Origin of the sequence: Pseudoalteromonas sp. MB47, from assembly GCF_011319765.1 — a bacterium.
GTDB classification, from domain to species: Bacteria; Pseudomonadota; Gammaproteobacteria; order Enterobacterales; family Alteromonadaceae; genus Pseudoalteromonas; species Pseudoalteromonas simplex.
This window is the reverse complement of the sequence record NZ_VFBD01000026.1, coordinates 115344-173014: the sequence shown is the minus strand read 5'-3', so window position 1 is coordinate 173014 and position 57671 is coordinate 115344. Positions and strand designations below refer to the sequence as shown.

Sequence of the window (57671 nt, the reverse complement as noted above, 5' to 3'; positions counted from 1 at the left end):
TCAAGCGCAGCGAGCTCTTTTTGACACACAGGACACATTTCAACATGAATAGCGACTGCAACACTCAAAGTTGCAGGTAGATTCCCTTCACTGAACTTGGCAAGTAATTCGTTGCTAGGATGGTGCTTAATCATGGTGATCTCCCATTTCATTGCGTAACTTCTGCAAGGCTAAGCGAAGACGAGATTTCACTGTGCCTACGGGAATATTTAAATGTTCAGCAAGCTGTTCTTGCGACATATCTTGGAAATATACACCGCGCACAACTTCACGTTGCGCAAGGGGTAACTTATCAAGGTATTGTTTGATCTGTTTATCTTCTAAATGGTCACTAAATTCATGCTGGCCTGGCTCGGCTTCATCAATCAATGGCCAGATATCTTCACTAATGCACTCTTCTTTAGTGCTCTTCATTTTTCTAAGCATATCGAAAGAAGCATTACGCATCACGGTATACACCCAAGTTGTCGCAGCACCTTTCTCTTTGTGGTAAAGATGCGCTTTGCGCCATACAGAGGTAAGGGTTTCTTGAACTAATTCCATCGCTTGCGCTTCAGAGCCAAATTGTTTGATTCCAAAACGTTTTATTTTTGGCGAAAAATATTGGAACAGCACAGCAAACGCACGCTTATCACGGTGCGTTGCTACAGCAAATAAGGCATCAGCAAGCTCTTTGCTTGGTGTATCTGGCATGGCAGAAAATTGACCTGTGTTAGGTTTACAACCGGTTTGAAGTTGTTGACTTACCATCTTTGTGTCATCCAATTATTGTCGTAAAAACTTATACGCCAAAAAGTTGATGTGAGATCACATTAATCAGTAAATTCGTTGTTAATTAGAGTATGGAGGAAACTTAGCAAGTTTTCAAAATTAGATTTAAAGGCAAGTTGTTGTTTTTTAACTAATGAAATAGGCAAAATTTCGAGCCAGCGGGCAACAACCCAAGCAAGGTTATCAAATTGTGGGGTTTTATAAAGACCAGCTAAATCAGGCTGATTTGCAAACACAGCACGAAGCGTGTCGCTCAATAGAGTGTTTTCGTCATTGATTGGTGTGTTTACATACCATGAAGGCGATGTAATTAGTTCGATGTCAGCATGGCGTAGTTGCTGCTTATCCTGATACGCGTTATGCATAGACACGGCATGTTCAGCATAAACATCAATTAGTAATTGGCCACTATCATCTTGATTGAAGTCGGTTATTTGCACTAAACAACCTATTTCGGGCAAGTTAAGATCTGTATCGTGTTGATAAGTGCACAGCACAAAACCTGTATTATCTTGTACCGCTTCTTTGACCATCGTTAAGTAACGCTGCTCAAAAATTCTTAGCTTGGTGAACCCTTCAGGTAAAATAAAAACCGGTAAAGGAAAAATCGCACGCTTCATAAAGTCTACTATTCTAAAACCACATGCCTTTAATTACGTGCGTTTTTAATCCGCCGATCAATATTTCATGAAATCTTAATATCTACTTTGTACTCTAGAAGTTGAACCATTGCGCAACGTTACGAAATAATTCGATTGATGCATACGCACTGAGTAAACTCAAAACCGGTGCAACCATAAGTAAAAATAAGCTGATTTCACTACTCATTGTCTTGTTTCCTTACTGCTTGTTTGTTGCTTTAGGAGCTTGAGCAATTTTTAACTCTTCTTCTTTCGAAGCAATTGCATCTTCACTCATGTAAGTATCTAGTAACTTTTGAGCATCAAACTCAATGCTGTTCATTACGCTTTCTTTCAATTCAATGCTTGCTTGTTGAACATAGCTTTTAACAGATTGTGTAATGGTGTTGCTGATATCTAATTCAAAGTCAGTAGCGCTTGCTTGAGTTGACCCTAATACAAGTAACGCAGCAGTAGTTAATTTAAGTGAGTTATTCATAGTGGTATTCCTTGTCTCTTTAAGTAATTAGTCGTAATTACTTAATCAAAGGTTGTGCCACACTGAAAATATTTTTTAATTAATTGATTTATAAGGATTTAAATATAATTTTATTTTTCAACCTCATTCAGGACTGGTTAATATAACCAACAAATTTAAATTTTTTGACCAACATTTAGTGAAAAAATAAGCATTGCCAACTTCAGCGCACACTTGTACACTGAAACTGTTTTATTCACTCATTTTTAGTAGATAGATATGACAGAACAACTCCCTTATTCACACCAAGAAGAACAACTTAATGTGCTTACTCACGGCATGGGAGTCCTGTTTTCGGTATATGTACTGTGGGACTTAATTTCACAATCTAAAGTTGTGTCAGCTACGGTAAGTGCCATCGTGTACGGCTCAAGCCTACTGGTATTATTTTTAGCCTCGACCTTATATCACGCCAGTACCAGAGAGCGTATACGAGCCATTTATAAAAAATGTGACCACTGTGCGATTTACTTGCTTATTGCCGGAACCTACACGCCTTATTTGGTTATTTCGTTATCTGGGGCTTGGGCAATTGCTGCTTTAGTGTTTATTTGGTCTTTAGCGCTTGGTGGTGTTGCATATAAATTACTGGTCAAAAACACGAATAAAAAAGTCTCTCTCGCTACCTATTTATTAATGGGCTGGTTTGCATTAGCACTTGTTTATCCACTTTATTTGAACCTTGATTTAAGCGCTTTATGGTGGTTGCTAGCTGGCGGGATTGCGTACAGTTTAGGCACAGTGTTTTACAGCGCTAAAGCCCGCCATTACAGCCATGCAATTTGGCACGTATTCGTGTTAGTTGGCTGTGTTTGTCATTACCTATCAATTAGCTTGTATGTTTATTAGTCCCACTGGTGCAGGCGCATATTAATTTTAGCCTTATTAAAGGTAACGCCTTCACTGAGTAGTTTTTGTCGTTGCTCAAGGTGTTTATTGCTGCCTTCTGGAAACGATATTTTACCCTGGCTATTAACTACCCGATGCCAAGGAATGTTTGAGCCTTCGGGCATTACTTTTAATAACCTGCCCACTAACCTTGAGTTATTAGGGTATCCTGCAAGCTTTGCTACTTGCCCATAACTGGCAACTTTTCCCTCAGGAATGGCACAAATAATGGTATAAATTAACTCTTCTTTAGTTGGCTGCTGCACGACTCGACTCCAAATAGTGTTTACTGACCTCGCTAAAATCTTGCCAAATGGCTCTTGCAACAGGCCCATGATGAACCGAATGCTGTCTAAAAACTCGAATTTCTGCGCCAAACTGGTGTTCACGATCGACAATTTTAATTTGCTGCAATAAACCAGCATCGATTTCTGCTTGGCAATGTTGCAAACTGATCATTGCCCAACCCGCACCAGAGAGTAAAAACGACTTAACACTGGTTATATCGTCAATTTTCATTAATGCAGAGCCTAAGGTATAAGAAAGCCTATCGCTATCAAAGCTCAAGTCGCTTTCAAACATGGCTAAACACGGGTAATTTTGAATTTCTGAAAAGGTGATTGAACTTGGCACCACATCAGGCGCGCTGACAATACCTATATCAAATTTACCAATTGGCAAACTTTCTAGATCCCCTGTTGCATGAAACAAATCAAACCAAGGGCCAATTCCTAAATCAGCCTCATGGCTATTAACTTGCTCAAGAGATACAAAACGTTTACCTGAAGAAATACTAAACTCTGTACTGGCAAAACGTTTAAATGTACGACTGATCACTTGGTTATAGCTGTTTTGATGACAAAGTTGCTCGTAGCATATTTTGTAATTGGCCTCATTACCTAATGCAAGCTCTTTAGCGAGTGAGCTTAACTCACTGTTTGCATTAAGCAATTGTCGGGCTTCTCGATAAAAAATTCGGCCTTTTTCAGTTAAGTGTAATCGATATTGACTACGGTCTAGCAGCTCAAAACCTAGCTCTGACTCCAGCTTCTTAATCGCTAGCGTGAGCGCAGGTTGAGTCTTATGCAATTTAAGTGCGGCTTGGCTCAAACTAGAGCTTTGCACAATAGCATCTAGAATGATTAATTGATTTAAATTCATTAATAGCAAACTATATAAATAAAACTTATGCTGTTTCTAAAATTTAATAATTTTTATTTTATATCTTTGCAGCGTATCCTGCAGCAAATTTATGCTTTCTTATCTATGGAGAAGACAATGAGATTGGCACCCGCCGTGTTAATGAGCAGTATGTTTCTGTTACTTGCGGCATGTTCAGAGCAAGCACAACAAGGTGAAGCAGAGCCGGTAGTTCGCCCTGTAAAACTGTTTAATATTGGTAATAATTCGGAGCAGAGCATTCGCAGCTTTCCTGCTGAAGTGGTTGCTAACCAAGGATCTTACCTTGCCTTTCGAGTAAATGGTGAGTTACTTGAGTTCCCTGCTCTTGCGGGCCAACACGTTGAGAAAGACCAGCTTTTAGCCAAACTGGATCCTGAAGATTTTCAACTGCAATATGATGAGCGCAAAGCACGTTATGAACTTGCAGCGTCTCAACTTGAGCGTGTGCAAAAGCTATTTAACCGCTCAATTGCCAGCCAATCTGAGTTAGACCAAGCCCTTGCTAATAAACAAGTTGCTGAGTCAGCGCTTAAAATTGCCAAAACCAACCTAGATAATAGCGAATTACGCGCGCCGTTCGCGGGTACTGTGGCAAAGGTATTTGTGAAAAACTTTGAAAACATTCAAGCAAAACAAAACATCCTACGCCTTGAAACCCGCGACCTAATGGATGTGGTTATTCAAGTGCCTGAAAAACTCATTGCACGCATCGATAAAGACGTTCACTATCAACCTGATGTTGTATTTGATGGTTATCCAAACAAGTCATATCAATTAACCATTAAAGAGTTTGATACCCAAGCCGACCCAATTACTTTAACGTATAAAGTTGTGTTTTCATTACCTGTGCCAGAAGATTTTAATCTACTTGCCGGTATGACTGGCCGCGTTGATATAGACTTAAGCAAAATCACCAGTTCACAATCACCTTATACATTACTGCCTGTTGAGGCGGTATTCTCAGAGCCTACCAAGTCTGAAAACGACAACAGCTTTGTGTGGATTTATGACGAAAACACCGGTTTAGTGCACAAGCAAGCTGTTGAAGTTGGCCAATTACACCGTGATGGCATTGAAGTACTATCAGGTATTAAAGAAGGCCAAATCGTTGTGGCTGCTGGTGTGCACTTTTTAGAAGAAGGCATGAAAGTGCGTCCATGGCAAAAAGAGCGAGGCTTATAATGAGCTTTGCTGCACTCGCTATTGAAAGAAAAGTCATTAGCTGGATGTTCGCGCTGTTTCTACTTATTGGTGGAACCGTCGCTTACTTTGGCTTAGGACAACTTGAAGACCCTGAATTCACCCTAAAAAAAGCCATGGTGATAACCCTTTATCCGGGCGCGTCACCGCAGCAGGTTGAAGAAGAAGTCACCTTCCCTATTGAAAATGCAATTCAGCAGCTACCGTATGTTGATTACGTAACCAGTATTTCATCACCGGGTAAATCGCAAATTACCGTCGAGATGAAAAGCAATTATCGTAAACAAGACTTACGCCAAATATGGGACGAACTGCGTCGTAAAATCAATGATCAGGCATCGTCGATGCCCTCAGGTGTTTATCCAAGCAAGATTATGGATGACTTTGGTGATGTATACGGGGTGATGTATGCAGTCACTGGTGATGGTTATTCTTACGATGAGCTAAAAGATTACGTTGATTATTTAAAACGTGAGCTTGTTTTGGTTGATGGCGTTAGTAAAGTAACAGTGGGTGGTGAGCAACAAGCACAAGTTATGGTTGAGATTTCAACCCGTAAACTTGCCCAGTTAGGTATTTCGCCTAATCGTATTTATCAACTTTTACAAACTCAAAATAGCGTGTCGAACGCTGGTAAAGTGCGTGTTGGCGATGAATCAATTCGCTTACACCCAACCGGTGAATTTAAAGACGTAAAAGAGCTCGAAAACCTACTGATTTCTAAGCCTGGTGAAAATGAGCTTATTTACTTAGGTGACGTTGCCACCGTTTTTCGTGAGTACGCAGAAGTCCCTAACAATATTATTCGCTATAACCAGCAGCAAGCACTACTGGTAGGTGTGTCGTTTAGCACTGGCGTTAACGTTGTTGATGTAGGTGCAAATATTGATGCCCATTTAGCGTCACTAGAGTATCAACGACCACATGGTATGGAAATTAACAGCGTTTATAACCAACCAGAAGAGGTTGAGAAGTCAGTTAGTGGCTTTATTATCAGCCTACTTGAAGCTGTTGCCATCGTTATTATTGTACTTTTAATATTTATGGGCTTTAAAAGTGGCGTACTGATTGGTGTAATACTGCTACTGACCGTATTAGGTACCTTCATTTTCATGAAGTTGTTTGCCATTGATTTACAGCGGATTTCGCTTGGCGCCTTGATTATAGCTTTAGGGATGCTGGTAGATAATGCCATTGTAGTAACCGAAGGCATATTAATAAACCTCAAACGCGGTCAAACAAAACTGCAAGCGGCGACTAACATCGTTAATCAAACCAAGTGGCCATTACTGGGGGCTACGGTTATTGCAATTACTGCCTTTGCGCCGATTGGCTTGAGTTCAGATGCCAGTGGTGAGTTTGCTGGCAGCTTGTTCTGGGTGTTGTTTATTTCCTTGTTACTAAGCTGGATCACAGCTATTACCTTAACGCCTTTTTTCGCTGATTTAATGTTTAAACAAGCCACTGAAAAACAGCCGCATCACGATGAAGACCCTTATCAAGGTGTTATTTTTAATGTTTATAAAGGCGTGTTGCATACAGCAATGCGGTACCGTAAAACCACGCTACTGCTGATGGTGATCCTGCTTGTTAGCTCAGTTTATGGCTTTAAATTTATCAAGCAGTCGTTCTTCCCAGCATCGAATACTCCTATGTTCTATGTCGATTATTGGCATACGCAAGGCGCTGATATTCATACCACTATGGATGGTGTTGCAAAGCTCGAAAAATTCTTACAAGACGACCCACTGGTTGAAGAAATTACCACAACAGTTGGACAAGGTGCACCGCGTTTCATGCTGACTTACGCACCTGAAAAATCATACCCAGCTTATGGGCAATTGATTATTCGAGTAAAAGACCGCGAAGCTGTTACAACCATGATCAAAAAAGTACGCGATTACCAACACGAGCATGTACTTGATGCTCAGCTCAAAGTAAAACGTATGGAAATTGGCCCATCAACAGATGCAAAAATTGAAGCGCGTTTTTCTGGTGCTGATCCTGTGGTACTTCGCCAATTAGCAAAAGAGGCGAAAGACATTCTGCATCAAGATGCGGGGGCATTTAATATTCGTGACGATTGGCGTGCTCGCTCGAAGTTAATTCGTCCACAATTTAACGAGCAAAAAGCCCGTCGTTTAGGGATTGCTAAATCAGACCTTGATCAGCTGCTGTTAACTAGCTTATCGGGTAAACAAGTGGGCGTATATAAAGACGGCACGCAAATGCTGCCTATTATTGCTCGCTCACCTGCTGAAGAGCGCTTAAACGTTGAAAGCTTGCGCGACTTACAAATTTACAGCCCAGTGTTAGGAGTGTTTGTTCCGGTGACACAAGTGGTTGATGATTTTGTTGTTGAGTGGGAAGACAGCTTGATCATGCGACGTGACCGTAAGCGTACCATCACTGTAATGGCTGACCACGATGTTATTGGCGATGAGACTCCAGCGAAGCTCTTTGCACGTGTTCGTAAAGACATTGAAGCTATTGAACTACCTCGTGGCTATGAATTGCAATGGGGCGGCGAATATGAGTCATCAACAGATGCGCAAAAAGCTATTTTCGGCTCATTACCTCTTGGTTACTTAGCTATGTTCGCTATAACTGTATTACTATTCAATTCAGTTAAAAAGCCTTTAGTGATTTGGGCAACAGTGCCACTAGCCATTGTGGGTGTATCAGCTGGTTTATTACTAATGAATGCAGCATTTAGCTTTATGGCCCTACTTGGCTTACTAAGCTTAAGCGGTATGCTCATTAAAAACGGCATTGTATTAGTTGATCAAATTAATCTTGAACTCGATAGTGGCAAAGACCCTTACAAAGCAGTATTCGACTCTGGTGTAAGCCGTGTTCGCCCTGTAGCGATGGCAGCAATTACCACCATTTTAGGCATGATCCCACTGCTATTTGACGTGTTCTTCCAGTCAATGGCGGTAACCATTATGTTTGGTCTTGGTTTTGCGACAGTGCTGACACTAATTGTTGTGCCTGTGCTTTATACCATGCTGTTTAAGATCAAAGTACCTAAACAGCGTCACGCTAATTAATACAGATTGACTCTCAACCAAAAGCCCTACCAGCAAACTGTTAGGGCTTTTTCTTTATTACCTATTATTTTAAAAGGTAATAAAATCCGCCACAGCCAGCAAATAAAAATAAGCAACACCAAAAATAAAAGCGCACTGGTTCTTGGTGCTTATGGGTGGTGCTAATGCTCCCTGTATAGCTTCGGCTACCTATACGAATGTTATTCGTAAGTAACCCCAACACCCCATATCCAACAAACAATAGAGATGTAATAAAGATAAATACATTCTGAAAGCTAGCCATTGATAACCCAGTTTATTAGTCGTGAAACATTGGTCAGCTATCAATCATTAACTTATTTATTATTCTCGGTAAAGTCGGGTGCCGAGAGCTCGCCAGTGTCTAGTATAAATTTTTGTTATTTAAGGTGGGTTAAGGTGGGTGTCTAGTTAACGTTATTTAAGATGGGTGTCTAGTTACTTTTAAAGTGGATTTCCATTTAAAGTGGGTGTCCATTTTTGGGGAAGCGCACTAGCTTTCGTGAAATTTATTTAACGTGGCTGTCCATTTTGATGATCTGGTTATGGCTCTAAATAAAGTGGGTGTCTATTTAATGATTTTTTGATGATCTTGTTATGGTTATTAATAAAGTGGGTGTCTATTTAATGCTTAACCTATCAGCTTGTGTGCTAACCTATTTCTGCTGATTTAGTACTTGAAGAATTAAGATGTTTAGAAGTGGTTTTTACTTATTGATTGCAATACTCAGTGGTACTTTAAGTGCCAATGAAAAAGCATACTATCTGCATGAGTCTAATGTGGCTTTTCACGTTGCCGTTGAAAGTTTATCCGATGCTGTTTTAGCAATTGAAGGGCAAAATGGATTGATATTTAACTCAAGATGGATTTTTGGGGAAATAGGCACGCCAATCGCAGATATTTGTGAAGGGCAACAATCAGCCGATTTTGAACTTGGGTGTGATTCTGTTTCAAGCCGCGCTGTTGAATCTCATTACGGCTTTCCACAATACAGTCAGATTGCTCTGTATTTTAGACCTAACTTGATTGTGAATGGACTCAAATTGATTGAAGCAAGTGTCAAAAACAATGAAATAGCGCTATTAGTATTTGAAGATGACAATACAAAAGAGCTATTCTTTGTAAGAAAACATCAACTTATCGATATTATCTCGAAAAAACTCACTAAAAAAGAATTTAAACAGAAAAGAGACCGTCTTGAAGATGATGCTATTTACCCTAATAAAGGCTAAGGTTGAAATCAGTATCATTTAGAACCCTGAGGGAACCAGTAAAGACTAGTCAGGGCTCTAATGCGCTGAAGCTTACTTTTTCAGGCTTAATGTACCTGTACGTTTAGTACTGCTACGCTTCGTTTGATTTGGTTTTGATGAGTGTGGATTGCCAGCTTTTGATCTTGATTGACCTTGCTTGGCATCATTGCGTGCTTTTTTCACGTATTTAGAAAAGTCGCGCTTTTTTTCTTCTTCATTGCGTGGCTTTTGCTTCGCACGAGCTTGCGTTGGCTGTTTGTTTTCATCAATTGAACGCTCTTCCGTTTTACCTGAGTCGGCAATTGAGTTATTGATCTCAGCCATTTCTTGTTCGGTTAAGTGACGCCACTGCCCTACTTTTAAACCCTTTAGGGTCACGTTCATAATTCGTGTGCGCTTTAAAGTCACCACTTCATAGCCTAAATATTCACACATACGGCGTATTTGGCGGTTTAAGCCTTGTGTTAGCACAATGGTAAATTGCTGCGGGCCGGTTTGTTTAACCTTACACTTTTTAGTAACGGTATCGAGGATAGGAATACCATTTGCCATCTTATTAACGAACTGGCGATTAAGTGGTTTATCAACCGTTACTACGTATTCTTTTTCATGATTATTACCAGCGCGAAGAATTTTATTAACGATGTCGCCTTCGTTAGTTAAGAAAATTAAGCCTTCTGAAGGTCTATCTAAGCGTCCAATTGGGAAAATACGTTCTGGGTAATTAACTGCTTTAACAATATTGCTTTGGATTTTTCTCTCAGTCGTACAAGTAATACCAACAGGTTTGTTATAGGCAATATAAACCAGCTTAGGCTTTGCTTTTAAAGGCTTGCCATCAATGAGTACATCATCGGCGTCACTGACTTTTACGCCCATTTCAGGCAAGTTGCCGTTAACAGTAACACGACCTTCTTCAATATATTTATCTGCCTCACGGCGTGAACAAAAACCTGTTTCACTGATAAATTTATTTAATCGCTTTAACTCTGTCATGGCACACTTCTGTCTGGATTTTAAAGCCGCTAGTTTATACCAGAAGCCTTTACCAAGCTAGGTAGAATCTAGGCTCTTTGACTACACTTTTAGTGTTGCGCTGCGTTTTTGGGCTTTTCGCTCAATAAACTATGTAGCGTATCAAAATCGAAGGCGTACTCAGTGCTTTTACTGTTTTGCAGGAAGAAGGCTTCAAAAGGGATAACCGACCAATCTTTGATGTTTCTTAGCCAGCGGTAACTTTGAATATTGTGCTTTGTGATCACACCAAGCTTAAACTTAATCGCATCGTGATTCTGCCAATAAGGGTTGCCATTATGATGATCGACCACGCTAATTAGTGCCCACGCTCCCATCATAAAATGCCCGCCAACACTGGCAGTGAGTTTTTGTTGTTCAATTAAGTCTAAATTATCATCAAGCCAGTCTATGCCACCTATGAAATAGGCTTTATCTGTTTTACCTTTCACAGCTTCTAGGGCGCCTTGCGCCATTAAATCAGACGCACACCAAATCACATTGCTATCAGGGTGTCGTTGCAATAATCGGCTTACTTTATTCGCAGCCTCCTGCTTACTCCAATTTGCATAGACAACTTGCTCAAGCTCAACATCTTGTTTACGTAAATAATGAACGAGGCCATCACTGCGGGTGTCAGATTCAGTACCATAATGGCCATTAATAGCAACAAAATGAGGCGTTTGCTTTGTATTTATTGCCTCATCAAGTAAGGCTTTGCCAAGTTGCTCACCGACTTTGAAGTTATCGTGAAATACTTCACCTAACCAATACTTAAAGCGCTGACGGGGTTTACCGACTTCGTCTCGCTCTACGCCAACAATCGTTTCTTCAAGAGTGATAAATTTAATTTTGTGCTGCTCAAGCAAGGTCATTGACTGCTCTGCACCACCTGGGTAATTAATTAAAATTGCGTAGTCGGGTTTAGCGTTATATTGAAGGTATTGTTTCAGCTCAGCTAATTGAATGTGGCGATTTCCACCGCCATAAATTGTGGTAAGAGCGACATTATTTTGCTTGGCAGCAACCTGCATCACATTAGTCACTCTTTGCCAAAATAAATCACTTTTAACTGAGGGGTTAACTAACAGCACAGAGAATTGCTCGCCAGCATATAGCGGTGAATAGCTAAGCAAGGTTAGAACAAACAAGCAAATCCGCATTACCGCCTCACTCTATTATAATTATTGTATACGAGGAATTAATTAGATAATTTTCGCCAAATTAACTCGCACGGACCTTGTTTAAAATACATACTATACACTTTACAAAAAAACAATTGAAAAACAAGCATAACAGCAATAACTAACCAGTAATCTATTCTATCAAAGCTAAGCGCAGCAGTAGGAAATACAACTTTAAAAAACAATATAAATATGACTGTTTGCATCAAATATAACGTCAATGACATACGCCCAGCTTGCTGTAGCAGCAACCAGTTATTAGGGATATTCTTAACTACTTTCACAATAATGTGGCAATAAAAAATAGCCATGGATAAAGCAGCCAACCAATTAATTGGTTCTACAATCGCGTACATAAAGACACTCTGGTTTGGATCGATTATTAATCTCAGGGCCGTTAAACTTATCGCAGCTGGAACAATCAACTTGAACTGGGAGTTTGTTAAACCATGAATGAATACGCCTTTCTTATATAAATAGACACCCATCAGCATTAACCCTGCGGCCATCCACACAGTGATAAGGGGTACAGCAATAAGCATTATGATAAATACCAAAAAGTTACTGACGAATCCTGCGAAGTAAGAAGAATACGCTGCATCATACGCCATTAAAAAGCTCTCAGAGCTTCTCGTTACAGGGTTAAAATCTGGCTCTACAAAGGTAAGTAAGAATGAAATAAAGGCGCCGAGAAGTAAAAACAACATACCCATACGCAAGTTTTTTTCTTCATCTTGCTGACTAAATTTAAGCGTTAACCAGCCTGCACAAGCATAAATAAACAAAATATCACCAGCCCATAATAAAAAACCATGGGCAAGGCCTATAAATGCCAAAACTTTTAGCCGTTTATGTTGTTTTTCAACATTTTGCCAAAGCTGCCATTGAATAACTAAAGATGCTCCGAATAACAAGCAAAAAAGGCTTCTAAAACGCCCATCAATAAACACGGTATTAATAGTGAAAATTAGCGAGTCTGAAAAGGGTGGCGTAGCACTTGGGGTATAGTCATACTCAAACACAGCAAAGGTGTAGATGTTCATAAACATCAAGCCAAGTACCGCAATACCCCGTAACACATCCATATTTATATTGCGCATAAATCCCTTATAGGTTTTGCCTGCAGCTATCACTCCAATTTACTGCATTTTCGTATATCTTGGGAAGATCTGCGCTTTCAATACTTAGATAGGCAACAGCCTGTTCAAGCGCCCACCAGCTACCAGTTTCGTACGCTTTAACCGTTTCAAGTATGTAATAGAGGATATTTTTTTCTTGCATGAGAGCAGCATGAATTTCGTCAGGAAACGGCAATCTATCCAATAACTTTTCCATAGGTTGATCTAATATGGCATCAAGTAATGAAAATAGCCCTGTTAAAAATGCCTCACCAGTTTGCTGTTTAGCAACACGCTGAGCGATTAATTCACAAAAACGGGCTCTTACAACACAAAGCCGAGTCAACTCGGCTGGTTTTGACTGGGCACTGTGGGCAGTAATAATTAGGCTAACAAACTTTTTAAGTCGTTCATGACCTAAATAAACAAGCGCTTGTTTTAATGAGCCAATTTTACTCTTTATAGGAAAAACACCGCTATTTATTAAACGTAACAGTTTATAAGCAAGTGCAGTATCTAAAGAAAACAAACCAGCGATTTCACTGATATCTGGATCTGGGCGCATGACTTGTGCATAAATCGATAATACCAGCGCATAATTGTAATCAATATCACGATGCTGAATCATCTTCGGTTTAGCAAAAAAATAACCCTGAAAAAAATCAAAGCCCATTTTATGCGCTTTTTCGTAATCATCAGCTGTTTCGAGTTTTTCAGCTAATAGCTTTATCTTTTGATACTTTTTTAATTTATGAACAATCGGGGCCAATTCTTCAAAAGGGGTTTGCTGAACATCAAACTTTATTAAACGAATAAGTTTTAAAAAACGGTCCCATTCGGGTTGGTAAACAAAATCATCCAACGCTAATTTATAGTTGTTATGAAATAACTCACGGCAATATTCGTAATTTTCGTCCGTTGGCTCAATGGTTTCAAGTAACTCAATCACGACATCATTTGTTGGCAAAAATGCGCAAAGGTCCAGCTTCAAAGACTCTGGACCAATATTAATCAATGCTTTTTTACCCGACGTTATATGACGAGTACCTAAATTGAGCTGGTTTTCCATAATTAGGCGAGCCGTTGCCGTGCTCTCTGACACATCAGGAAAACTATTTTGTAAACTATCTCTAAATAGTAGCTCATAGGCGACAACTTGTTGACGACGATTAAAGACCGCTTGCCTAGCAACAAATACAGCCACTTTACCTACTTTTCTTATTTTATATCACACTAAGTAATTAATAGCTGAAATTGGTAAAAAAGTCACCTAATTACCATGAATCACTTACTTTTTATTGATATAAGCCAGATAAATAGCCTTCTGCAACGGATTGCCACGTAAAACGGGCATTTCGAGCCTGTTCACATATTGAGCACCATTTTTCTGGTTGCGATTTTTTAAGCTCAAGCGCATCACTAAAACTAGTAACAAGTTCGTAGCTTTGTGATGCCAAACTCTCGCCTTGGAAACTAAAACCACTCACATGATGTTCTACTGTATCACGTAAACCACCTACACCATGTACTAAGCACGGCTGTCCTGCTCGCATTGCTAACATCTGGCTAATACCGCACGGCTCAAATGAACTTGGCATTAAAAATAAATCGCCTAAGTGGTACATGTATTCACCAACATAATGCGCATAACCTTTTAAAAATAGCAGGTTATCTTGACGTGCCATAACTGATGTCATGATGTGCTCAAGTTCAGTATCCCCTGAGCCTAAAATAATCATGTAGCCGTTATGTTGTTTTAAACGCTGACATAACTCATCTAACACAAGCCCTTTATCATAAGGCTGACGAAGTAACAGTGCTTTTTGGTCCGTTAAACGACCCACACTGGTTACTAATGGCCCAGAAAACGGCCGAGTTTTAAATTGAAGTAATCGTTGATGCGCTATGTAATAGCTTGGATCTAATACTGGGCCTTTTGCCATCCATTGAAATAACGCATTTTCGGCATGTTGATAAAGACTCGCTAAGCTGATGTTTTCAAGCTTCATTCCTGGGTACTCGCAGCCATTAAGAATGCCCACTACACGCCCTTGTTCATAGGCAGCCTGCAAGTCAGCTTCAAGTCCCTCACCACCAAAAAAGCCTTTTTCAGCATCACTTGGACGCAGTACTTCTTGGCAATAAGTTGGCGAAACAAGGTGTACTTTATCAACCAGGTTAATAGCAGTACGCATTGGGTTAAAGCAATCAAAATAGCGCGGATCGCATAACCTTTCGCCGTTATAACCTAAACTTGGGAACCAGGCTTCTAGGCTTGAGCTATCACCTTTGAAAGGACGTATCCCTTGCAATGCAAGGTTATGTACTGTGTAAGCTAAAAATAAGTGAGCTAGTTTTCTATAGCGGCTATCTGTTTTAAGTAATAGAGCAACACAAGCACTGTGCCAATCATGTAAATGCACAACATCCGGCGTGCGAATAAGCCCTTGTAATAAGGCTTCGCAAACAGCAGCGTTAAAAAGAGCAAACTTACTTGCATCGGTTGCAAACGGACGGCCCGGTTCATCATTACAATAAACAGCGCCGTTATGACGGCTAAATTCCCAATGAGAAATAAGCAGTTGCGTTATACCTTCTTCACTTTTAGCAAGCTTCCACACATCCAGTTTTTGCATTTGACCTGCAAAGGGCACGTGCACTACACCTATGTGATGCCGCTCTAAATACTCAAAGCCATAATCTGGGATCACCACATCAACACTAAGGCCTTTTTCTACTAACGCTTTAGGGCAATCTCTAACAACATCCGCTACACCACCGACTTTTGCATTCGGTAATGCATCATTCTCTGCAGCTACCATCAATACATGCATGCTTTGCAGTACTCCATAAAACTTTTATACCAATTGGCAATAATACTTAATTAAGCAAACTGGTATTATTCAAATATAAATAAAGGAGGGACATGCCCTCCCTTTTTGTCTTAGCGCGATTGCTTAAGCAAGGCGTTTATTATCTTGCTCTTGTTGCTCTAACTTCTTTGCAAGCTCATTCAACATATCACGAGTGACCAGCACAATCCCTTTTTTCGAGACTCTAAAGCCATTTTCTTTGTCGACTTTGTTATCGTAACCGATTTCAAGTCCTTCGGGGATCTCACAGTTACGGTCAATAATAGCACGCCTAATCTTACAATTTCGGTTGATCTTAACACCTGGTAATATTACGGATTCTTCGATTTCACAGAATGAATGAACATATACATTTGAGAAAAGTAGTGACTTCTTAACTTTAGAACCAGAAATAATACAGCCACCTGATACTGTTGAATCAACAGCCATACCACGTCTGTCATCATCATCAAAAATGAATTTAGCAGGTGGTAACTGCTCTTGGTAAGTCCAAATTGGCCATTTTGGATCATAAAGGTCAAGCTGTGGCTGTGGCATTACCAGCTCCATGTTGGCTTCCCAGAATGAGTCAAGTGTACCCACATCGCGCCAGTATGGCTGACCATCATGTACATCTCTAAACGGGTATGCAAATACGTTATGCTCTTCGATGATAGCAGGGATAATATCGTGACCGAAATCTCGGCCAGAACCTTCCGTTTCTGCGTCTTTTTTCAATTGTTCAAATAAGAACTCAGTATTGAAAATATAGTTACCCATTGATGCTAAACAGGTCCCTGGCTTACCAGGCACAGAAGTAGGCTCAGCAGGTTTTTCATCAAAACGACGAACACGATTGCTTTCATCAACTGTCATTACACCAAATGTATCTGCCGCTTCTTCGCAAGGTACCTCAATACAACATACCGTCATATCAGCACCTGTCTCAACGTGCTTAGCCAACAAACCACCGTAGTCCATACAATAAACGTGGTCACCCGAGAGGATCATCACATACTTAGGCAGCTCATGGCGGATAATATCCATATTTTGGAATACCGCATCAGCTGTACCACAATACCAGTCATCTCCATTTCGCTGAGAGGCAGGAAGTATTTCAACTGATTCTCCCAATTCTTTTTTGAAATGGCCCCATGCACGATTTACGTGACGAATTAACGAGTGCGACTTATATTGAGTAGCAATACCAACTCGACGAATACCTGAATTTATACAGTTCGACAGTGGAAAGTCGATGATTCGGTGTTTACCACCAAAATAGACTGCTGGTTTAGCACGCCAGTCTGTTAATTCATGTAAACGTGAACCTCGCCCTCCTGCTAGGATGAGGGCATACGTTTCTCTTGTTAAACTACTTATATATCGGTTTGCATAACTTGGCATAACTCTCTCCGTCTTAAGCTAGCTGCTTTTCTTCTGTGTGTTTTGCTGTGCACTAGTATCCATTAATGGCTCCAAATGCCAGATGTCGTCACTGTATTGACTAATGGTCCTATCGCTCGAAAACATGCCACTGGCTGCAGTATTCAAAATACTCATTTTTGTCCAGTGAGCAGTATCTAAGTAGGCTTGTTCAACTTGCTCTTGCGCTTCTACAAAGCTGGCAAAATCATGAGCGACTAACCATGGATCGTGCGGGCTCTTAATCGCCGCAATAATGTCGTCAAATAAATTAGGCTCAAACAGGTTAAAATGACCGCTCTCAAGTAATTGCATTACTTTATAGAGGCTGTCAGTTTGGTGAATAATCTGCTCAGGATTATAGTGTGCTTTGATATCGTCAATTTGCTCTGCACGTGCACCAAATAAGAAGAAGTTATCAGCACCCACTGCATCACGAATTTCAATGTTAGCGCCATCTAACGTACCTATAGTCAAAGCACCGTTCATCATGAACTTCATGTTACCTGTGCCAGATGCTTCTTTACCTGCTGTAGAAATTTGCTCAGATAAATCAGTTGCTGGGCAAATAGTTTCCATGGCTGTTACGTTGTAGTTAGGTAAAAAAGCAACTCTTAAATACGGTTTAGCAAGCGGATCTTTATTGATCACTTCTGCTACGTTATTAATTAATTTAATAATTTTCTTCGCCATGTAGTAACCTGGTGCAGCTTTACCGCCCAGTAGCACGCAACGAGGAACAATGTTTGCTGTATCGCCTTGGCGAATACGATCGTAAAGGTGAATAACGTGCAGTACGTTTAATAGCTGACGCTTATATTCGTGAATACGTTTAACTTGCACGTCAAACATCATTTCAGCGTCAAACTGTACACCACAGCGGTTTTTTACTAATTCAACAAGGCGTTGCTTATTAGTGTGCTTTACAGCTTGCCATTGTTTATGGAATTTAGGGTCGTCATATAGACGGCGTAACTGGCTAATTTTGCTAAAGTCAGCAACCCATTCATCACCAATGTGTTGATTAAGCAGTTTAGCCAACTCTGGGTTACAATGTGCTAACCAACGACGCGGTGTTACACCATTGGTTTTATTATTGAATTTATCTGGCCATAGCTGATAAAACTCGTTAAATAAGCCGGCTTTAAGCAGCTCAGTGTGAAGTGCAGCCACACCATTAACCGAATAACTACCCACAATCGCTAAATATGCCATGCGAATTTGCGGCTCAGGGCCTTCTTCGATCAGTGACAGTGCACGCTGTTTTTCAACATCACCAGGCCAAGCTAACGCAACTTCGGCTAAGAAACGCGCATTGATTTCATAAATAATTTCTAAGATACGCGGTAGTAATCGGGCAAATAAAGATACTGACCACTTCTCTAATGCTTCAGGAAGTAAAGTGTGGTTTGTATAAGCCATGGTCTTAGTCGTGATAGACCACGCTTCTTGCCAATCTAGCTCATACTCATCAACCAAAATACGCATAAGCTCAGCAACAGCAATACTTGGGTGCGTATCGTTTAATTGAAAAACATGGTAATCAGCAAAGTCAGAGAAGTCTTCGCCATGTTTGCTAACCCAGGTATCAATGATGTCTTGTAGACTCGCCGATGATAAGAAGTATTGCTGACGTAAACGCAGCTCTTTACCGTTCTCGCTACTATCATTTGGGTAAAGTACCATTGTGATTTGTTCAGCTAAGTTTTTACGCGCTACAGCTTCTGAGTAACTACCCGCATTGAACTCGCTTAAATCAAATTCGTCAGTGGCTTCTGATTTCCATAAACGTAGGGTGTTTACAATATCGTTCTTGTAACCCGGAATCGGCACATCATAAGGAACAGCTAACACATCATGAGAATCTAGCCATTGACGGTGTTCACGACCCTGTTTATCAGTATAGCTTTCAACATGACCGAAGAATTTTACGCGTTTTGATTGCTCAGGTGCACTCAGCTCCCACGGGTGCCCTTCGCGTAACCAATTATCTGGTTGTTCAATTTGATGACCATTTTCAATAGCTTGATTAAACATGCCATATTCATAACGAATACCATAGCCAACCACTGGTAATGCAAGACTTGCACAGCTATCTAAAAAACATGCAGCTAAGCGCCCTAAGCCACCATTACCTAGACCTGCATCATGCTCAGCCTCCGCAACTTGCTCAAGTTCGGTGCAGTATTCTTGCAACGCCTTAGCTACTTGCTCATCTAAATCTAAGTTTAAAATCGCATTGCCAAGGGCGCGGCCCATTAAAAATTCAAGTGACAAGTAAGCTGTTTTACGGCGTTTTTGTTCATGAATTTGCTGTTTTGTTATTCGGCAACGAGCAACTAATCGGTCACGAATAGTTAATGCTAATGCATGGTATAAATACAGTTGTGATTTACCTACTTTGTCACGTCCAAGGGTGTAATAAAAATGGCGTGATAAATCATCGTCTAAGGTACTTTCATCAACTGTAGGCGCATCCTGCCAGCCCTTAACAACACATACTTGATCGGCATTTTTAGCCATGATTAAGATCCTCTGAATTGGCGGTAAAAACCCAGCTGCTCATTGCAGCAATCTCGTGTTCCTTGTCAACAAACTGAGTTGACATTGGATGAATGCTGGTCAGCGCTAACTGCCATTTTCCTTTATCTAAGTTAGGAAGTTGGCAAGTTACAGGCTCTGATCCTGCATTTAATATGATCAATAAAGCTTGATTTGTGTGCTTGTCAGTCAGGCTGTATATCAGCACCTGGCGATCGCCTTGATGCCAATCGTCTTGTTGCATATTGGTGCCTGATTCAGTGAACCACGCGACGTCATAACGCGGGTCATTGTCGTGAACAAAAAAGCGGTGTTTAAAAATGCTGAACTGCTTACGAATGCGCAAAACATCGTCAATAAAACGTGTAAGAGGATGACTAAATTGTGAGTCTTTCCATGCAAGCCAACTTGTGCGATTGTTTTGACAATAGGCGTTGTTGTTACCACCTTGTGAGTGTGCCATTTCGCTTCCTAATGAAAGCATAGGCACGCCTTTAGAAAGCAACAAAGTTAACAGCATATTTTTTTGTTGCTGTAAGCGTAATTTGCTCACTTGTGGGTCATTGGTAAACCCTTCAACGCCACAATTGAATGAGTGATTGTCACTGTGTCCATCACGATTTTGCTCGCCATTGGCTTCGTTATGTTTATTCTCGTAACTAACTAAATCAGCAAGCGTAAAACCATCATGACTAGTGATAAAATTGATACTGTTAAGTGGCCCACGTAGGTTATGCTCAAACAAGTCAAACGAACCATGTAAACGTTTTGCAAGCTCACCAATTACGCCCTGTTCTTGTTTCCAAAAGCGTCTTATCGTATCGCGATATTTATCATTCCATTCACGCCACGGTGCCGGAAAAGCCCCTAATTGGTAACCTCCTGGGCCTATATCCCAAGGCTCTGCAATGAGTTTAACTTGGCTTAATACAGGGTCTTGATTAATCGCTTGGAAAAACGCATGCGCCTGATTAAAACCATTCGGGTTACGCGCTAAAATGGTTGCTAAGTCAAAACGAAAACCATCAACCCCCATCACTTCAACCCAATAACGCAAGCTATCAAGTACCAGCTGTAAAGAACGAGGCGAATCAATATTTACCGTGTTACCACAGCCGGTATCATTAATATAATGCTGGGGTTTATCAGCAACAGTGCGGTAATAACCTAAATTGTCTAAACCACGTAGTGATAAAATAGGCCCATCTGTGCCCGCCTCTGCAGTGTGGTTATAAACCACGTCGAGTATTACTTCTATGTCCGCTTTGTGAAGCGCTGCCACCATTTCTTGAAACTCACTAATATCATCATTAACGAGATACTCTTTATGTGGAGTAAAGAAATTAAGTGTGTTGTAGCCCCAGTAATTTTGTAAACCTTTAGCGGTAAGAAACTGCTCGCTGATAAATGCATGAATAGGTAATAATTCTAGGCAAGTCACCCCAATAGTGCGTAAATGCTCAATAAAGCTAGGATGGCTTAAACCTAAAAACTTACCTTGTAACGATTTTGGGATCTCAGGATGACGACAGGTTGCGCCAACTACATGACATTCGTAAATAACCGTTTTACCCCAGCTGTGATTCGGCTTTTTACCTGTGTAAGGTGCCAACTCACGGACTCGAGATTTTGGCATATCAATGGCATTATTAACCTGACTTAACTTTCCTACAGGCATTTGCCCATAGTGACGTTCACTCCACGTAAACTCGCCATATAAATCATGCGCATAAGGGTCTAACAGCAATTTGTGATTATTAAAAAATAGTCCTTTTTCGGGTGCGTACTCACCATCAGCGCGAAAGCCATACAAGGCGCCACTTTTCAGAGGGCTCACTTTTAGTGTCCAGATACCGCCTTCGTTCATATGCATCGCTAGGGTGAGAATTTCTGAATGACCACTGCTATCAAATAAGCACAGAGACATATGTTGTGCTTGTGGTGCGTACACAGCAAAGTTTACGCCCTCATCAACAACAGATGCCCCTAAAGGCGAGCTCACCCCAACTTCGAGTTCAACACTATGACTCATCGCTCACCTTCTTAAGGTAAATTGTCGCAAGACCAGGCAAAGACACACTGATGCTTTGATTAAAGCCATGGCTTTCAATCGCTTGGCTTACGATGATTTGCTCTGCGTGACTAGTTGCATCAACGCCAGAACCAAAATAGTCCGCTTTATCTGTGTTCAAAATAACTTGATAAGTACCAGCTTTTGGCACACCTATCACGTAGTCGTGATACACCTGTGGCGTTAAATTACAGATCACAACCACAAAATCTTCTGCTTTCTTTGCATAGCGAATAAAGCTAAACATACTTTGCTCAGCATTGTTGCTGTCGAGCCAAGCAAAACCTGCTGGGCTGGTATCTTGCTCGTATAAAGCTGGCGTACTAGTGTAAACAGCATTTAAATCTTTAATCGTTTGCTGCATGCCACTGTGGCTAATATGCTCAAGTAAATGCCAATCAAGCGATTGGTCGTGATTCCACTCTTTACGCTGGGCGATTTCAGCACCCATAAACAATAATTTTTTACCTGGATGCGCCCACATAAAGGCATAATATGCACGTAAGTTTGCAAACTTTTGCCAGTCGTCCCCTGGCATTTTTTCAATTAATGAGCCTTTACCATGCACCACTTCATCATGGCTAAGCGGTAAAATATAGTTCTCGCTGTAGGCGTAAACCATCGAAAAGGTCATTTCGTGGTGGTGATGCGAACGGTAAAGGGAATCGCGCTGCATATAATGCAAACTGTCATTCATCCACCCCATATTCCACTTATAACCAAAACCTAAACCATCATGGTCAACTTGGCGCGTAACACCCGGCCACGCAGTTGACTCTTCAGCCACCATCATAATGCCCGGATTTTTTGCATAGCAGCGCATATTGACTTGTTTTAAGCACTCAATAGCGCCTAAGTTTTCTCTGCCGCCGTATTGATTTGCAACCCATTGCCCTTCTTCACGGCTGTAGTCTAAATAAAGCATTGAGGCAACCGCATCCACACGTAAGCCATCAATACCAAATTCATGTAGCCAGTACATTGCATTCGCAATCAGAAAGCTACGAACCTCTGCGCGGTCATAATTGTAGATATAGGTATTCCAATCAGGGTGAAAACCTTGTCTCACATCAGCGTGTTCGTATAGATGGGTGCCATCAAAACGATGTAAACCATGAGGATCACTTGGGAAATGACCAGGTACCCAGTCAAGAATAAGGCCAATATCGGCTTCGTGACATTGCTCGACGAAGTAAACAAAATCTTCAAAGCTGCCATAGCGACTGGTCGGGGCAAATAATCCAACGGGTTGATAACCCCAAGAACCATCAAATGGGTACTCGCTGATTGGCATTAATTGTAGATGCGTAAAGCCAAGCTCTTTAGTGTAAGGAATAAGATTATCAGCAAGTTCACGCCATGTGAGATAGCGCTTGCCGTCATCTCGTCTTTGCCAAGAACCCGCATGCACTTCATAAATACTAACAGGCGCATCAACACTGTTTCGTTTTGCACGATTTGCTAACGCCCTTTCAGAAAGCTGAATACCTGTTTTTAGCTTTTGTAGCACTGACGCTGTACCCGGTGCTTGTTGCATCTTAAACGCAAATGGATCAGCTTTATCAAGCACTTCTCCTGTTAGAGTGGTAATAGCAAATTTATAGCATTGATGCTCTTTAAGCCCAGGAATAAATAACTCCCATACCCCACTGGCAGGATGAAAACGCATAAAATGACGATTACGCTGCCAATAGTTGAATTCACCAATAACCGATACACTACTGGCATTCGGCGCCCACACTGTAAAGCGAACACCATCAACCCCTTGTTGAGTCACAAAATGTGCACCAAAATGTTGATACGCATGCTCTAAACTGCCTTCATTAAACAGATACATTGCCTGTTCATCTAAGCTGCTTTCAAAGCTGTACTCATCATATTGTTGATGAGTAAATTCATTGCTATAGCTAACATCCAGCTGGTAGACAGGCTTCGTTTTTGATTTGATATTTGCGACAAATAAATGACTATCACCTTGTTGCTGCGCAACGATTTTTTCTGTGCCAAGCAGAATCGAAACTTTGCTTGCGCCAGGCAAAAAGCAACGAATTTCATAGCTTGTAGGGCCACTTTTATGCGCCCCAAGAAAGCTGAAAGGATCTCTAAAACAACCACTGGCTAATGCATCGATTTGTTTTTGATAAATAACAGATTGTGCACTTTGCTCTTGACGAACACGACTTCGCATTATTGATTCCTTATCGAAATTAAATTGGCTAAGAATGACTGTTGCGCTTCGATAATCTGCGCAGCTGGACGCGACAATAAACGCCGCCAATTTGGGTACTCTTTATCAGTACCGGGGATATTTACAGGCAGTATTTGCTGATCTAAGTCATCTATTTGAATAGTAAATAGCTTTGCTGGTGCTGCCGCTAATGAGGATGCCAACGCTTCATAAACCGTAAAGGCATCTGTTTCTAACGATAAATGCTGGTGTGACTCTCGTGCGATAAAATTAAGCATACGATGCTTTTCAATGTTTCTCGCATCGAATTGAGCCCGAGTTTGCTCATCATCAAGCAAACCATATTGTTGTTTAATCGTTATATCGTGGCCAATCCACCAGCCTTTGAATGGTGGTACATCATGGTTGGCTATCATTAAAAGGCTATGAGGCGCAAAATGCTCAGCCGCTAAAAACTCGCCTTGATAATCTTTTTCAAAGTAGAACAACCCATTTGAATAGATTGCACTTGCTTTTAATGCTTCACGCACTTCATTAGGTACCACACCTAAATCTTCACCAATTACGACGCATTGATTAAGATGAGATTCAATTTTAAGCACTGCTAATAACTGTTCAAACGGATAATAAACATAACAACCATCTTGCTGGGAATTATTCTCAAAACACCACCAAAGACGGCGAATTGCCATTACATGGTCAATTCTAAGACCACCCACATCTTCCATATTGGCGCGGATAAGTGAGCGATAAAAAGCAAAGTTGTCTTTACTTAACTTTTGTGGATTCAGTGCCGGCAAGCCCCAATTCTGACCATGTTCAGCCCAAGGATCAGGCGGAGCCCCAACATGTGCATTTTCGGCAAATAGCTCATTTTGGCTCTTGAACTCACTGCCATCACCTGCACAGCCAACGGCTAAGTCATTAATAAGGCCAATTGCCATACCGCTATCACGGGCAGCTTGCTGGCAGATATTTAATTGAAGGTGAGCTTGCCATTGTAAATAGCTAGCATAATCACGGTCGCCAACCAACATGGTCGACAGGCTGTGTTTATGGGTTTCACAAAAACGAGCGAACTGCTGTTTTCGCTCTTCTGAAGCAAACTCACAAAATTGTTGATATAAACAGCTAAACACTTGATATTTAAAATCACTAACCGATGTATAATCAATGTAAGTCGCATCGGTTTGCGGTTTATTTGCCAATAATTTATCAAGTGCATTATTATTTTTGGCGTCTTCGCATAAAGACACAGCAATATACAGCGGGTTCAATAACGCTCGGCTATTTGGACTATAAGGACTCGCCCTCTCAGGACTGTGTTCAAACAGTAAATGCAGCGGATTAAGCAACACATAATCCATATTGTTAGTCGCGGCTGCTTTAATAAGTTTTGTTAAATCAGCGAAATCACCAATTCCTAACCCCTCTTCATTGCATAAGCTATAAAGCTGAATGGATAAGCCCAAACGCTTTTTATCATCAATAGAAAAGCTTTCTTTAGGTGTGATCCATAGCTGACTATGAGCTTGCTGATCTGCCACTGTAATGAGTGCATCATGGTAACCGATTGGCATTTCAGGAACTGGCAATGCAAGCTCAAGATAACGAATGCCGTTTAAGCCGTAATCACCTAGTACAGCTAAACCTTGCAAGTTTTCACAAGTAAAATGAATATCAAGCGAAGGCACGCTTAGAGTACATGAGCGTGTTAATAAACGCTCATCAACGCGTACTTTCAAAATTGGATGGTGTGCCTCAATAATGCTTGTATGAGGCAACAAGTTCAGCCAAGTACCTGCATCTAATGCAAAATTAAGTTGGTTTATTACATCAGAATCTTGGGTATTTATACCGCAACAACTAAGCGCCTGCTTGCGTGTACTTTCATCGAAAATAACATGCTCACCAGTGTATTTAGTATATTCATAGCCTATGCCATGCAGGTAATATAACTGAGAAAGTGAGTGCATCAAAACACCTAAGCGCGCTGGGTATTAACAATGCTGTTATCAGTACCAAAACCGTTAGGAATATAACCATCAGCTTGGTGGTCGTTGTCCCATGTCTCGCCATTGATTAGATAACGGAAGTGAAACTCTTGATCAAGTGGTAAACGCTGCTTGCATTTGAAAACTTGCTCTTTTTTATTGAACTTCATTGGCACAGGCTGCCAATCTGTAAACTCCGCAACTAATTGCACATCTTCAGCATCAGGATGCTTAAATTCAAAAGTAACTTCGGTTTCGTCTTTAGTTTTAAAAAAACGTTTGCTTAGCATAGTGGGCTCCAATTCAACCAATTGGTAAATTAATCCTTGCCACAGTACCGCATTCAACGACTCTATAAGCGGAGGCTGTGCGTTCCAGGTTTCATAAACTTGATTACCAAATCATCAAGTTCATTAAGTAAATCAAACCTATATTTACGCATTATGACAGTGCAACTGTTTATTTTTCGCACCAAGATAGTGCGTAAATTAAACAAAAATTACAACAATCATATTGCTGTATTATTACGAGCAATAACTGAACCAAGTTGATGATAAAATACACTTTAATTTCAGTATGTTTTATCTACTCTCGTAATGACTTATAAAAAGTAGATAACAAATTGGGTTGGGTAAAGTGAATTAAATTGAAGTGAACAATTAGAGCAAAAACACTAAAAAGACACTATTTCATTTCGTAAAAAATATAAGCATATAATTTACAAAAATAAATTACATTGTTTCTGTAAGGTAAATTATATAAATCTATATGAGACATATATAAATCGTATTCCTTCCAGAAAAAACCTACAAAACAAAGCAAAACCAACCGTTAATTTTTACTACCCAATTAACTTATTTAAAAACTACCCAAGCAGAAAGACAAAAACAATAAGTACAAAATCGTAAATTTAAAATTTAAAACTAGTTATCAAACCAACATCAGACCCAGCTTTAAAATAAAAATAAAAACCTTTTAAAAATTTAAAACCGGACGTTTTTCCAGTGAAGTAAATTTATTTTACATCGTAAACGCTAAGCGAATATTATTAGCTCACTACCACCCCACAAATAGAGCTTATACTCTAAACGATGTGAATTTTCACATTTTGTACCAATCTAAACACCATTATCAATAAAACGCTTTTGCTAACTTATCTGTAACAATATAATTACTGACATTATAAAGGTGAGCACAACTTATAAAAATGCACCAAAATGGTACTCTAGATGACAAATGCAATACGAACTTCATTCACGATTATTATTACTATAATTGCTTTCGCTTATGGGATGAGTATCTTATTAACAAAAAAAATTAATGATTTAAATTATATTGATAGCGGAATAGAGCTGTACTATTTAACTGGTGTAGAATCGCAGATAACAAAAACGGCTTGGTATAATATTTTATTAAGTGGGCAAAACATAATAAGAAAAGAGAATGAAACCTATATAGTAATAAATTCTGAGCAAGGACTGACTGTCGCGGCACTTTCATCAGATATAATATTATCTACACTGTTAGCTCCAATAAATATAATTATACTATTATTATTGATAATGGCAGTAAGCTGGATAGTTAATATAAGAGTACAAACTCGAAATGAGAGTTACACTCTCAAATTGCTTAATACTCAAGCATCTGATTTACTTAAAAGTCTCAACTTAGCTACCAGCTCTACAGCTAAACAACCGCATATTGAGCAACTCCGCGTCAACTATGACGCTCTTCGCACGCATATCACTAACTACACTAAAGAGTCTGAAATAAGTATATTTCAAGATAAGCTCACTCACCTGCTTGACCGCCACGCATACATAGAGCATTTAGCCAAACAACTTAGAATCGCAGAGCGACAAAAATATCGTTGCGCATTACTTTTTATCGACTTAGATGGTTTTAAACAAGTAAATGATTCTTTTGGTCATAGTTTTGGAGATGAAATTCTAATGCAAGTCGCATCACGCTTAAGTAGCATAATGCGACACCATAAGTTATCTAACTTATCTCCGACGAGCCAACTAGATCAAAACTTAGCCCGACTAGGTGGTGATGAATTTTCGATATTTATTGACCTTAAAGAATGTAAAAATAGAGCCTTAGATGTAGCGCAAAATGTTTTACACGAAATAGAACGTGACTTCGTTTTAGGTAATAAACTAATAAAAATTAGTGCAAGTATAGGCATTGCGGTTTACCCAGATAGTGCAGCCACACCACAATCACTGTTACAGATGGCTGATGTTGCTATGTATAGAGCAAAAACCGATGGTCGAGGCATTTTTAAAGTCTATTCACCTGATATGGGCAAGAAAATTAGGCGATATCATTATTTACTTGACGAAATGCGTCTTGCAATTGCAAGCGAAAATTTTCATTTATCGTTTCAACCTATTGTTGATGTTGATGACTGCGCCATTGATTATTTTGAAGCGCTTGTTAGGTGGGAGCACCCAAAAGAAGGACTTATTTCTCCTGAGGAGTTTATTCCGATCGCAGAAGAGTCGAATATTATTCTAGAGCTTGGAGACTGGATAATGCTCGAATCATGTAGGCAAATGTCGGCATGGTACAACGCTGGTATGAGAAAAGTTAAAATATCTGTAAATATCTCAGGAGTACAGTTAAAGCATTGCAATATCTATGATTGGGTTATGGATAAACTATCAAAAACAGGCCTCCCTGCCCACGCATTAATGCTTGAAATCACTGAATCTACTTTTATTGAAGCAAGCAATAAGATTATTCAAACACTTGAACAATTGCGTGCAGAAGGTATTACTATCGCAATTGATGACTTTGGGACTGGCTTTAGCTCGTTAAGTACGCTTGCAGATCTTCCAATTGATGTTATTAAATTAGATCGTCTATTCGTATCGCAAGCTAAAGATAACGCTAAATACCATAAAATAATGCATTCTGTGAGCGAGCTAGGTGCTAAGCTCGGTTTAAAAGTCGTGGCTGAAGGTGTTGAAGATGTAAAACAATTTGAATTGGTAAAATCTATGGGTATCAACAGTATTCAAGGTTATTTGATAAGTCACCCAGAGTCATCTTTAAATGTGGGGCACAAAGTTTTGCAAGATAACTTAAACTTTATATCAGCCACCGGCCGTGGTGTTTGGAATATACAAAAATAGCATAAACCGCTATAATCCCAGCTATTAATCTGTACTTTTATCCAGTTGATGTTAAAAAAAAGCCTATTAACCATTTTTTTAGTTTCCTTTGCGATCACTAGCCTACTCATTGGTTCATCTATTTACACTCTCTATAGCAAGAAAAGATTGTCTGTAGACCCCAAAGTCAAAGAAATCTCAGGGATTGAATTTGATAAATTTAATCGACTTTGGGCCATAAACGACAGTGGCGATCAACCCAAGTTGTACCGCCTTAATCAAGATGGGTCTATTGCAAAAGAAATCTTGGTAACCAATGCTAAAAACATTGATTGGGAAGATATGACGCAAAATAAATTTGGTCATTTCTTTTTGGGTGATTTTGGCAATAACAAAAACGACCGAAAATGGTTAACCATTTATAAAATCGAAAATCCAATCGATATTAAAGGCGAAACCACTGAAGCAGAGATTATCAAGTTTACATACCCCGAAATGGATGGTCGCCCCATCCAACCTGATCAGCGAAATTTTGATTTAGAAGCCTTTGTAGCCTTAGGGCGACATTTGTATCTATTTACCAAAAATCGAACTGAGCCATTTGATGGCATTACTAAAGTTTACAAAGTTGGCGATCATGCAGCTAATTTTGATGCTGAATTAATTGATTCGTTCAAAACTTGCACCACCATGGAAAAGCTTTGTTGGATCACTTCCGCGGCGCTTAGCCCAGATAGAACTAAGTTGGTTCTACTTGATTCCACCAGTATTTGGTTATTTGAGAACTTTCGGGGTGATAAGTTTTTTTCTGGGGATGTATCACGTATTGATTTAGGTATTGTTACGCAAAAAGAAGCCATCACTTTTTACGATGACAACACGATTGTTTTTACAGACGAAGAGTTTAAAGGCATTGGTGGTAATGCCTATGTTATAAAGCTTGATGAAGTCGAAAAGAAGGTCATCCGCAAAGCGCCTCAAGCTGATACAAATTAAGTTCTATAGGCAAAAACTAAATCAAAGGTTAACGCTTAAACTTCGTTTCTAAAATCACCGACGACGTTGTTCGCTCAACACCATCTAAGTTACCAATGTCATCTAACAAGTGGCTTAACTTTTCAAGGTTTTGAGCTTGCACAACGGCGATCAAATCAAATTCACCGCTAATTGCATAGAGCTGTGAAATAGCATCAATCTGCTTTAGTTCAAGGTTCGTTTTGGTGGTCAGTTTTTGTTTCACTTTAATCGAAACGTGGGCTGATACCATTTGGCTCAAATAAGCATCTCCATAGTCTACGCTGTAGCCTTTGATCACCCCTGTTTCTTCTAATTTTAACATTCGGCTTTGAACTGTTGAGCGCGATAAGTTAAGCGCCCTCGCTAGGTCTGAAATACTCGCACGCGCGTTGGTTCTTAAGATAGCTAATAGTTTTTCATCTTGTGAAGTTATCACTTTGACTACTCTTTTCGTTAATTTGCTTTTTATTTTAGTCATTTTTCACAAAATAGCACTGCAAATTTAAGTTCCTAACCCAGATAATAAGAAAAATAGATAAGAAAAATAATCTCATCGTGCTTAATTAGGCAGGAACGGCTTAACTGACCTATTTTTTGCAATTTAACTTTTTTCATACTAAGCCAGATTTAGGTGTAATAAATGCAAGTAACAAGAGAACTTTTTAACGACGTAATGGTACCAAACTACAACCCATCAGAGGTTATTCCTGTTCGCGGTGAAGGCTCACGTGTTTGGGATCAAAACGGTAAAGAATTTATCGATTTTGCAGGTGGTATTGCCGTTAATTGTTTAGGCCATTGTCACCCAGCGCTTGTCAATGCCCTAAAAGAGCAAGGCGAAAAAATTTGGCACTTATCAAACGTAATGACAAACGAACCTGCGCTTCGCCTAGCTAAAAAGTTAACTGATGCTACATTTGCAGATAAAGTATATTTTGCAAACTCAGGTGCAGAAGCTAACGAAGCGGCATTAAAATTAGCGCGTCGTTGGGCATTAGATGTACATGGCGAGCAAAAGAACCAAATCATCGCGTTTAACAAAGGTTTCCACGGTCGTACATTCTTCACTGTTACCGTAGGTGGTCAAGCGGCTTACTCAGACGGTTTTGGTCCTAAGCCTGCTGCTGTTGATCACTGTGATTATAACGATTTAGCTGCGTTTGAAGCACTTATCAGTGACAACACCTGTGCCGTAATGATGGAACCACTACAAGGTGAAGGCGGTATCATTTCGCCAACGAGCGATTTTATCAAAGGTGTTCGCGCATTATGTGATAAACACAATGCTTTACTTATTTTTGATGAAGTACAAACAGGTGTTGGCCGTACAGGTGATTTATACGCATACCAAGGCTTAGATGTAACACCAGATATCCTAACAACAGCAAAAGCGTTAGGCGGTGGCTTCCCAATTGGTGCGATGATCACAACAGCAAGCATTGCAGCGCATTTAAAAGTAGGTACACATGGTTCTACTTACGGCGGTAACCCACTTGCATGTGCGGTAGCTGAAGCTGCTTTTGATACTGTTAACACAGCAGAAGTACTAGCCGGTGTTAAAGAGCGCGAACAGCTGTTACGCGATGGCTTTGCTGCAATCAACGAAAAATACGACGTATTTAGTGAAGTACGTGGTAAAGGTCTATTATTAGGTGCAGTACTTAACAGCAAATTTGAAGGCCGTGCACGTGATTTCCTAGTAGCAAGCACTAAGCACGGTTTAATGAGCCTTGTTGCTGGTACAAACGTTGTGCGCTTTACGCCATCTTTAGTTATTCCTCTAGAGGATATCAAAGAAGGGTTAGCTCGCTTTGAAAAAGCGGTTGCAGACGTTGTAAACGGTTAATCCTAGTTGGCGCATGCTTAAAGCATGCGCCATTGGAGTGCACTTAATGCAAGTATTACGTCCTATAACAGCAAATGATTTTGCTGCGTTAAAACAAATTGCTGTTGAATCTGGTCATGGTTTTACCTCGTTACCAGTTGACGACAATTTACTACAAGAAAAAATTGAACGCGCAGAACGCAGTTTTGCAAAAGACATTAATAAACCACAAGACGAAACCTATTTATTTGTTTTAGAAGACAGTAAAACGGGTGATGTTATCGGCACAACGGCTATCGAAGCTGCTGTAGGAATGTCGGTTCCTTTATATCATTACCACCAAGGTAAAACTGTTCACCATTCACCTACTCTCAATGTATATAACACGGTTGATATTCTGAGTATGTGTAATGACTACACTGGTTGCTCTGAAATTTGTACCTTGTTCTTACGTGAGCAAAACCGCAAAGGTTTAACAGGTCGCTTTTTATCGCGTTCTCGCTTTTTATTTATGGCCCAGCATAGCGAGCGTTTTGCTGACACCATCATCGCAGAAATGCGTGGTGTAAGTGATGAAGATGGCCATTCACCTTTTTGGCAGTGGTTACAAGAACACTTTTTTAGCATTGAGTTCCCACAGGCTGACCATTTAGTTGGTTTAGGCGATAAAGTTTTCATCAGCGAGTTAATGCCGAAGTACCCTATTTATGCCAACTTACTGAGCAAAAAAGCACAAGCTGTGATTGGTAAGGTTCATGAAAAAACCAAGCCTGCGCTTAAACTTTTGGAAAAGGAAGGGTTTGAGCACCGTGGTTATGTTGACTTATTCGATGCAGGGCCAACGGTAGAAGCAAAGCTTGGCAATATTCGCAGTGTCCGTGAGTCACAAGTTTGCCCTATCAGCATTGGTGAGCTTGCGCATATCAATGAGCAAAGCTCAGATACATTAGCTATTTGCAACCAAGGCGTAAATGATTTTAGAGCCACATTCACCAAGCATGCTCATTATAACCACGCTAAGCACACATTAATCGTCAGCCAAGAAGTGGCAGATGCACTTAAATTAAAACAAGGGGATGCAGCACGGTTTTTCCGTTTGTAACCGCTTAAGGAGTTTAAAATGAGTGTCACAACTCAACTTATCGATAACCAATGGCAAGCAGGCCTTGGTCATGATTTTAGTTCAATCAACCCAAGTAATGGCGAGGTTGTTTGGCAAGGTAAAACAGCCACAGCTGAACAAGTCGCTGATGCAATAAAAGCAGCTCGTAGTGCGCAGCTAGGCTGGGCTGATATGACTCTTGAAGAGCGTATCGTTATTCTTGAAAACTTTGCTGCAGAGCTTAAAGAGCATAGCGAAGAATTTGCAACGATCATTGCCCGCGAAACAGGTAAACCGCTTTGGGAAACACGTACTGAAGTAGGTGCAATGACGGGTAAAATCGCCATTTCAATCAGAGCCTATAACGAACGTACGGGTACCACAGAAAACCCAATGCCTGGCGCTAAAGCGTTTATTCGTCATAAGCCACATGGTGTTGTTGCAGTGTTTGGCCCTTATAACTTCCCGGGTCACTTACCAAATGGCCATATTGTGCCAGCTATTTTAGCGGGTAATACCGTTGTATTTAAGCCATCAGAACTAACACCACATGTTGCTGAATTCACCTTAAAACTTTGGCTTAAAGCAGGCTTACCAGCCGGTGTCATCAACCTTGTGCAAGGTGAAGTAGACACAGGTATTGCACTTGCCTCTCATCAAGATATTGATGGCTTATTCTTTACGGGTAGCTCAAATACAGGTCACCTATTACATAAGCAATTTGCAGGTCACCCAGGTAAAATTTTAGCGCTGGAAATGGGGGGTAATAACCCACTGATCGTAAAAGATGTCGCAGATGTAAGTGCGGCTGTTCACGACATTATTCAGTCTGGTTTCATTACCTCTGGCCAACGTTGTACCTGTTCTCGTCGTTTATTTATCGAGAACTCGGCAAATGGTGATGCAATTTTAGAAAAATTAATTGCTGCAACAAAACAAATTAAAGTCGCCGACAGCTTTAGCGAAGATCAACCATTTATGGGTGCAATGATCAGCGAAAAAGCAGCACTAGGTATGGTTGCAGCTCAGCAGCAGTTGCTTGATATGGGAGCAACCTCTCTTGTAGAACTTAAGCATCTTGAGCCGGGCACTGGTTTTGTAAGCCCTGGTATTATTGATGTAACGGCTGTTAAAGATATGCCTGATGAAGAGCACTTTGGTCCTCTTATCAAAGTTTATCGCTACACAGATTTCGATAGCGCGATTAATGAAGCAAATAACACCTCATTTGGTTTATCTGCTGGTTTATTAAGTGATGATAGCGATGACTACCAGCATTTCTTAAAACGTATTCGTGCCGGTATTGTTAACTGGAACCGACCAATTACAGGCGCATCTAGCGCTGCACCATTTGGTGGTATTGGTGCCAGTGGTAACCACAGAGCGAGCGCTTATTACGCTGCTGACTACTGTGCATACCCTGTTGCTTCTGTTGAAGCCGAAAAAGTTAACTTACCACAGACCCTTGCGCCGGGCTTAATTATTGAATAATTGTTTGGCGGCCTCGCCGCCTTAATCGAAGGAATTAAACATGCACACAGATGTAAACGCCCTATTTGAAAACCTATGGGACAACTATTTATCAGTTACGCCATCGGCGGTAAAAGTACATGAGTTACTTGGCTCAACACAAAAAGATGACGTGATTAACGATCACATTGCTTTACGTACTTTTAACCATGAAAAAATCGGGTTAGAAAAACTAGCAGCGCACTTTTTAGCAGTTGGCTACAAAGAATGCGGCGAGTACCACTTCGAAGCGAAAAAACTATACGCAAAGCACTTCGAACACTCAGATCCTAAGCAACCTAAAGTTTTCATTTCTGAATTACTTGTTGAGCAATGTTCAGAAGAGCTGCAAACGATTGTCAACGACATGGTTTCACAGATTGACGAAAACGCTGTTACAGCCGATAATTTCCTGTATTCAGGTACGCACTGGCAAGTAAGTTCAGACACTTACAAAAAACTGCTCGCAGAAAGTGAATATGCAGCATGGATGTCAGCATGGGGTTACCGTGCTAATCACTTTACGGTGAGCATCAATGAATTAGCAAAATTCGATGATATCGAAAGTGTAAACCAAGCACTTAAAGATGCGGGTTTTGCGCTAAATACATCTGGCGGCGAAATCAAAGGTTCACCAGAAGTATTACTTGAGCAATCTTCAACCCTTGCTGATGACAGCGAAGTTGAGTTTAGTGATGGTGTTGTTGCCGTACCGAGTTGTTTTTATGAGTTCGCTCTGCGTTACGCAAAACCAGATGGCGAGCTATACACAGGTTTTGTGGCAGCATCAGCTGACAAAATTTTTGAGAGCACCAATGCTCGATAACTAAAAAGAGTTTATGTATGAGGCTAATTGGGTTTATCGTAATTTTATTTACTCTAAACACTGCTACGGCAACAGAAAAGCCTAAGCTAACAATTCTGTCTCATGCATATTTTGCTAATGAATTTGACAAAAATAGTGTCAACCGTCACCTAAATGCTGTAATCAAACCAGCCCTTGCAGATGAATTCGATATAGATGTCGAAATAACAAATCATGCTCGGTTATTAAAACGCTTATCTGGTAACGAAGCTAGTTGCACTTACAATGCCATCAAAACCCAAAATCGATCGAAAGCTATGATATTTTCGACGATACCCACGTACATGCATGTACAGCGTCGTTTATACGCCCTTAAAAGTACCTTAAAGTCAGGTTCGGAGCCTGTTTCTGTTACAGAGCTACTAAAAAGCAAAGCTAGCTTTGGGATTGTTGGCTCAACTAGTTACCGCGAACTTGATAGCATTTTCGCTGATAAAAAATTCAATGTCGCAACGATTTACGGTGAAAATGCTTTTTTGCAATTAAGCCGCCTACTTTTCAGCAAACGTATTGATTACATCGTTGCATACAAACAAACACTTGATGTACACATTCCAGCTCATGAATTAAACCAACTCACATCAAGACGTATTGCTGAATACCCAGAATTTATAAATGGCTTTTTTACATGTAGTAAAAACACAGAAGGTTATCGAGCTATGTCGCTTATAAATGATTATATGCAAAAGGTAGAAATGGCTGCTTATATCAAAGAACTCCACCAGCAAATGAACGATCCTAGCGACGCAGAAGCAATGCTTAAAATTTACACAAACGAATATGGAATACTCTTTCAAAACGACTAAGCAGCCTCTAACTTTTGCATAAAAATAACTCAAAATATTATCAAAAAACACTTGCGCAAATAAAAACGCAGATCTATTATCTCGCCGCTTCTTGATGATAGCCAATCCGAGTACATTACAAACCCTGTTTGTAGCAAGGCGATAGAGCAACTATCCAAGAGTGTATTTGATTGCACAGAAAAAACTGTGCGCTTAATAACACTCAACTGACTCGGACTTCCATTTTTTTCCGAGCAGTTGCTTAATTGCCGGAGAGTAAAATGGCTATTTCAACACTTACACAAGACTTAACAATCAAAGTACCTGCAGCATCGGTTGCTGCAAACGAACCAGTAGCACAACCTTCAAACCAATTTATTGAGCAACTCGTTGAGCAACATGGCGCGCCATTAATGGTGCTTGATTGTGAATCTGTTCGTCATCAATACCGTGCATTAAGCCGTGCTTTACCTGGCGTTGCTTTACACTTTGCATTAAAGCCACTTCCTCATCCTGCGGTTGTTCGTACGCTTTTAGAAGAAGGTGCCAGCTTTGATTTAGCAACCAGCGGTGAAGTTGACTTAGTCGCCAGCCAAGGCGTACCAAGTGATCGTACTATTCACACGCACCCAATCAAACGTGATCGTGATATTCGTGATGCACTTGATTACGGTTGTAATGTGTTTGTGGTTGATAACATCAACGAATTAGAAAAGTTCATTGCATACAAAGACCAGGTTGAGTTACTTGTTCGCTTAAGTTTTCGTAATGCGGAAGCATTCGCTGATTTATCGAAAAAATTTGGTTGTAGCCCAGCAATGGCTATTGAAATCATTAGCTATGCGCAACAATTAGGTATTCGTATCAAAGGGTTGTCGTTCCATGTTGGCTCGCAAACAGCAAGTCCGGCTAAGTATGTCACTGCTATTGCTGCATGTAACCAAGTGATTAACGACGTAGCCGCATTAGGCTTACCTGCGCTTAGTACGCTTGATATCGGCGGTGGTTTCCCTGTGCCTTACAACAAAGACGTGCTGCCAATTGAGGAATTTTGTGCGCCTATTAATGATGCCTTAGCACAGTTACCAGAGACAGTTCGCGTAATTGCTGAACCAGGTCGCTTTATTGTAGCCAGTGCTGTAACCAGTGTTGCATCGGTCATGGGTCAAGCAGTGCGTGATGGTAAGCCTTGGTACTATTTAGATGATGGTATTTATGGCTCATTCAGTGGTTTATTGTTTGATGAAGCCTCGTACCCTATCGACTCGTTCAAACAATCAAACGAACGTGTTGAGTCCGTGTTAGCAGGCCCGACTTGCGATAGCATCGACGTAGTAAGTGAATCAATCATGCTACCAAAATTAAACAATGGCGATTTAATCATCAGCCGTATGATGGGTGCTTACACATTAGCAACTGCAACAGATTTTAACTTCTTCAAACGTGCAAAAGTTATCGTACTGAATGATGTAGTGCAGGTTGACGCACTCACCGGTTAATCGTTTCCTCGACTAAAAGCATGTAAGGCAACATGCTTTAACTCTTAAAATGCAGCTGCTCATTCCAGCTGCATTTTTTTTGCTTAAAGAAACAGTGGTTTGTAGTCGTTTTCTAATTGTTCAAACGACAAGTTACCAATAAAACGGCCAAAGCTTAACCACGTTGCTAGGCCTCGTAAATCTTTAAAATGTGGTGGTATAAATTTAGGGTCTTCAATCACACCTAAATCATGTAATTGCGATATCAGCCTGAAATCATCAATTGAGATTTTACCGACTAATAATAAGTGCAATTGATCAATTCGGCCTAATTGAATGGCAACCCGAATAAGGTTATACACCAACACAAAACCTTTAATGTAGGCGATATCTTTGGTAAAAGGTAAGCCTGTTGCTGTGCTGCCCCTAAACACGCGTTGAGTAAGTGTATAGCTTTCGTCTTTACTCAACCCTTGCGCTACATAATCACGATAAATATCAACAAATTCTGCGCCATCAATGACTTTAGTAATACCTTGAATACGGTTCACTAATTTTGCTAAACGTCGCGGCGTTGACTTTAAGGTAATAATTTCGGTCAATACCGCAAGGCCTTCTTGGGTGACCGTAGAGCTTGGAGTGCCTTTACTTAAACAGGTTAAATAAGGCTGAGCAAGACCATTTTGCGTGGTCCCAACATGGATCCAGCCTTCATGCACCTCAAGAATATCTAGCTCTCTTTGAGAAAATTTAACATCTTGATTAAGTTTAATATTATTTGCACCTGCCGCAGCATCACTCACAATACCATCACTCAGAATAACCTCAACGTCGATGCCCGGCATCGTTTGAGCTACTTGTGATGCTAAAATTTTTACTGCATCTTCTGCATCAATGTTTTTTGGATCATCAGGCAAGATATCAGCATCAAGCATGCTTTTTAGCGGCTGCTCAAGCATGGTTGCAAGTTCAGAAAGTGAAGGCTCTCCAGCATGGAATAAATCTTTTGGATGACCAAACAACTCAACAGACAAATCATGAAATTCAGGAGTACCACGATATTCAATCATACTAAGTACGGTTTTATATTCAGTACACATTTTGCTCATATATTGCGCAATTGGGTTTAATTGCCCTAACTGGCTGATGATATCGCGATTTAAATCAGAAAACGCGCGGCGCAACTCGCTTGGTACAAAACCAAGATCACGCTGTTGGTAATAGGCTTGATCAACCGTTGGGTTCTTTTGGCACTTATGCTTAAAAAACTCTTCTTTTATTTGTTTATCCCAATTAATCGCATCAAGGATACGAATGGGTGTTTGCAATGCGATTAATCGGTCAGATAACTCGCGGGTTTTTGCTAATAATGCCTTATCTATCATGCTCTAGGCTCACTGTGTAATGAGCCTAGAGCATAGGCTAAATTTGCATAATTACAAAGCAAAATTAAGCGTTTTTTAATTAAAATTTAGCTTTTTTAGAGACTAATTTTCCGTCGTTGTAGAGAAGTAAACTGGGTACCGAATTAATGCCATTTTCAATAAATAAATCATTACCATAATCGATTGAAACCGGCATAGTTGCAGAGAATTTATCAACATATTCTTGCACTGCGCTTTGGTCAGTCCACAGTTGACTCACTTTAACCTCGACATCAACTCCTTGCTCTGCCAACTGATTAACATGTTGCTGTGCTAATTCACACTGTTTTGCCATTGCAGGGCGCGTGTCGGCTAAGTACCAGTCGCACCATGTTGCGGTAAATAATACGGCTTTTTTTCCTTTGTTCGGAATAAGCAAAGGAGTGGATTGGCCTTGCTTTTCGTTTAATAAGCGCGCTTCATCAACTTTGCCATTGTGTGATAACAAACGTAATGTGTTATCAAGCGGTTTATCAGCTTCGTGGCCTTGAAAAATCACCTTTTTATCACTATCAATCAATACATGAAAAGGGGTGCCCATAAATTCATAATGTTTAGCAACTTGCCCTGTGTGATCAGTAAAAATTGGCATAGTAAGTAAAAAACGCTCTTTAACCTTAGCAACAGCGTCTGCATCATCATTGAGATCAATATTAATAGCCACAAATTGAATTTTATCGCCATATTGCTCATATGCATGCTGAAAATGTGGCATTTGCTCCATACATGGCTTGCACCAAGTCGCCCAAAACTTTAAGTAAACGGGCTTCTTGCCTAAGTAACTGTCAAGTTTAACTATTTTCCCCGCTTCATTTTCTAACATCAGGGGAGCTGTATTTGCTAATATGCTTTTGCTTACAAGCAACAAGCCTGTTAGTAGTATCAGGGGTATAAACTTATATTTCATTGTGTGTCCCTCAAATAAAATCTATCTTAAGTTTAAGGTAAGAGAAAATATTGTAAATTTTCGACATCTGCTATCTAAATGTGATTTTACTGATTTATCGCAAAGTAAGGTTTTAAAAATACAACAACACAATTAATACCTACATAAAATAGCACTAAACTTTTTATAGATCTGAAACGTATTACTTCAAAAAGGAGTCATCATGAAAAATGAACTAGACGGTAAATTGATCCTCTCAGTGTATGAAAAAATCATTCAACACGGTGAAGACCATGAAGATGGAAAGCTTTATGAGGGTATTTGCGCTTTTTCGGATATCGATGGTTATACGGTCTATCTAAAAGGCAGTGGCGTGTTACTGCGCTTTGGTTTTCACAATACTTATCACCTTGACTATCAACATGAAAAGAACAAAGAGGACTTTTTAAAGAAAGTGCTTTATATCGCAGAACAGGAACTGTAAAGAAGTAATGAAACGACGGGTAAAAGCTGAGTCAAAGCAACAGCAAGCGTTTATTAACCAAGTTATTAATGAGCTAAAATCTAACCCAGATAAGTTAGGTATCATTCGCGAAAACCTTAGTTACTATCGTGAACAACAGTTCCTCAAGCGTGGTTTTCTACTAGCTATTGAGCGCTTTGATTGGGTATTTGAAGCAAGTAACGATGTAGAGCAAATCTGTGCGCAAATTCTAGCCGATGATTACATTGGCAAACGTTTGCGCCGCTATCCCTTGCTGTACAAGGGCATTTTGGAACGTACCTATTAGTTCTCCCACCGCTAAAACATGATCTGTCCGGTAAAAAATGCTAGGTTAGCGCCATTTTGAAATAACGAGAACTGGACATGTCAAAAACTATAAACTCTCACAACACCCATGAAGGTGGCAATAATGGGTTGTTTAACCGATTTTTAGCCACCGTTGAATTTTTGGGTAATATGCTCCCCCACCCTATCACTTTATTTGCAATGTTCTGCGTTGCTATTATCGTTTTTAGCGGCATTGCCGATTGGTATGGTTTAAGCGCTATCGACCCACGCCCTGAAGGCGCTGCGGGTCGTGACCCTGATGGTGTTATTGAAGTTGTCAGCCTACTCAGTGCCGAAGGACTGCAGCGTATCGTTACTGGCCTTGTTACAAACTTCACCAGCTTCGCACCACTTGGTACGGTACTCGTTGCTTTATTAGGTGTAAGTGTTGCAGAGCACTCAGGTTTACTCTCTGCTGCTATGCGCGGCATGGTAATGGGTGCATCTAAGCGTTTAGTAACTTTTATGGTGGTGTTTGCTGCGATTTTATCAAATACGGCATCGGAACTTGGCTACGTCGTACTTATTCCATTAGCAGCCATGATATTCCATAGCCTTGGTCGTCACCCTCTTGCCGGTCTTGCTGCGGCATTTGCCGGTGTTTCAGGTGGTTACAGTGCCAATTTATTACTCGGCACCATTGACCCGCTACTTGCAGGTATCACCACGCCAGCAGCACAAATGATTGATCCAAATTACCAAGTTGGCGCTGAAGCAAACTGGTATTTCATGATGATTTCGGTATTTTTAATTGCCATTTTAGGCACGTTTGTTACCGAGAAAATCGTTGAGCCGCGCCTTGGTAAGTACAACCCTGATGAAGCAAGCAACGATTTGCCTAAAAATGATATTGCCGGTTTAACTGATAAAGAAAAGTCAGGCCTAAAATGGGCAGGTGTTTCACTGTTAGTGGTGTCACTATTACTTGCTTGGACAATTGTTCCTGAAGACGGCATTTTACGTAATCCAGAAACAGGCCTTGTGGCACATTCACCATTTTTAAAAGGCATTGTGGTATTTATCTTTGTGACTTTCGGTATTCCGGGTTTTGTTTACGGCCGCGTTGTTGGCACTATGAAAAACGATAAAGATGTCATCGATGCCATGAGTAAAAGTATGAGCTCGATGGGTATGTACATTGTGCTGGTTTTCTTTGCAGCACAGTTCGTTGCCTTCTTTAAGTGGACCAACCTAGGCACAATTTTAGCCATTAACGGTGCTGCTCTTTTACAAGCATTAAACCTAACTGGCCCTGAAGTATTTGTGCTATTCATTTTAATGTGTGCATTAGTAAACTTAAGCTTAGGTTCTTCATCTGCACAATGGGCTGTAACGGCCCCCATCTTCGTACCAATGTTAATGCTAATCGGCTATGCGCCAGAGACTATTCAAGCGGCGTACCGAATTGGTGACTCGGTTACTAACCTTATCACCCCGATGATGAGTTACTTTGGTTTGATACTGGCTGTTGCGACTAAGTATAAGAAAGACATGGGGATTGGTACATTGGTTGCGACCATGCTTCCTTACAGCATGATCTTCTTTGTTGGTTGGGTCGCGTTATTCTACTTATGGGTATTTGTTCTGGGTTTCCCAGTTGGCCCTGAATCACCGATTTACTATCAGCCTTAAAGCGCTTCTTAAAGGTGTAAAAAAGCCAAGCTTTGAAGCTTGGCTTTTTAATGTTTATCGATATGTTCGATAATAGCTGCGTCTTATCATTGTCAATGCGAATAATAACAAGATTAAGCTCATTGGCAGCGTACCACCGCCACTGGTTTTATGTTCTACACTCACCTGCTTATACGCTTTAACAACCACATTAAATTGTCCTTGTGTTGTTCCGCCATCACCATCTGAGATAACAAAGGTGACTGTGTCAGTACCTTCAAAACCTGCATTTGGAGTATAGGTAATCGTCCCATCATCGTTAATGACCACACTGCCATTCTCTGCTGTGGCTGAAATTATAGTGAAGTCATTATTATCTTCATCTGTCACATTTGCCAAAATATCAATCGTGACTGGACTTTGATCATCGGTGCTAACATCAATGATGGCATCTATCATCGGCGCTTCATTGGCTACGACGTCAACTATCACTGTCGCAAAATCAGCCCCTCCCTGACTATCTGAAATGCTATAACTAATCGTTGCAATTCCTAGGTGCTCTGCTTGCGGGACAAAATAAAGTAAATTATTAACAATACTTACTTCACCAATGTCTACTGCTGCGGATGTCAGAATTAACGAATCATCATTCGCATCTGTGTCATTCGAGAGTACATCAAGATATGTACTAATGTTGCGTTTGACCCTAACCATATCGTCTTCAGCAACCGGTTGAGTATTTGTACTTATTGTACTGGCAATACCACTTGGATCTTCGATGATACGATTTACTTTTCCGTCGGCGTCATTTGGGCCACCGTCTTCAATAGTAAGTTGAACACACCAATGTCCTTCAGTTAATCCTTGGGTATACTGAGCATCATGTGGTGGTGGACAGAAGCCTTCTGCACCAGGTGCTGATGCAATGCTATTGCGACTATCTACGACAAACTCAGTCCATCCGGTATGCATTAGCTTACGATATACAGCATTGCTCGGAATGGGTGCAAACTGAGCTATAACAATGCCGACTGACTGACCCGCTACGGGGATTTGGCTAACGTTAAAGTCAAAGACTCCGCTAGCATAATCAAATCCAGCATCTGCTGTGGCACCTGAACCATAATTCCCGTAATGCATTACTTCTTGCTCTGACACTCCGGTATTGGTGCCATGTGCTACAAACGCTACATGACCTAGGCTAAGTTGCAAACCTGGCTCGGTTTCCATTAAGAAAAATTCACTTTCGTTCAGTTTTTCTTGTACAACGTTGAGCGCTAACGAATCAGCATCTAAATAATCAGGTATGCCATCATTATCAGCATCCCCGTAACCTTCTTCATTATCAGGAATACCATCAAAGTCAGTATCTTCAGAAGATAATTGAGGCATTGAGTCAACAATAGTCAGTTCTAATAGTGAAGAACCCGCTTGTTGTCCGTCAAACACGCCGACTTCAAATTGATACGTCCCTAGCTCAAGAAGTTGTGGATCAAAAGTAAAACTCTCTTCAACACTGTCAGTATCGACAATGGCACTATCAGACGTTAACCAACCATATATGTGTGTATCGGTTAGGTTTGCATCCGTTACTAGTGTCGTTAACGTTACATCACCACCTTGTCTATTTATGATTCGCGTCACTATCCCTTGCTGATTTGCAAAGACCTCAATGCTTGGCGCAACATTCCCTTCTTCGATGGTAAGAGTATGCTCACCTAATGGACCGACAACAGCATTCTCAGGCGTTGAAAACTGAAGAACCAGTGTTTCAGACTTCTCATCAATGTCATCAGATGACACGTTAACAATCAGACTCGCTTCACGTTGCCCTTTTTCAAATCTAAATTCACCTTCAACTAGGTCATGGTCTGCACCCTCTAGCGCATCTCCAGATACTGTATATGGCACAACCACTGGGTAGTTAACGGCATCACCATTGAGAATTGCTTTAATAGAAACGGCCGTCCCCTCAGTTGCAGTTTGATTTTTACTAAAGTTAACCTGAGGAATAACATTGATTAACTGCGTTGCAGAAACTTGATCATCGCCTTCCCCGGCGCTCCAAATCACAGTGTGAGTCCCCGGTGCAAAGAAACCTTTTGAGCTTGCGGTGACACGAACTGGGTTACCCAGTGCATCCTTCGCAATAGCAGTGCCCATATTCACTTTGGTGAAAAGACCTTTAGATGCAATTGTTTTGTCTTCTGGTGCTGTAATCGTAATTTCAGCTGCCGTAGACACAACAGATACCACCAATGTGACTTCAACCACTTCACCATTTGAATCTTTAATTTGATAAGTAATTACAACATCAGCATTCAAGCCAACTGGGGCTAAGTACTCTAGTTTGTTATCGACAATGCGGATCGTGCCAGCACTCACGGTTGCCTTAACAAGAGTAAGTTCATCACCGTCAACATCAATATCGTTTGCGAGCACATCAAGCACCACATACTCATTTAAATCCGCATTGACGGTAAAGTTATCTGGCATAGACACTGGCGCATCATTGATTGCGTTAACGACAATAGTCACTGTCGCAATATTAGAGTTCAGCATGCCATCCGATACGGTGTAACTGAAACTATCAGTACCATTGAAGTCAGCGTTTGGTTGATACACCAGATGGTTTGCATCCATTATCAATGTACCATTACTCACAGGTGTCACAAGATTAAGCGTAAGCTCATCACCGTTTTCGTCAAAATAGTTTAGCGAAAAGGTAATGCTTTCATCTTCATCCATGCTGAACTGTTCGTCATGGGTAACCGGTGCAACATTCGCGATAATGACAACACTGGTTGCATCTGAGGTAAAGGTTTCTGTATTACCATGGCCATCAACATAGGTTACGACAACTGTGATTGTCGCGCCAATATCAGCTTCGGTTAGCATGTACTCTGCAAGCGTTGCACCAGTAATGATTTCGCCGTTACGCATCCATTGGTAGGTAAACTCACCTACGCCATCTGGGTCTTCGATTGTCGACTCAACAGCTAAGGTTTCACCTTCTTTTGCTTCACCAGTAATACTGATCCCGCCCGTGGCTTCATCGTTAACATCGGCCACTGTGATAGCAAAGGTTTGAGTATCGGTTAATCCTCCTGCATCAGTGGCAACTAAGTTGATAGTATGAGTACCTACATCATCATTACTCGGCGTACCGCTTAGCTCGCCTGTTGTAGGATCAAAATCAAGCCAACTTGGCAGCTCTAGCGCACTTAATTTATAGCTATCTGCACTGTCTATATCTTTAACAGTAACAACATAGCTATACGCTTCATCTTGTGTAGCCGACGTGACTGGGTGAGATTCAATAACAGGCGCATCATTGACTGCTAACACGGTGATAGTCACTGAGGCTGTATTTGACTGTGCACCTTCATTATCAAGTACAGAGTAAGTAAATGAATCAAAGCCCACATAATTGCTAATAGGCGTATAAGTAACTGTACCATCTACATTATTGGTAATATGACCAAATGCAGGGTTTGTTACAATATTCACTGAATCCTCATCAAGGTGACCATCAATGTCTGAATCATTCTGCGTCACATCAATAATCACGCTCTCATCTTCATTGGTCTGGATCACATCATTATTTGCCAATGGTGCATCGTTAACAGCTGTCACCGTAATGAACACCTCTGCATGGTTTGACCAAAGGCCTAAATCGTCTTTAACACGATAAGTAAATGTGTCTGCTCCATAACTATTACTATCTGGTGTGTAACTGAGCACGCCATTGTTCACTTGTACATTACCGTGTTCAGGCTGTGTAACAACTTCTAGACTCGTCTTATCAAGGGTGCCATCAACATCGCTATCGTTACCTAACACATTGATATTATGAGATGTGTCTTCAAGTAATACGGCGGTGTCATTTTGTGCAACTGGCGCATCATTCACACTATTTACCGTTAAAGTGACTGTCGCAATATTTGACATTAAAGACTGATCATCTTTGACACTATATTCAAAGCTATCAGTACCAAAGAAATCTGAATGTGGTGTAAAGCGGATTGTGCTTAACTCTTTATTGACAGTTAGCTCGCCATGCTTAGGGGCTTTCGTGATCGTCACATTCCCTATAAGCAACTCACTATCAACATCAATATCGTTGTCAAGAATAGACAACTCAATTGATGTATCTTCATCAAGTACACCTAACTCATTGGTCGCCACTGGTGCATCATTAACTTCACCGATAGTCACTAAAACACGTGCAATATTTGACACTGCACCTGCTTTATCTGCAATACGATACGTAAATGTATCGCTACCATTAAAGTTAGACGCAGGCGTGTAAACAATGCGCTCGTTTTGGACATTTGCTTGACCATTTTCAGGTGCAGAAACGACTACTAAGCTTGATAAGTCGAGTGAGTCTCCTTCGTCAATATCAGCATCGTTTAGTGCAACATCAATTTCAATGGCCATGTCTTCTTCGGTCATCGCGCTATCGCTATTTGCAAGAGGCGCGTCATTAACAGGATTAATAGTAATGGTCACCGTCGCCACATCTGAACGGCCATGCTCTATGTCATCGACTGTATAGCTAAATGTATCGGTCCCGTGAATATTCTCATTCGGCGTATAAGTGATCACACCATTTGCCGTATTCAAGCTAGTTTGACCTTGTGTTGGCGTTGTAACAATCATCACGCTTGCTGGGTTTAGCTTACTATCGACATCACTGTCATTGGCAAGAATATCAATCGCAACACTGTTATCTTCATCGACACTGGCGATGTCATTTTGCACATCAGGTACGTCATTCACGTTCTCAACCGTAATAGTGAAAGTTTGCTCAACCGTTGCATTGGCACTGTCAGTGACGGTTAGCGTCACAGAGTGCACACCGACATCATCATTGCGAGGCGTACCAGTAAGCACACCTGTTGAACGGTTAAACACCAACCAGTCAGGGTAGTTTGTTGCTCCATACTTCAAGGTATCGTCTTTATCGACATCGCTTGCGTTCAAGGTATAGATATAGCGATTATCCTCCGTTGCCACTGTAATTGGCGTTGAAGAAATCACCGGCTCGTCATTCACGTTTACAACCGAGATAGTGAATGATTGAGTATCAAGTGCATTAGCACCGTCTTTGACGCTCAAAGTAACAGCATGCTCACCCACATCATCATTGCTTGGTGTTCCAGAAAGTACGCCCGTTGATGGGTTGATCGTCAACCAATTAGGGAGCTTCGTTGCCGCATACGTTAGGGTATCACCTTTGTCAGCATCCTTTGCTGTTAACGTGTAACTATAAAAACTGTCTTCGGTTGCCGATGTGATTGGCACAGAAGAAATTTCCGGCGCGTCATTCACATTTTCAACCGTGATAGAGAATGATTGCGAAACAGATGCGCCAGTACTGTCAGTAACAGTTAAAGTAATGGCATATGTACCAATGGTATGCTTATTTGGGGTACCATACAGTTCGCCCGTAGACCTTGTAAAGCCTAACCATCCAGGGATCTTCGTTGCTGTATAGGTCAACGTATCGCCTTTATCGATATCGCTCGCAACAAGGGTGTAGCTGTATGGCTGGTCCTGTGTTGCTGCTCTAATCGGCGTGGAAGAAATCACAGGCTTGTCATTCACGTTTTCAACCGAAATCGTGAATGATTGAATGTCACTTGCATTTGCCTGATCGGTCACTGATATAGTCACCGTATGATCACCTACATCATCATTAGTCGGTGTACCCGCCAGCAGACCGGATGGGTTTAGCGATAACCAACTTGGTAATTGGGTCGCTCTGTATGTAAATGTATCGTCCTTATCAGCATCAGATACTGTCAGTTGATACGAATAAAGCATATCTTCTGTTGCTTGAGTCACCGCAATTGATGAAATACTCGGCGCGTCATTTACACCAGTCACCGTAATCGTGCCATTCACTGGCGTTATACTATTGCTGCCATCAGTTAAGTTAAATGTAATACCCAGTGAGCCAGAAAAATTAGCCGCTGGTTTAAATGATAAATTTGCAAGTGTAGTGGTGACATCCGCGAGCGACCCACTGACTGTTAGTGTCGCATTGTCATTATTATAATTAACGACGGCACTACCACTCGCCGCGCCTGCTAGTAAGCCAGATGTGTTATTAGCAAGTGTAATTGTCAGGGTAACATCATCACCTTCTTCATCGGTGATTTGATAATTATCGAATAGTAAGCTTGCGTCGCTGTCTTCTGCAACAGAAAGCGCATAACTATCAAATACTGCTCGGCTGGATTTCAAAACCGAAGCCTTATAATCATCAGCAGAATCATTAAAAGAAATGTACAAGCTGTCGTCACTCGCAATCGCGAATCCATACTGATAAGCTTTACCTGATCTTACACCTAGGGGAGATACCGTATGCCAGCTTGTGCCATCAAAACTCGTCACCCTCACCTCAAAGCCCTCAGTTCCATTCTTATAAGTCCTATTCGTATAAGCGACATGAGGTCTATTGTTACTATCAAACTCAATATCGGGTGTATATTTATTTTCCGCAGAAAAACCTCGTTCTCCTACTAAAACCCAATCTGTGCCATCGAATTTTCTTACAAAAATTTCAGACGAATTAGCATTTACAAAGTAAGGCGTATTATTATTTAAAGCAAAGTTAGAGCTATAAACATTTTCAAGGGAATCGACAGGACCAACAGGCACCCAACTATCATTCACAAATTTTTTAACATTGCCAAACCACTTGTCGTTTCTTTTATCAACATATGCAAGGAAAGGTGTGTCATTGTCATCAAATGCAAGTGAGATAAACCTTGCATCTCTAGGCGTAACATTCATCCCACCGACAGTCTGCCAATTTGTACCACCCCACTTTTTAACAATTGCTTTGTTAAAATAACGACTATCTTGATAAGCAACATATAGGTTGTCTGCACTATCAATTGCGATTGACAAATAATTAGTTTCGTTTAAATTGACTGGCCCCCCACCTATGGTTTGCCAACTTCCGTTAATAAACTTTTGAACGACGGCTTTACCACCAAGTGATATATCACTATAGATAATATGCGGGACATTATGACTATCTATCGCCATTTTTAATCCACTAGTAATTCCAGTATGGAAACGTTGAGGCCCTACATATTGCCAAGAATCACCCTCTAATTTAATTCCTGATAATACGTTACGGTTATTGAACTTGTCTGAAAAAACCACATAGGGAATATCATGACTATCTAACTCAAGGCTAACAGAAAAGGCAGCCGCTATAGAAAAACCTGTATTACCCGCAAAATCCCATTTTGGTTTATTGACCATCACTGGCGCATCATTTGTTAATGAAACAGAAATAGTAAAGTTTTGATTGGTAACTGGCTCAACACCATCTTCCAAGCCATCGGCTAGGTCAAATGTAAAGCTATCAGAGGTAGTCTCTGAGCCATTGTGTTTATAATAAAGGTTTGAATCATCCAACGTTTGCTGGGTAAACGTGCCATTTACAGCAAGCGCTTCGCCTGAGTCTAAGCTGCCGTTATCATTGGCATCAACAAACAAGCTGCCGTTAGTAGGCACTGATTTAAGTGTAAATGTAAGCTCTGCACCTGTGTCATCAGGGTCTGAGGCTGATAAGTCAAGTGTAGAAATTAGTGTCGTAGCACCTTCATCAATTGAGAGGCCTTTATTAACAGAAACTGAGGGCGCTTTGTTAGGTGTAACTACGTTATAAGTTAAAGTTACTGGCGAGGCGCTCTCTGTGCCATCAGTCAGTTCGTTAGTGAATGTGAATTCACCGGTGTAGTTACTATCAAGAGTAAAGGTTAAGTTTTCAATCGTTGCCTTTACATCACTAACACTACCAGAAATTGTTAATACACCGCTGTTAGCGTCGTAGTTATAGTTAGCCCCACCGCTTCCATTACCTGAAAAGCTCCCTGCGTTGGTATCCGAAAGTGTAATAGTTAACATCACGTCGTCGCGGTCTTTGTCTGATATTATGAAATCAGCAAACGGATCACCTATTGAGTCTCCTTGATTGATCGTTAGAGATGAGTCTGAAAAAGATGTTGTAGCATACTTCATTACAGAATTTGTTGTTCTAGTCGTATTTTTAGAATAAATAACATAAGGAGTGTTTTGGCTGTCAAGGGAAATAGAATTGCCGCGGGTGCTTTCTTCAGCAAAGCCTTCTCTACCAACATACTGCCAAGTGTCATTTTGATAACTTACTACGTTACCCCTACCACCGCTAAAAAATATAAATGGTATGTCATTTGCACCCAATTCAAGGTCAGAATCACCTGCAGAACCATCAGACAAGTTCTCACTAACTAAAGACCAAGTTGTGCCGTCAAACTTATAAAAACCTAGCCCAACAGTTCCATTGCTTGAGGTTCTAGCGCTTACATAAATATTGTCATTACTATCAATTGCTATCGACGGTTTAATTGCTCTTGCATTTGATATACCCGCCTCTCCGACATATTCCCAAGATGAACCATCGAAATACATCACAGAAACACCTGTGGTAGTTTGAGAATACTGACTGAATAAAACGTAAGGAGTATTTGAGCTATCAAAAGCAATTTCAGAATGGGTTACATCAGATTGGGTAAAACCTTGTAGGCCAACACTTACCCAATTATTACCATCATATTTTTTTACAACAGCTTTATTTCCTAAACTACTGTCGATATAAACAACATGTAAAACGCCATTATGATCAAACGCTAGATTAATGTATGATACATCGCCATTAGTTACAGGTGAACCTACGTCCTTCCAAGATGTTCCATTAAAAGTTCGTACTCTCAAAATTTTATCAGAATCTACTATATCACCGAAAGAAATAAACGGTGTGTTGTTGCTATCAAAAATTAAATCCGGGTACAAAGAAGCAAAATATGAATCTGAAGAATCCATCTCATCACCAATGAACTCCCAATCTGTACCATTGAATTTCATAACACTGCTACCAGTTGGACCTCCTCTTAAAATTACCCAAGGTACATCATTAGTATCGACCCTAATTTTTACATAACTTTTAGCAAAGTTTGATTGAACGAAGCTAGCACTGCCAAGATCCTTCCACTCGCTGAATGAAAAACTAGGCGCTGTATTTTTCTTTATAACTGTTAATTCATCATTCTTTTTGATGTTTCTATCTGACAAAGAAACATAGTTATCATCTAACACAGCGGTACCGCCCTCAACACTTTGAGTAATGACCACTCTGTCATACGGGATACTCGTTTCATCGCTTATTAATTGTCGTAGAGTACCAATACTGTCACTGGGCTCTACATCAAGCGTAAACGTTTTACTAGGAGCGACAATTGTAATTGGCATAGCCAATATCGACATGGGCGCAATAAGTGCGACTAAGTATAAATATTTAATAATTGTTGATAACATGGCATTTTAATCCTGTAGAAACTTCAAGCTGTTTGCTAATTCACGATGAGTGGTTTAGTAAGTAGACTCAGCTATTCCTTGAGATAATTAAAAATGTACGCCCCCTGCATACATTTGGAGTTGATTAGTTAAACTGATACTTAGCGCCAATAGAGAACATTGTCGTTGAGTAATCATCTAACCTAGCTTGGTCGTAACTTAAGAAAAGTAGAGTCTTTTCAAATATTGAATAGCTGATTTCACCGCCAAAAGTCACACTATTGCCGCTGCGTTTCGCTTTAAAAACATCTGATGTATTGATTTGGTATTGGTAATCTTGTTGCCAATCAAGGTACCCAAGTTTACCTGTTAGTGATAGGTCATTTGTTAGAGGCCATGATGCTAAAACAACTAGGTGTGGCCCCTTTGCAGATTCAGGGTAAGTTGCTTGCATTACATCATGAAAATTGTCTAAATCAGTCACCTCTCCTGTTAAACGAAAATTTCTATCGCCAAAATCTAAATAACCCAGTTGGACTGAAAATATAGAATCTAGCTGATATCCAAATCCTAGTTGATAACCTACGTCAGCATCTTTCACTGATAAGTTTTCATAATTGACACTCTGTGCAACAAGCTCATTTTTAACAGCGTCTGCCTTAAAATCAGTCGAAGCGTGGCCTATTTGGCCATACAAATACCAATTATTTTCTTTAGCTTGCCCATCTGTACTGAATAGTGAGCCACCAGAAAAAAGAATCAGTATAAAAGCCCATGAAAAACAACTAGAACTTTTAGTTAAAAAGTATTTATGGTTCAAAATAAAGCACTCTCTTAATCTAATTAAACGGGCACAGAATTGATTTAAATACAATAATATGTAGATTTAAAAGTCAGAATATCAACTCTGCATTTATGTTTTACATTAGATGAAAAGATGAGTGATCCGAATCAGAATCTTCCTAAATTTATGAGCTTATGAAATTTCCGACAGACATTGTTATTAGTTATTTGGTGATTTTGAATAATTGACAAAAAATCAATTCTAAATAACTAGTCATAGTTTGAACTAAATGGGCTATTATTATTCATAAAATAATGATTCCCGCTTTATTAATGAAAAATAGCTATAGATTTAAATTTATTTTTTATACCCCTATTATTTTCTGTATCTGCTCAGCGGTTTTTGCAAACCCGACTAAGCAGCTCGAATCGGCCTTTGCCACGTCGTTGGTTTTAACCGATGGTGATAGTATTACCTTAGGTTTTGGTGATTTTGATCCACAAACACTGTTTGACTCGCAACATGCCAACAAAGATGAAGACAGTATTGCGCTTAGAAAAGAACTCAAACTCTACAGTATTCCTTACACTTGGCAGCTTGATGAGCCTGTTTATCAACACAAACTAAGCCTGACCAGCAAAGTAAGCTATTTAAATCAATCAGATTTCATTTCGCTTTTTGATAATGTGGCTGACGACTATATTTCAGAAACAGTGTATAACGGGATGATCGGTTTTAATGCCGAAAAAGCACTTGGCTCTAAATGGTCATATCAATTTGGTTTTAATACTCACTACTTACATTACAACAATGATTATGAGTACAACTCTCCCGAGTCTAGACGTAATTTTAAGCCTTTAGCTGAAAATCTTTACACCAACCTCAATAGTAATGCACTGGTGTTAAACCCTAATGCGACCATGATCTATCGCTTACCTAGGCATTGGGGCTATTACGAGTACAAACTTAACTTTAATTATTACTATGGCTGGGCACTCTCTCACCCTGATGGAATAAATAATGCGGCGCCTGAGACATGGCGCACACTCAATGGTATTAAAGCTAAATTTAACATGTTCAAAATCGGGGTTTTTGAGCAAGCTTTTTACATCAAAGGCCAACGTATCGATTTAGGCGGCGATAGTCGGGTAGCGTTTGGGACCGATCACTTTTATGAATACGGTATTGGCTTTTTATGGGATAGCAGAAAATGGACGTCATGGTTCGATAACTTTGGTATTGGTATCAACATTCATAATGGCAGTAGCCTAGATGGCGCTGCTATTGTCTTGTACTTTAATGAAATTTAAGTCCAATATAAAAACACAAACTGAGTAAACAGACTATATTATTAGAAATACTTAGAATTCAAGGAAGATTATATGAAACATCACCTCGCAATTGCATGTTCATTGCTTGCCTTAACGGCTTGCGATAAAACCTCTGAACAAACAGCTGAAGCGCTTCCACTGCAAGTGAGTGCAGCAGATACCATTTATTATGGTGGTGATATTCTTACAATGACTGGCGATGAACCAGAGTATGCGCAAGCAATCGCAACGCAAGGCGACAAAATTATCTTTGTGGGTGATAAAACTAAAGCCCTTGAGCATAAGTTTGGTAAAACGAAGCTGATTGATTTACAAGGCAAGACCCTAATGCCTGGCTTTGTAGATGGCCACAGTCATGTGTACGCGGTAGGCTTACAAGCCATGGTAGCCAATGTATTACCTAGTCCAGATGGTGATGCTAACAGCGTTGAGCAAATCGTTAATATTCTCACAGCTGCACAGAACAACCCTGATTACACCACTTTTATTGAAAAAACCGGCGCTATCTTAGGATTTGGGTACGATGATGCTGAGCTTGATAGATACCCTACAAAAATGGACTTAGACCGAGTTACCACTGAAAAGCCTGTGATCATCATTCATACCTCAGGGCACTTAAGTGTGGCAAACACTAAAGCGTTAGCCATGGCTGGCTTCGATGAAAACACAGAAAATCCTGATGGCGGGATAATTCGTCGCATGACAAACTCACAAGAGCCCAATGGGGTGCTTGAAGAAAACGCGCACTTTGGATTACTGTTTAAACTGATGAAATCTGTTGATCCTGATTTACAAGATTTAATGCTGCAAGAAGGGCAAAAACTCTATACAAAATACGGCTACACAACGGCCCAAGAAGGACGTGCTACCCAAGAAGCTTATGACTCGATGGTAAGAGCATCAAAGGCAGATAAATTCGTGATTGATATAGTTGCCTATGCCGATATGGCCACCAGCAGCAGTTTTATGGACTCAGCCTATAACAGTAACACCTACACAAATCATTTTCGCATCGGGGGTGTAAAACTTAACTTTGATGGCTCACCGCAAGGTAAAACCGCTTGGTTATCTCAGCCATACTTAAAAGCCCCCGAAGGCCAAGAGCAAGGTTATGCAGGCTACCCTACTTTTAATAATGAGCAAGCTTATCAGTATATTGAAACGGCCTTTGCCAATGACTGGCAGGTAATGACGCATGCAAATGGTGATGCCGCCATTGAGCAGTTTTTAAATGCCGTTGAAAGTGCCAATAACAAGCTCGGCAAAAAAGATCGCCGCCCAGTACTCATTCATGGTCAAACAATTCGTCAAGATCAGGTAAATCGTCTTAAAGAATTAGGCATATTTCCATCGCTCTTCCCAATGCATACGTTTTATTGGGGCGACTGGCATGTAAATTCAGTGCTAGGTCACCCCCGTGCCGATTTTATTTCACCCACTCAAGCTGTTCGCAAACAAGGATTAATGTTTAGCACCCATCATGATGCACCAGTCGCCCTACCTGATGCACTACGTGTATTAGATGCAACGGTTAACCGCACAACCCGTACAGATCAAGTATTAGGGCCAGAGCAACGTGTTTCTGTGTATACTGCACTACAAGCAATGACCACATGGCCTGCGTATCAACACTTTGAAGAAAACTCTAAAGGGCAATTAAAACAAGGGATGCAAGCAGACTTGATAATTCTTGATAAGAATCCGCTAAAGATAAAGCCTGTAGAGCTACATAACTTACAAGTGTTAGAAACCATTAGTCGTGGTGAAACCGTCTACAGCAAAAATTAAATACTTTTCAAGGAGTAACATGAATAAGTTCATACAATTAGCCTGTGCTGCGCTGCTGTCTTTTTCTGCATTTGCAGCACAAACCGTTACTACAAAACTGGATATTTTAAATCTTAAGGCGCAGTCTGAGAATGTGCTAACTTCAGGGCAGCCAAGTCAAACTGATTTTGCCAAGTTAAAGCAACTTGGTGTTCAGAACATCATCAACCTTCGCGGTGATAACGAAACGAATTGGTCTGAGCAAGAGCTAGTCACTGAGCTTGGTATGAACTATTACCATATTCCTGTGCAATCTAAAGCTGATATTACCATTGAAAATGCTACGAAACTTCAGGCCTTACTCAATGAGCACCAACAACAAACCACCTTACTTCACTGCGCGAGCAGCAACCGTGTCGGTGCTCTCGTTGCGCTATACAATGCGGTAACCTTGAAAAAGCCAATTGATGAAGCTGTTGAGATTGGTAAACAATGGGGCTTAAAAAGCCTTGAAGGGGTGGTAAGAAGCAAAGTTAACGAAGAGGTTGGTCAGCCATAAGCTGACCAACATATTAGTTTATATTGCTTTTTTCTGACTCTCTTGTTGTTTCTTGGCTTCAACTTGCTGGAACATTGAATCCACTAATTCGATAATTTTATCGTTTGCATCAATAAATTTATCCAAACCACCACCCGTTCGATAGCTTGCTTGCGCAATTGTTTTAGATTGGTCAACATTAGTGACCCAGATATTGGCATAGGCCATATAAAGAGCTAAATCCCAATGCCAGTTCGCAACATAAAATGCAATTGCATCACAACCGTCTGTGTTAGCAGTTGAGATGTCTGTTTGATACGCTTGGTGTTTCATAACATAGTTAGCCGGTATCACGCGTGTTTGCACGTTATGTTTTGCAAAACCTGTTTGCAATGATGTTACAACACCTTCTTTAACTGCTTGATGCTCTGCAATACACACAGTTTTTGGTTTTTCCGCTTCAAAACGACTTACATCTTGTTTCGCCGCACATCCAGCAAGGATAGTTACCGCAGCAGCAACAGCTGACATTTTTAAATATTTCATTATGACTTTCCTTTTTTATAATTACTTAGAGCTGCCATGCATAGCTTAGTTTAGTGAAGAAGGTACGCTCGTCACGCTCAAGACTTTTCAAAGAGTCGTCTTGATATCCTTTGTCTGAATAACCTAAGTAAAACAGCGTCTGAGAGTTAATTTTGTATGAATACACCAGCTGACTGCCATAATCGCGGTTAGTTTGACTGACATCAAATCGATAAGCTTCGTTGTTTCGATCGACATCTTCAAACTGCAAAACGAGTTTTAGCATTGAGCGCATATTAAATTTATAATAAACACGTAAATCAGTTAAATTTGCAGTATAAACACGATCATTTTGTTCGTTATCTAGATAGCTGTAACTGTGCTCTAGTTGAACCTGCCAATGATCGTTAATATCCCATGTCATCTCAGGTTCAATACGAACCATGGTACCTAAAGCTGCATTACTGTAATCAATTTTGCTGCCATATTGAGCATACAATAAGAATCGCACATCACGAATAGGTCTAAAACCACCGTAGATATAGCCTATATTTTGATTAAAGAACTCGCCGGCATAAAACTCATTACGATGAATAAAGCCAATTTCTGTTTGCGACTGCATCTTACCTTTAAAAGTAATAAAGCCATCGTATTCTTCTTCGAGTAAGTCGCCATTTTGTGCCCACGTTTTATCCCACTCAACATTGTAGCTGTACTCTGTGATTGCATCATCAGCATCACGATACCAAGTTTGCCCACCACCTAATTGTACTTGTTCATAATCAACTTTAGCTTGGTAGCCTAAATCAGAGCGGTATTCTTTACCTATATTTTCGTAATTAGCGTAGACTTCGTAATCACGCTTAGTTCTAGTAAATTCAATAGCATAAGCTTGATCGGATTGATTCTTATCAACGCCATAATAATCAACTAAAAATTCTGAATTAGTGGTATCTGTGCTTGCAACTTGATACTGCAAACTATCTGATTGGTTAAACCAGT

Annotated in this window: 42 protein-coding genes (2 of these 42 cut by a window edge); 18 read left to right on the top strand and 24 right to left on the bottom strand. The window is 40.4% G+C overall.

Annotated features, from left to right (window positions below; all coding sequences use genetic code 11):
- From IMPJCBKJ_RS14655 to IMPJCBKJ_RS14640, 4 genes are all read right to left on the bottom strand, one after another.
- Positions 1–134, bottom strand: partial view of a ChrR family anti-sigma-E factor gene (locus IMPJCBKJ_RS14655; RefSeq protein ID WP_166340819.1) — the beginning only. Its footprint begins 517 nt before the window's first position; only the first 134 of its 651 coding nucleotides appear in the window; it begins with the start codon at positions 132–134; the stop codon falls past the left edge of the window.
- Positions 127–750, bottom strand: a complete 624-nt coding sequence (locus tag IMPJCBKJ_RS14650) for a sigma-70 family RNA polymerase sigma factor (RefSeq protein ID WP_166340818.1) — start codon at positions 748–750, stop codon at positions 127–129. Before IMPJCBKJ_RS14650 ends, IMPJCBKJ_RS14655 begins: the two co-directional genes overlap by 8 nt.
- Before the next feature lie 62 nt (positions 751–812).
- A complete protein-coding gene (locus tag IMPJCBKJ_RS14645) occupies positions 813–1391 on the bottom strand; it encodes an LON peptidase substrate-binding domain-containing protein (RefSeq protein ID WP_138599476.1) in 579 nt (192 codons plus the stop codon).
- Positions 1392–1611: 220 nt separating this feature from the next.
- The gene (locus IMPJCBKJ_RS14640; RefSeq protein ID WP_054551984.1) at positions 1612–1890 is read right to left on the bottom strand and encodes a hypothetical protein; all 279 of its coding nucleotides are present in this window, start codon (positions 1888–1890) and stop codon (positions 1612–1614) included.
- A 258-nt stretch (positions 1891–2148) separates the two neighbouring features.
- On the opposite strand from IMPJCBKJ_RS14640, the gene IMPJCBKJ_RS14635 reads away from it, so the two are divergent.
- Entirely contained in the window at positions 2149–2778 is a 630-nt protein-coding gene (locus IMPJCBKJ_RS14635; protein ID WP_166340817.1) for a hemolysin III family protein, read from the top strand.
- On the opposite strand, the gene IMPJCBKJ_RS14630 is transcribed toward IMPJCBKJ_RS14635, so the two are convergent.
- Both IMPJCBKJ_RS14630 and IMPJCBKJ_RS14625 read right to left on the bottom strand, forming a co-directional pair.
- A complete protein-coding gene (locus tag IMPJCBKJ_RS14630; RefSeq protein ID WP_346774164.1) occupies positions 2775–3083 on the bottom strand; it encodes an MGMT family protein in 309 nt (102 codons plus the stop codon). The two genes, IMPJCBKJ_RS14635 and IMPJCBKJ_RS14630, sit on opposite strands and share 4 nt — an antisense overlap.
- Positions 3067–3978, bottom strand: a complete 912-nt coding sequence (locus IMPJCBKJ_RS14625; protein WP_166340815.1) for a LysR family transcriptional regulator — start codon at positions 3976–3978, stop codon at positions 3067–3069. Before IMPJCBKJ_RS14625 ends, IMPJCBKJ_RS14630 begins: the two co-directional genes overlap by 17 nt.
- A 117-nt stretch (positions 3979–4095) precedes the next feature.
- Between IMPJCBKJ_RS14625 and IMPJCBKJ_RS14620 the strand changes: the two genes are divergently transcribed.
- The 3 genes from IMPJCBKJ_RS14620 to IMPJCBKJ_RS14610 all read left to right on the top strand — a co-directional run bounded on the left by IMPJCBKJ_RS14620 (position 4096) and on the right by IMPJCBKJ_RS14610 (position 9503).
- On the top strand, positions 4096–5181 hold the full coding sequence (locus IMPJCBKJ_RS14620; protein WP_166340814.1) for an efflux RND transporter periplasmic adaptor subunit: 1086 nt from the start codon (positions 4096–4098) through the stop codon (positions 5179–5181).
- Positions 5181–8252, top strand: a complete 3072-nt coding sequence (locus IMPJCBKJ_RS14615; RefSeq protein WP_166340813.1) for an efflux RND transporter permease subunit — start codon at positions 5181–5183, stop codon at positions 8250–8252. The genes IMPJCBKJ_RS14620 and IMPJCBKJ_RS14615 overlap by 1 nt, the downstream gene beginning before the upstream one ends.
- A 708-nt stretch (positions 8253–8960) precedes the next feature.
- Positions 8961–9503, top strand: a complete 543-nt coding sequence (locus IMPJCBKJ_RS14610; protein ID WP_166340812.1) for a hypothetical protein — start codon at positions 8961–8963, stop codon at positions 9501–9503.
- A gap of 72 nt (positions 9504–9575) precedes the next feature.
- Here IMPJCBKJ_RS14610 and rluF read toward each other — a convergent pair whose 3' ends face one another.
- From rluF to IMPJCBKJ_RS14555, 11 genes are all read right to left on the bottom strand, one after another.
- The gene (gene rluF / locus IMPJCBKJ_RS14605) at positions 9576–10520 is read right to left on the bottom strand and encodes a 23S rRNA pseudouridine(2604) synthase RluF (RefSeq protein WP_054551977.1); all 945 of its coding nucleotides are present in this window, start codon (positions 10518–10520) and stop codon (positions 9576–9578) included.
- Between the two features lie 89 nt (positions 10521–10609).
- Entirely contained in the window at positions 10610–11689 is a 1080-nt protein-coding gene (locus IMPJCBKJ_RS14600) for an ABC transporter substrate-binding protein (protein WP_166340811.1), read from the bottom strand.
- Between the two features lie 50 nt (positions 11690–11739).
- Positions 11740–12822 carry a DUF418 domain-containing protein gene (locus IMPJCBKJ_RS14595; RefSeq protein WP_082389199.1) on the bottom strand — a complete coding sequence of 361 codons (1083 nt, stop codon included), beginning with the start codon at positions 12820–12822 and terminating at the stop codon, positions 11740–11742.
- 7 nt (positions 12823–12829) lie between these two features.
- Positions 12830–14044: an HDOD domain-containing protein gene (locus IMPJCBKJ_RS14590; RefSeq protein ID WP_054551975.1), complete on the bottom strand. Its 1215-nt coding sequence runs from the start codon at positions 14042–14044 to the stop codon at positions 12830–12832.
- Positions 14045–14135: 91 nt separating this feature from the next.
- Positions 14136–15674, bottom strand: a complete 1539-nt coding sequence (locus tag IMPJCBKJ_RS14585; protein ID WP_166340810.1) for a glycogen/starch synthase — start codon at positions 15672–15674, stop codon at positions 14136–14138.
- Positions 15675–15797: 123 nt separating this feature from the next.
- A complete protein-coding gene (gene glgC / locus IMPJCBKJ_RS14580) occupies positions 15798–17096 on the bottom strand; it encodes a glucose-1-phosphate adenylyltransferase (protein WP_054551973.1) in 1299 nt (432 codons plus the stop codon).
- Positions 17097–17114: 18 nt separating this feature from the next.
- Positions 17115–19637 (bottom strand): glycogen/starch/alpha-glucan phosphorylase, encoded by a 2523-nt coding sequence (locus tag IMPJCBKJ_RS14575; RefSeq protein WP_138616555.1) that lies wholly within the window; start codon positions 19635–19637, stop codon positions 17115–17117.
- Positions 19630–21687 carry a glycogen debranching protein GlgX gene (gene glgX, locus IMPJCBKJ_RS14570; protein ID WP_166340809.1) on the bottom strand — a complete coding sequence of 686 codons (2058 nt, stop codon included), beginning with the start codon at positions 21685–21687 and terminating at the stop codon, positions 19630–19632. The genes IMPJCBKJ_RS14575 and glgX overlap by 8 nt, the downstream gene beginning before the upstream one ends.
- A complete protein-coding gene (glgB, locus tag IMPJCBKJ_RS14565) occupies positions 21677–23914 on the bottom strand; it encodes a 1,4-alpha-glucan branching protein GlgB (protein WP_166340808.1) in 2238 nt (745 codons plus the stop codon). The genes glgX and glgB overlap by 11 nt, the downstream gene beginning before the upstream one ends.
- Complete coding sequence (malQ, locus tag IMPJCBKJ_RS14560; RefSeq protein ID WP_166340807.1) at positions 23914–25890, bottom strand: 4-alpha-glucanotransferase; 1977 nt, start codon at positions 25888–25890, stop codon at positions 23914–23916. Before malQ ends, glgB begins: the two co-directional genes overlap by 1 nt.
- 8 nt (positions 25891–25898) lie before the next feature.
- Positions 25899–26198, bottom strand: a complete 300-nt coding sequence (locus IMPJCBKJ_RS14555; RefSeq protein ID WP_054551968.1) for an isoamylase early set domain-containing protein — start codon at positions 26196–26198, stop codon at positions 25899–25901.
- A 939-nt stretch (positions 26199–27137) separates the two neighbouring features.
- Between IMPJCBKJ_RS14555 and IMPJCBKJ_RS14550 the strand changes: the two genes are divergently transcribed.
- Positions 27138–29051 carry an EAL domain-containing protein gene (locus tag IMPJCBKJ_RS14550; RefSeq protein ID WP_166340806.1) on the top strand — a complete coding sequence of 638 codons (1914 nt, stop codon included), beginning with the start codon at positions 27138–27140 and terminating at the stop codon, positions 29049–29051.
- Between the two features lie 48 nt (positions 29052–29099).
- Positions 29100–30026 carry a hypothetical protein gene (locus IMPJCBKJ_RS14545; RefSeq protein WP_054554519.1) on the top strand — a complete coding sequence of 309 codons (927 nt, stop codon included), beginning with the start codon at positions 29100–29102 and terminating at the stop codon, positions 30024–30026.
- Between the two features lie 28 nt (positions 30027–30054).
- On the opposite strand, the gene IMPJCBKJ_RS14540 is transcribed toward IMPJCBKJ_RS14545, so the two are convergent.
- Positions 30055–30483 (bottom strand): Lrp/AsnC family transcriptional regulator, encoded by a 429-nt coding sequence (locus IMPJCBKJ_RS14540; protein WP_054554593.1) that lies wholly within the window; start codon positions 30481–30483, stop codon positions 30055–30057.
- A gap of 204 nt (positions 30484–30687) precedes the next feature.
- Between IMPJCBKJ_RS14540 and IMPJCBKJ_RS14535 the strand changes: the two genes are divergently transcribed.
- From IMPJCBKJ_RS14535 to IMPJCBKJ_RS14510, 6 genes are all read left to right on the top strand, one after another.
- The gene (locus tag IMPJCBKJ_RS14535) at positions 30688–31893 is read left to right on the top strand and encodes an aspartate aminotransferase family protein (protein WP_138616543.1); all 1206 of its coding nucleotides are present in this window, start codon (positions 30688–30690) and stop codon (positions 31891–31893) included.
- A 46-nt stretch (positions 31894–31939) separates the two neighbouring features.
- Positions 31940–32974 (top strand): arginine N-succinyltransferase, encoded by a 1035-nt coding sequence (gene astA, locus IMPJCBKJ_RS14530; RefSeq protein ID WP_054554521.1) that lies wholly within the window; start codon positions 31940–31942, stop codon positions 32972–32974.
- Between the two features lie 18 nt (positions 32975–32992).
- Entirely contained in the window at positions 32993–34465 is a 1473-nt protein-coding gene (gene astD, locus IMPJCBKJ_RS14525; RefSeq protein WP_138616541.1) for a succinylglutamate-semialdehyde dehydrogenase, read from the top strand.
- 40 nt (positions 34466–34505) lie between these two features.
- Positions 34506–35309, top strand: a complete 804-nt coding sequence (locus IMPJCBKJ_RS14520; protein ID WP_166340805.1) for a DUF1338 domain-containing protein — start codon at positions 34506–34508, stop codon at positions 35307–35309.
- A gap of 17 nt (positions 35310–35326) precedes the next feature.
- Positions 35327–36154 (top strand): hypothetical protein, encoded by an 828-nt coding sequence (locus IMPJCBKJ_RS14515; protein WP_166340804.1) that lies wholly within the window; start codon positions 35327–35329, stop codon positions 36152–36154.
- Positions 36155–36414: 260 nt separating this feature from the next.
- A complete protein-coding gene (locus IMPJCBKJ_RS14510) occupies positions 36415–37632 on the top strand; it encodes a type III PLP-dependent enzyme (protein ID WP_166340803.1) in 1218 nt (405 codons plus the stop codon).
- 83 nt (positions 37633–37715) lie between these two features.
- Here IMPJCBKJ_RS14510 and IMPJCBKJ_RS14505 read toward each other — a convergent pair whose 3' ends face one another.
- Positions 37716–38996, bottom strand: a complete 1281-nt coding sequence (locus tag IMPJCBKJ_RS14505; protein WP_166340802.1) for a flavohemoglobin expression-modulating QEGLA motif protein — start codon at positions 38994–38996, stop codon at positions 37716–37718.
- A gap of 79 nt (positions 38997–39075) precedes the next feature.
- Complete coding sequence (locus tag IMPJCBKJ_RS14500) at positions 39076–39942, bottom strand: redoxin domain-containing protein (protein WP_166340801.1); 867 nt, start codon at positions 39940–39942, stop codon at positions 39076–39078.
- A gap of 202 nt (positions 39943–40144) precedes the next feature.
- Between IMPJCBKJ_RS14500 and IMPJCBKJ_RS14495 the strand changes: the two genes are divergently transcribed.
- The 3 genes from IMPJCBKJ_RS14495 (at position 40145) to IMPJCBKJ_RS14485 (ending at position 42385) form a co-directional block, all read left to right on the top strand.
- Entirely contained in the window at positions 40145–40405 is a 261-nt protein-coding gene (locus tag IMPJCBKJ_RS14495) for a DUF3081 domain-containing protein (RefSeq protein WP_054554528.1), read from the top strand.
- 7 nt (positions 40406–40412) lie between these two features.
- Positions 40413–40712 carry a hypothetical protein gene (locus tag IMPJCBKJ_RS14490; protein ID WP_166340800.1) on the top strand — a complete coding sequence of 100 codons (300 nt, stop codon included), beginning with the start codon at positions 40413–40415 and terminating at the stop codon, positions 40710–40712.
- Between the two features lie 77 nt (positions 40713–40789).
- Complete coding sequence (locus IMPJCBKJ_RS14485; RefSeq protein ID WP_135926342.1) at positions 40790–42385, top strand: AbgT family transporter; 1596 nt, start codon at positions 40790–40792, stop codon at positions 42383–42385.
- 54 nt (positions 42386–42439) lie between these two features.
- Here IMPJCBKJ_RS14485 and IMPJCBKJ_RS14480 read toward each other — a convergent pair whose 3' ends face one another.
- Both IMPJCBKJ_RS14480 and IMPJCBKJ_RS14475 read right to left on the bottom strand, forming a co-directional pair.
- A complete protein-coding gene (locus IMPJCBKJ_RS14480) occupies positions 42440–51745 on the bottom strand; it encodes an Ig-like domain-containing protein (RefSeq protein ID WP_166340799.1) in 9306 nt (3101 codons plus the stop codon).
- A gap of 124 nt (positions 51746–51869) precedes the next feature.
- Positions 51870–52544 carry an outer membrane beta-barrel protein gene (locus IMPJCBKJ_RS14475; RefSeq protein ID WP_166340798.1) on the bottom strand — a complete coding sequence of 225 codons (675 nt, stop codon included), beginning with the start codon at positions 52542–52544 and terminating at the stop codon, positions 51870–51872.
- Positions 52545–52840: 296 nt separating this feature from the next.
- Between IMPJCBKJ_RS14475 and IMPJCBKJ_RS14470 the strand changes: the two genes are divergently transcribed.
- The 3 genes from IMPJCBKJ_RS14470 (at position 52841) to IMPJCBKJ_RS14460 (ending at position 56165) form a co-directional block, all read left to right on the top strand.
- The gene (locus IMPJCBKJ_RS14470) at positions 52841–53818 is read left to right on the top strand and encodes a Solitary outer membrane autotransporter beta-barrel domain (RefSeq protein ID WP_166340797.1); all 978 of its coding nucleotides are present in this window, start codon (positions 52841–52843) and stop codon (positions 53816–53818) included.
- A gap of 72 nt (positions 53819–53890) precedes the next feature.
- Positions 53891–55627, top strand: coding sequence for an amidohydrolase (locus tag IMPJCBKJ_RS14465; protein ID WP_166340796.1), 1737 nt, complete (start codon positions 53891–53893; stop codon positions 55625–55627).
- A gap of 19 nt (positions 55628–55646) precedes the next feature.
- Positions 55647–56165, top strand: a complete 519-nt coding sequence (locus IMPJCBKJ_RS14460) for a protein tyrosine phosphatase family protein (RefSeq protein WP_166340795.1) — start codon at positions 55647–55649, stop codon at positions 56163–56165.
- Between the two features lie 18 nt (positions 56166–56183).
- Here the strand turns inward: IMPJCBKJ_RS14460 and IMPJCBKJ_RS14455 are convergent, their stop codons facing one another.
- Both IMPJCBKJ_RS14455 and IMPJCBKJ_RS14450 read right to left on the bottom strand, forming a co-directional pair.
- A complete protein-coding gene (locus tag IMPJCBKJ_RS14455) occupies positions 56184–56690 on the bottom strand; it encodes an Sbal_3080 family lipoprotein (RefSeq protein WP_138599449.1) in 507 nt (168 codons plus the stop codon).
- A gap of 25 nt (positions 56691–56715) precedes the next feature.
- A protein-coding gene (locus IMPJCBKJ_RS14450; protein WP_166340794.1) for a carbohydrate binding family 9 domain-containing protein crosses the window boundary here: on the bottom strand, positions 56716–57671 show its end. 1291 nt of this gene lie beyond the right edge of the window; only the last 956 of its 2247 coding nucleotides appear in the window; its start codon lies off the right edge, out of view; its stop codon occupies positions 56716–56718.

What these genes read in the sequence shown, in the direction of transcription:
- IMPJCBKJ_RS14515 (WP_166340804.1), top strand. Translation starts at nt 35,327, where the DNA reads ATGAGGCTAATTGGGTTTATCGTAATTTTATTTACTCTAAACACTGCT.
- glgC (WP_054551973.1), bottom strand. Translation starts at nt 17,096, where the DNA reads ATGCCAAGTTATGCAAACCGATATATAAGTAGTTTAACAAGAGAAACG.
- IMPJCBKJ_RS14495 (WP_054554528.1), top strand. Translation starts at nt 40,145, where the DNA reads ATGAAAAATGAACTAGACGGTAAATTGATCCTCTCAGTGTATGAAAAA.
- IMPJCBKJ_RS14460 (WP_166340795.1), top strand. Translation starts at nt 55,647, where the DNA reads ATGAATAAGTTCATACAATTAGCCTGTGCTGCGCTGCTGTCTTTTTCT.
- IMPJCBKJ_RS14465 (WP_166340796.1), top strand. Translation starts at nt 53,891, where the DNA reads ATGAAACATCACCTCGCAATTGCATGTTCATTGCTTGCCTTAACGGCT.
- IMPJCBKJ_RS14490 (WP_166340800.1), top strand. Translation starts at nt 40,413, where the DNA reads ATGAAACGACGGGTAAAAGCTGAGTCAAAGCAACAGCAAGCGTTTATT.
- IMPJCBKJ_RS14620 (WP_166340814.1), top strand. Translation starts at nt 4,096, where the DNA reads ATGAGATTGGCACCCGCCGTGTTAATGAGCAGTATGTTTCTGTTACTT.
- glgB (WP_166340808.1), bottom strand. Translation starts at nt 23,914, where the DNA reads ATGCGAAGTCGTGTTCGTCAAGAGCAAAGTGCACAATCTGTTATTTAT.
- IMPJCBKJ_RS14470 (WP_166340797.1), top strand. Translation starts at nt 52,841, where the DNA reads ATGAAAAATAGCTATAGATTTAAATTTATTTTTTATACCCCTATTATT.
- IMPJCBKJ_RS14455 (WP_138599449.1), bottom strand. Translation starts at nt 56,690, where the DNA reads ATGAAATATTTAAAAATGTCAGCTGTTGCTGCTGCGGTAACTATCCTT.
- IMPJCBKJ_RS14575 (WP_138616555.1), bottom strand. Translation starts at nt 19,637, where the DNA reads ATGGCTAAAAATGCCGATCAAGTATGTGTTGTTAAGGGCTGGCAGGAT.
- glgX (WP_166340809.1), bottom strand. Translation starts at nt 21,687, where the DNA reads ATGAGTCATAGTGTTGAACTCGAAGTTGGGGTGAGCTCGCCTTTAGGG.
- malQ (WP_166340807.1), bottom strand. Translation starts at nt 25,890, where the DNA reads ATGCACTCACTTTCTCAGTTATATTACCTGCATGGCATAGGCTATGAA.
- astD (WP_138616541.1), top strand. Translation starts at nt 32,993, where the DNA reads ATGAGTGTCACAACTCAACTTATCGATAACCAATGGCAAGCAGGCCTT.
- IMPJCBKJ_RS14545 (WP_054554519.1), top strand. Translation starts at nt 29,100, where the DNA reads ATGTTAAAAAAAAGCCTATTAACCATTTTTTTAGTTTCCTTTGCGATC.
- IMPJCBKJ_RS14520 (WP_166340805.1), top strand. Translation starts at nt 34,506, where the DNA reads ATGCACACAGATGTAAACGCCCTATTTGAAAACCTATGGGACAACTAT.
- IMPJCBKJ_RS14550 (WP_166340806.1), top strand. Translation starts at nt 27,138, where the DNA reads ATGACAAATGCAATACGAACTTCATTCACGATTATTATTACTATAATT.
- IMPJCBKJ_RS14480 (WP_166340799.1), bottom strand. Translation starts at nt 51,745, where the DNA reads ATGTTATCAACAATTATTAAATATTTATACTTAGTCGCACTTATTGCG.
- IMPJCBKJ_RS14625 (WP_166340815.1), bottom strand. Translation starts at nt 3,978, where the DNA reads ATGAATTTAAATCAATTAATCATTCTAGATGCTATTGTGCAAAGCTCT.
- IMPJCBKJ_RS14635 (WP_166340817.1), top strand. Translation starts at nt 2,149, where the DNA reads ATGACAGAACAACTCCCTTATTCACACCAAGAAGAACAACTTAATGTG.
- IMPJCBKJ_RS14555 (WP_054551968.1), bottom strand. Translation starts at nt 26,198, where the DNA reads ATGCTAAGCAAACGTTTTTTTAAAACTAAAGACGAAACCGAAGTTACT.
- astA (WP_054554521.1), top strand. Translation starts at nt 31,940, where the DNA reads ATGCAAGTATTACGTCCTATAACAGCAAATGATTTTGCTGCGTTAAAA.
- IMPJCBKJ_RS14505 (WP_166340802.1), bottom strand. Translation starts at nt 38,996, where the DNA reads ATGATAGATAAGGCATTATTAGCAAAAACCCGCGAGTTATCTGACCGA.
- rluF (WP_054551977.1), bottom strand. Translation starts at nt 10,520, where the DNA reads ATGACAGAGTTAAAGCGATTAAATAAATTTATCAGTGAAACAGGTTTT.
- IMPJCBKJ_RS14585 (WP_166340810.1), bottom strand. Translation starts at nt 15,674, where the DNA reads ATGCATGTATTGATGGTAGCTGCAGAGAATGATGCATTACCGAATGCA.
- IMPJCBKJ_RS14615 (WP_166340813.1), top strand. Translation starts at nt 5,181, where the DNA reads ATGAGCTTTGCTGCACTCGCTATTGAAAGAAAAGTCATTAGCTGGATG.
- IMPJCBKJ_RS14510 (WP_166340803.1), top strand. Translation starts at nt 36,415, where the DNA reads ATGGCTATTTCAACACTTACACAAGACTTAACAATCAAAGTACCTGCA.
- IMPJCBKJ_RS14595 (WP_082389199.1), bottom strand. Translation starts at nt 12,822, where the DNA reads ATGCGCAATATAAATATGGATGTGTTACGGGGTATTGCGGTACTTGGC.
- IMPJCBKJ_RS14610 (WP_166340812.1), top strand. Translation starts at nt 8,961, where the DNA reads ATGTTTAGAAGTGGTTTTTACTTATTGATTGCAATACTCAGTGGTACT.
- IMPJCBKJ_RS14535 (WP_138616543.1), top strand. Translation starts at nt 30,688, where the DNA reads ATGCAAGTAACAAGAGAACTTTTTAACGACGTAATGGTACCAAACTAC.
- IMPJCBKJ_RS14645 (WP_138599476.1), bottom strand. Translation starts at nt 1,391, where the DNA reads ATGAAGCGTGCGATTTTTCCTTTACCGGTTTTTATTTTACCTGAAGGG.
- IMPJCBKJ_RS14485 (WP_135926342.1), top strand. Translation starts at nt 40,790, where the DNA reads ATGTCAAAAACTATAAACTCTCACAACACCCATGAAGGTGGCAATAAT.
- IMPJCBKJ_RS14650 (WP_166340818.1), bottom strand. Translation starts at nt 750, where the DNA reads ATGGTAAGTCAACAACTTCAAACCGGTTGTAAACCTAACACAGGTCAA.
- IMPJCBKJ_RS14640 (WP_054551984.1), bottom strand. Translation starts at nt 1,890, where the DNA reads ATGAATAACTCACTTAAATTAACTACTGCTGCGTTACTTGTATTAGGG.
- IMPJCBKJ_RS14500 (WP_166340801.1), bottom strand. Translation starts at nt 39,942, where the DNA reads ATGAAATATAAGTTTATACCCCTGATACTACTAACAGGCTTGTTGCTT.